Consider the following 55035-nt stretch of genomic DNA (forward strand, 5'->3'; position numbering starts at 1 on the left):
GTGCTGGGACCTTGCGGTCGGTCGCTGACCGCGCGTCGCCGTGCGTCGCCTCCGGGCCGTCCTCGTGGGGGGTCTGGTCGGGCACGCCGCTCTCCTCTTTCCGTCCGGCCGCAGCCGCCCGCCGACCCGGCGGCCCGGCCCGGACAGGCGACTACGTGGTAAGACGTAGGAAAGCCTAGAGGCGTTTCCGGCCTCTAGGCTTCCCGTCGCACGTCGACCGCGTCACGCGGTCGTGAACCGGCTCACTCCTGCCACCAGTCCTCGTCGTCCTCGTCGGACTTCTTGGCCTGGCCCTGCTTGGCCGGCGCGCCCTTCGCGGCCGGCTGCTGCTGCTTCGGCTGCGCCTGCTGCTGCGCCGGGGCCGGCTTGGGGTCGGCCGCGGGGATCGCGGCCTTCTCCGGGGCCGCGGCGAGCTCGGCGTCGCCGCCCATCGTCGGCGCGACGCCGCCGATGAGCTGGCGCAGCTGGTTGAGGTGGCTGGTGATGCTGTCCCGCTGCCGGGTGAGCTCGTCCACCTGCCGCTGCGCCGCCGTCCGGACGCGGTCGGCCTCGGCCTTGGTCTCGGCGAGCAGCTGCTCGGCCTGCGCCTTGGCCTCGGCGATGACGTTGTCGGAGTTCTTGCGGGCGTTGGCCATGAGCTGCTTGGCGTGCGAGTCGGCCTCACGCCGGGTCTGCTCGGCCTGCTGGGTCGCCTTCGCGGCCCGCTGCTCGGCCGACGCGGCGCGCTGCTCCGCCTCGGCGACCAGCTTCTGCGTCGCGGCCTGGGCGGCCGAGTGGCGCTCGGCGTCCTGCCGGTCGGCCTCCTCGCGGCGGGCGGCCAGCTGGATCTCGAACTCGGCCTCCGCCTGGGCGCGCTGGGCCTCGCTCTCCTCCAGGATGCGCTGGGCCTGGGCCCGCATCTCGTCGGCCTGCCGCTTGGCGGTGGTGAGGATCTCGTCCCGCTCGCGCTTGGTGGACGCGCGCAGCTGCGCGACCTCGCGCTCGGTCGTGGTGCGCAGCTTCGCGATCTCACGCTCGGCGGCTGCGCGCTTCTCGGCGACCTCGTGGTCGGCGGTGGCGCGCAGCTTGGCCACCTCGCGCTCGGTCGTGGAGGTCAGCTCGTCGGCCTCGCGGCGGGCGGACGTGCGCACCTCCTCGGCCTCGCGCTCGGCGGCGCCGCGCATGTCGTCGCCCTCGCGCTGGGCGTTGGCGCGCAACTCGGCCGCGTCGCTCTCGGCGTTGGCGCGCTGCTCGGCCGCGTCGACCTTGGCCGCGGCCTTGATCTCGTTGGCCTCGGACCTGGCGGCCTGCACGAGCTCGGTGGCCTGCTCCTCGGCCAGCCGGAGCAGCTGCTCGATGCGGGCGCCGAGCCCCGAGTAGGTGGGACGTTCCTGTTCCTGAAGCTGACGGTGGGCGTCCGACAGTTCCCGCTGCAGGGCCTGGGTCTGCTCGCGGGTCTGCCGGACCTCGTTGTCGAGCGATTTGATGTGCTCGTCGACCTGGTGCCGGTCGTAGCCGCGGAGCACCACGTCGAACTCGCGTGGGGGCGTGTCTTCGAAGAAGTTGCTGAGCTGGGCGTCGATGTCGGACTGCATGTGGCTCAATCCTGGATGTGACGGGGCTACCAGTGGTTCCGGGGACCGGTTGATCGCCTGGCATGACGGCATGACGGGCTCCATGACGGGCTCAGTGCCCCAGACCTCTTCCGGCGAATGAAGCCTACTCCCGACACTGCCGTGTTGGGGGTTCATCTTGACACGCTGCGTGGTTTGTCTGCTTTGTGATTGGCCTCACCGGGTCCGAGAGACCGCAGGTGCCGGGCCCACAAATACACCAAATGTGTCTGAACGGTCACAGAGCGGCGGTCAGTGTCGGGCCGTCCGGCCGGGTGATATCGAACACGTCACGATCCGGTCGCGCCCCGGTGCGGCGGCGCCGCAGGCCCCGCGCCGCCGCCGCTGCGGGCCCTCCGGTGCCGCCGCCGCAAGATCATGCAGGGTCTTCGCGCTTCTGGACGAGCTCGGTGAGGACGCCGTGGCAGTCCTTCGGGTGCAAAAAGTTGATCAAGGATCCCATGGATCCGTTGCGCGGCGCGTCGTACAGGACGCGGACGCCCTTGCCCGCGATGCCGGCGGCCTCGTCGGCGACGGTCCCGTCCGTCCCGAACGCGATGTGGTGCACGCCCTCGCCGTTCTTCGCCATCCACTTGGCGACCGCGGAGTCGTCCCGGATCGGCTGGATCAGCTGCAGGTAGCTCGCCGCGCCGTCCCCGGTGTCGTTGATCTTGAGCATGCATTCCCGGACGCCCTGCTCCTCGTTCACCTCGAAGTGCGCGTCGGCGAAGCCGTAGGTCGCCCTGTAGAACTCGGCGGTGGCCTCGAGATCGTGACAGGCGATGCCGATGTGGTCGATACGGGTCAGCACGGGCGTTCTCCCTACTCGGACGGCCAGGCGGGGCCGAACGGAACCGGACGGTGTCCTCCTGGGTATCGTGGCAAACGTCGCCTACGCACCCCTTGGAGGCCCCTGAATGTCCGTGATCGTCGCCGGCGCGCGCACCCCCATCGGACGGCTGACGGGCTCGCTGAAGGACTTCTCCGCGGCCGATCTCGGCGCCCATGCGATCAAGGCGGCGCTGGAGCGGGCCGGCGTGTCCGGCGAGCAGGTGCAGTACGTGATCCTCGGCCAGGTCCTGCAGGCGGGCGCGGGGCAGATCCCGTCCCGGCAGGCGGCGGTCAAGGCGGGCATCCCGATGAGCGTCCCGTCCGTCACCATCAACAAGGTGTGCCTGTCCGGGCTGGACGCGATCGCGCTCGCCGACCAGCTGATCCGGGCGGGCGAGTTCGACATCGTCGTCGCGGGCGGCATGGAGTCGATGACGCAGGCGCCGCACCTGCTGCCGAAATCGCGCGGCGGCTACAAGTACGGCTCCGTCGAGGTCCTCGACCACATGGCGCACGACGCGCTGACCGACGCCTTCGACGGCCTTTCCATGGGCGAGTCGACCGAGCACCACAACGCCAAGCTGAACATCTCCCGCGAAGAGCAGGACGAGTTCTCCGCCCGCTCCCACCAGCGCGCCGCCGAAGCCATCAAGAACGGCGTGTTCGACGAAGAGATCGCCCCCGTCGAGATCCCGCAGCGGCGCGGTGAGCCGGTCGTGTTCGCCACGGACGAGGGCGTCCGCGGCGACACCACCGCCGAATCCCTCGGCAGGCTGCGCCCGGCGTTCAGCAAGGACGGGACGATCACCGCCGGCTCGTCCTCGCAGATCTCCGACGGCGCCGCGGCCGTCGTCGTGATGTCCAAGGCGAAGGCCGAGGAGCTGGGGCTGACCTGGCTCGCCGAGATCGGCGCGCACGGGAACGTCGCCGGGCCGGACAACTCGCTGCAGTCGCAGCCGTCCAACGCGATCAGGCACGCCCTCGGCAAGGAGGGCCTGAGCGTGGACGACCTCGACCTCATCGAGATCAACGAGGCGTTCGCGTCGGTCGGCGTCCAGTCGATGCGCGACCTCGGCGTCGGCCCCGAGAAGGTCAACGTCAACGGCGGCGCGATCGCGCTCGGCCACCCGGTCGGCATGTCCGGCGCCCGCATCGTCCTGACCCTGGCTTACGAGCTGAAGCGGCGGGGCGGCGGCGTCGGCGCGGCCGGCCTCTGCGGCGGCGGGGGCCAGGGCGACGCCCTCATCCTCCGCGTCCCCACTGCCTGACGGGCTCGCCCGCCTAGGCGGGGGTGGGGCTGGCACCAGTCCCACCCCACCGGCCAGCCGCATCGTGTCCGCACGTTCATGATCTCTAGCCTCGACGCACCGCACCGGACGACGAGGACTGGAGGAGCGGGCGATGCACTCGGACGCCGCGCGTGCGCGGAGGAGGCACGGGCCGCTGGCCGTGACCGGGGCCCTGATCCTCACGGCGGGCGTGGCGGTCGCGCCCGGCTCGGTCGTGCCCGGCTCGGCATCGGCGGGCCCCGATCCCGGGGACCGGCTCCAGCGCGACGTCGAAGGGCTGCACGGGCTCGGCATCACCGGTGTGCTCGCGGAGGCGCACACCCCGGAGGGACGGATCGCCGCACGCGCCGGCGTCGCCGACCTGCGGACCGGACGGCCCGTCCCGCCCGGCGCTCATTTCCGCGCCGCCAGCATCACCAAGACGTACGTCGCGACCGTGGTGCTCCAGCTCACCGGTGAAGGACGCCTCAGCCTGGACGACACCGTGGAGCGATGGCTGCCGGGGCTCGTCCGCGGCAACGGCAACGACGGACGGAAGATCACGGTCCGCCATCTGCTCCAGCACACCAGCGGCCTGCGCAACTTCCTGCTGGACATCCCGCTGCTGGAGAGCGCGGACTACTACCGCGAGCATCGCTTCGACGATTACACGCCCGACCGGCTCGTTGGCCTGGCGCTAGGGCACGAGCCCGACTTCCAGCCCGGCGAGACCCACCCCGACGGGACGCCGAAGTGGAACTACTCCAACACCGGCTATGTCCTGCTCGGCATGATCATCAAGAGGGCGACCGGCAAGGACTGGCAGGACGAGGTCGGCGACCGCGTCATCCGCCCGCTCCGCCTCCACGGCACGTACGCGCCCGGACACCGCGTCACGCTGCGCCGGCCGTTCGTCCGCGGCTACCACCAGTACGGCGCGGACGCGCCGCTGACCGACGTCACGCTGCTGGACCCGAGCGTGGCGGACGCGTCCGGCGCCATGATCACCACCCTCGGGGACAACAACCGGTTCTTCCGGGCGCTCATCGGCGGGCGGCTGGTCCCGGCGCCGCTGCTCGCCCAGATGCAGCGGACCGTCCCGACCCGATGGGACGGCCCGTACGAGGGCTCCCGGTACGGGCTCGGCCTGTTCTGGTACCCGCTGCGCTGCGACCGCGCGGGCTACTGGGCGCACGGCGGCGACATGCTCGGCTACAAGATCCGCGAAGGCGTCCGCGCGGACGGCGGCCGGGCCGTCACCGTCGCGATGGCGAGCCAGCTCGCCGGCGAGCCCGCCGACCGGCAGGGCATGGCCGCCAGGGCGGCGATCGAGAACGCGCTCTGCTGACCCTCCGCGACCCTGACCCCCGCTACTGGGATGAGGGGGTGATGGTCACGGTCTTGAAGCCGAGGGCCTTGAGCATGTTCACCAGCATCGTCTTCGTGTTCGCGTCGGCGCGTTCCTTCAGGCCGCTCTGCGCGGCGGCCGCCTGGATCTTCTGCGACGCCAGCACGTAGAGCTGCTGCTGGTTGTTCGGGTTGCTGCTGAAGAAGTCGCCGAAGCGGTCGAACAGGCCGCGTTCGGTGGCGTGGACGTAGCTGTGCTTCGTGTCCAGGTTGGTCTTCTCCAACTGCGCGGGCGGCAGCGTGATGGTGGCGGACGTCCGGTCGGCGTTCACCTTGATGGCGCCGGAGCCCAGCTTCGAGAAGTCCACGTACGCGTCGACGGAGCCGTTCCCGACGAACAGGGTGCGCTTGCCGCGCAGGGCGCCCGGCAGGAACTTGGCGTCCTTCTCCAGGTCGACGATGACCTGGTAGTTGCCGCTCGCCGCCTCGTAGCGGTGCAGGTCGCGGATCGACTGCAGCAGGACTGGCCCGCTGCGGTCCTTCGTCTCCTCGGCGAACGGGTTCAGCCAGCCGGGGAGGCCGCGCAGGGCCTGCTGGGCCAGCACCACGACCGCGATGGTCACGACGACGAGCAGCGCGGGGGCGAGCAGCCGCCGGGGCAGAACGGAGAAGGAGCTGCGGGGCGCGTCGTTCTTCTGTTCCGAGCGAGCCATGTACGGGGCTTTCCCGCCTGGATCGTCCCGTATCTGGCGAGACGGTTAGGTCGGTGTGGGCGAAGGAGGGCCCGCTGGTCGCCGGGCCGGGCCAGGCCGACTCGGCTGTCCGCCGTCTTAGCCTCCGCGCGTTCCGTGGTGCCCGCCGCGTCCCCCGCTGTGCCCCGCGTGGCCTCCGTGGCCCGCGTGTCCGGGGTTGTCCAAGTGCCCGGGGGTGCCCGCGTGTCCTGTGCGGCCCAGGGTCTTTCGCTTCGGGACGGTGGCGCGCGAGTCGGCCGCGGCGCGTCCCGTCTGCCGTCCGGGCTGGACGGTGCGGGAACCGGTCGTCCGGAAGTCGGCCGGGCTGAGCGCGCACGCCCGGTAGGCGGCGAAATGGAGGCGCAGCCAGGCGCGGCGATGGCCCTCGCTCCAGGAGGCGAACCGCCGCGCGGCGCGGACATCGGAGACGGCGGGGGAGTCGTCGCCGAGGAGCCACGCGTCGACCATCGCGCGGTAGCCGTTCGGCGGGCCCACGCAGGTGCGGGTGTCCTTGAGGCTCTCGCTGATCTGCCGCACGGCCCGCGCCGCGTACCCGGGCGACAGCCGCTCGTCGACGTGGACGGTGGCGACGCCGTCCGCGACCGCGATCGGAGCCCACGCCGGACGCTGCTCCACCGTGGTGAACGCGCCCGGCGTCCCGCTCAGCCGCGCGGCGAGGGGGGTGGCAGCCGCCATCAGCCTGGGCAGCGCGTCCCGCAGCGCGGGGTGGACGCACACGGTCAGCGGCCACTCGCGGCACACCGGCTCGGCCGCCACCTGCGCGACCGTCCCGCCGCCGGAGCGGTGCAGCCCGAGCGTGGCGGTGACCGTCGCGGCCAGCGCCACGATCAGCGGCAGCACGATCAGGAAGCGCCGCGTCGCCCACATCACGTAGCCGAGGATCAGCGCGGCGGTCAGCCCGGCCGTCCAGGTGACCTGGTCGGCGAGGACGTCGGGACGGAGGGTGGTGAACAGGGCGAGGTTGTCGAACGCCGCCGGGGGAAGCAGGCTCCACCACGACACGCCAGGGACGCGAGCCGCCGCCCACACCGACGTCACGGCCACGACCAGGGCCGCTGTGGCGCGATGCGGCACGACGCGTCCTGTCAGATAACCCACGACGACGTGCAGGACGAGCGAGCCCGCCCCCGAGGCGACGCCAAGCGGATGGGGGCTCCCGGCCTCCGCCTGCGCGAACGTGACGACGACGACCACCAGCGTCACCGCGAGGTATGAGGCCAGCGCGGCGGCGGACAGCAGCAGCAGATCGAACAGGACGCCCGTGGCGGGTGAACGGGCCGTGAGGTCGCGCAGATAGTCGAGCGGACGTTCCCGTACCGCCGTCCACGCGGCCAGGCCCGCCGCGACGGGCCCCAGGTAGCGGACGGCGTTGAGCAGCGCGACGACGGTGTTGTCCCAGTAGGCGACCGTGGGGCACAGCGACAGCGCGGCCGCCGTCGTCCCGACCGCGGTCAGAACCGGCACCGCGACCAGCAGTGCCGTGCGACGGGCGTCCAGCCGGAGCACCCGTCCCAGGTCAGACACCGGTGGCGCTCCCGGCGGGCGGCCGCCTCGCCCGCGGCCTGGCCAGCTGCGGCAGCGGCAGTTGCGGCAGGGCCAGCTGCGGCAGCGCCGGCCGGGGCAGTGCCAGCCGCGCGGGGCGGCGGTGGCCCGCCGGGTTCCTCTTCCGCGGGGCCGCACCGTCGGGGCCCGCGCCGTGACGAGCCGCGCCGGGATGAGTCGTGCCGTCATGGGCCGTGCCGTCATGACGTGCGCCGTCATGAGCTGTGCCGTCTTGGGCGATGGCGCCGAGGACGCGGCGGTCGGCGGGGGTGCGGCCGCGGCGGGCGGCGGCCGAATGGGTGGGCTGCTCGGTCAGCCTGCCGCGGGCGAGCGTGAGGAGCCGGTCGCACCAGCCGGTGAGCGTCTCCGGGGCGTCGGCGGTGATCATCACCGTCGGGGCGAGGGAGCGGAGGACCGGGATCAGCTCGGCCATCGCGGCGGTGAGCGCGTGGCGTCCGGGACCCGCGGCGCCGGTGGGCCAGGGTTCGGCGGCGGCGCACAGGTCGCCGAAGGGATCGTCCAGAAGGACGACGTCCGGCTCGTGGACGCAGGCGGCGGCGAGCCCGGCGCGGAGGCGAACGTCGGCCGGCAGCAGCGCGAGCTCGGTGCCGGCTGCCTCGGCGAGGTCGAGCCGCCGCATCGTGGAGCGCGCGGTGGACGCGCTCGTCCGCTTGTAGTACGCCGCGTACTCGACGAACTCGCCGGCGGTCATGTGCTCCGCGCGGGAGAACCGCGCCGGCAGATATCCGATGCCGGCCCGCGCGGCGCGCAGGGCGGTGGCGTTCGTGATGTCGTGTCCGAGAATGTGCAGCGCGCCGGCATTCGGCCTGCGCAAGGTCGCGAACGTGGCCAGCAGAGTGGATTTACCGGCACCAGGTGGACCGGCCAGGCCGACCACGCCTTCGGGAACGCCGAAGGTCACCGGGCGCAGGAGCCACCGCCCCCCGCGGCGGACACCCATTCCTCGGGCCACGATCACGGAATGCTCCGCGATCACAAGATTCCCCCCATAGCTTGTCATGCGGTCGCGGCGCCGGCCGGGAGCCCGGTGCGGCGGATGCGCCGGTGGCCTCGGTCCCCCAACCCTGCCACTCGCCGCCCGCCCGACCGGGCCTCCGCCGTTCGGCGGGCCCGGCGCGCCGGTCGCTTTAGCCGTGCCGCGATGCATCGACACGGTGACTATAACCGGGCTTGGTGATGGCTGTCAGCAATCTTTTTGCCTTTACGGCGGTACTCCTGGATTCTTTGCCCGCCGCGCCGAAGGTGAGAATTAGAAAAAGGCGGACAATTGTCGAACTATCCGCCGGATCGGGACGGGATGGGCGTCCGGCGCGGGCGGCGCGGTCCGCTTGGAGCGGACGGACGCGCAGCCACCGGCGGTCATGGGGCAGGATGGACCCATGTCTTCTCGGGACTTTTCGTTGCACGGGGCCATCGATCTGGGGGCGCGCCAGGCGGCCTCCAGGAAGCAGCAGGAACGCCGGGCCCAGGGCGGCGGCGCGGCCGCGGGTGCGGGCGGGGGCGCCGGGCAGTACGTGGTGGACGTCACCGACCAGACGTTCAACACCGAGGTCGTCGAACGGTCGCAGTCCGTCCCGGTCCTCGTGGACTTCTGGGCCGAGTGGTGCGGGCCGTGCAAGCAGCTCTCCCCGATCCTGGAGAAGCTCGCCACCGAGGCGGCCGGCAAGTGGATCCTCGCCAAGGTCGACATCGACGCCAACCCGCAGCTCGGCGCGTACATGCAGCAGATGGGCGTGCGCGGCATCCCGTTCGTCGCGGCGGTCGTCGCCGGGCAGCTCCTGCCGTTCCTGAACGGCGCCGCGCCCGAGGCGCAGGTGCGCCAGGCCATCGACCAGCTCTTCGAGGCGCTGCGCAAGGAGGGCATCCTGCCGGACGCCCCCGAGGGCGAGCAGGAGCTCGCCGCCGACGAGGGAGAGGCGCCCGCCGCCGACCCGGTGTACCAGCAGGCGCAGGACGCCCTCCAGAGCGGTGACCTGGACGGCGCCAAGACCGCGTTCGAGCGGATCCTCGCGGCCGACCCGCGCGACGCCCAGGCCAAGCAGGGGCTCGCGGCGGTCGAGCTGAGCCTCCGGGTGCGGTCGCTGGACGCCGAGCGCGTCCTCCAGGAGGCCGCGGAGAAGCCCGGCGACGTGCAGGCGCAGATCAGCGCGGCCGACGTGGAGATGGTGTCCGGACGGCTGGAGCAGGCGTTCGAGCGGCTGGTGTCGGCGGTCCGGGCGAGCGCGGGCGACGACCGCGACGCGGCGCGCAAGCACCTGCTGTCGCTGTTCGAGGTCATGCCTTCGGACGACCCGCGCGTCGCCAAGGCCCGCCGCTCCCTTCAGTCCGCCCTGTTCTGACCAGGTCTGTTCGGCTCCGGTGGTGAGTTCCGTCCATGCCCTGAGCGGGCATTGACGGGATGTGAGCGCGCGCGTGGTGACCATCTCCGCCACGTACGGGACGGGCGGTTCGACCGTCGGCCCCGCCGTGGCGGAACGGCTCGGGCTGCGCTTCGTCGACCGCGCAGTCCCCGAGCTCGTCGCCGGGGAGATCGGCTGCACGCTGGAGGAGGCGCTCGCCCACGACGGCCGCGCCGAGAGCGGCATCGGCCGGATCCTCGCCGGGGCGGCGCGGCTGCCCACCGTCGCGCTCGGCATGGACGTCTACATCCCCGACCACGGGTTCGTCCCGCCCGAGGAGTTCGTCGAGCGCACCGAGAGCGTCATCACCCGCATGGCCGATCGCGGCGGGGCCGTCCTGCTGGGCCGGGCGGCGGCGGTCGTGCTGGCCGGACGGGAGGACGCGCTGCACGTCCGGCTGGACGGCCCGAGGGAACGCCGCCTCGCCCGCGCCATCGCCGCCGAGCCGCCGGAGCTCTCCGAGGCTTCCGGGCCGTCCGAGGCGTCCTCGAGACGAGCCCGAGCGACCGGGCCTCCCGACCGCGATGTTGAGCGTATGCTCGATGACAATGACCGCGCCCGTACGGCCTACGTGAAGCACTTCTACGGGGTCGACCCCGCCGATCCACGGCTCTACCACCTCGTGATCGACGCGACGAGGCTGCCCGCGTCCGCGACCGCCGACCTCATCGTCGGGGCGGCGCGGGCGTTCTGAGCCGTCGGCCGGGCCGGGCCGCGGCCCCCATCCGGAGCAGAGGGAGCAGTTGTCGTGGCGAGCGTGCCGAGCGTGTCGTACTCCATCACCGTGCGGCTGGAGGTGCCGGCCGGAGGCCGGGCGGTCAGCCAGATCACCCACGTCGTGGAGAACGCCGGCGGCATCGTCACCGCCCTCGACGTCAACACCGCCGGGCACGAGACGCTCCGCATCGACGTCACGATCGCGACCCGCGACACCCAGCACGCCGAGGCGATCGCCGCGGCGCTGGAGCAGATCGAGGCCGTCAAGATCCACAAGGTCAGTGACCGGACCTTCCTGATGCACCTCGGCGGCAAGATCGAGATGCAGTCCAAGGTGCCGCTGCGCAACCGCGACGAGCTGTCGATGGCGTACACGCCCGGCGTCGCCCGCGTCTCCCTCGCGATCGCCCGCAACCCCGAGGACGTCCGCCGGCTGACGATCAAGCGCAACAGCGTCGCGGTCGTGTCGGACGGCTCCGCGGTGCTCGGCCTCGGCAACATCGGCCCGGAGGCCGCGCTGCCCGTCATGGAGGGCAAGGCGGCGCTGTTCAAGCGGTTCGCCGGGATCGACGCCTGGCCGATCTGCCTCGACACCCAGGACACCGACGAGATCGTCCGGACCGTGCAGATCATCGCGCCCGCGTTCGGCGGCATCAACCTGGAGGACATCTCCGCGCCGCGCTGCTTCGAGGTCGAGGCCCGGCTGCGCGAGCTGCTCGACATCCCCGTCTTCCACGACGACCAGCACGGCACCGCGATCTGCGTCCTCGCCGCGCTGACGAACGCGCTGGGCGTCGTCGGCAAGGAGCTCGGCTCCGTCCGGATCACGATGGCGGGCGCGGGCGCGGCGGGCAGCGCCATCCTGAAGCTGCTGATCCACGCGGGCGCCCGCGACCTCATCGTCTGCGACTACCGCGGCGCCGTCCACGCGGGCCGCGACGACCTGGACGACTCGCTCCGCTGGATCGCGAGCAACACCAACGCCGGCGGCTACGCGGGCGACCTGCGCGGCGCCGTGAAGGACGCCGACGTGTTCATCGGCGTGTCGGCCCCCGGAATCCTGAACGGCGACGACATCGCGACGATGAACGGCGACGCGATCGTGTTCGCGCTCGCCAACCCCGAGCCCGAGGTGTCGCCGGACGAGGCCCGCGAGCACGCCGCCGTCGTCGCCACCGGCCGCAGCGACTACCCCAACCAGATCAACAACGTGCTGGCGTTCCCGGGCGTGTTCCGCGGCCTCCTGGACGCGCAGGCCGACGGCGTCACGCTGGACATGCTCGCCGCCGCCGCCAAAGCCCTCGCCGAGGTCGTGACGCCGGACGAGCTGGGCCCGAACTACATCGTCCCGAGCGTGTTCCACCCGGAGGTCAGCACCCGCGTCGCCGGCGCCGTCCGCGAGGCCGCCGGCGGCCGCCCCCGCACCGAGGCGTGAGGCAGGGAGGCGGCCTAGGAGTTCTTCTTCGAGAAGACCTGGTCGCGGCGGCGGGGCCAGATCCCGCCGTACCAGAAGATGATCGCGCCGGTGAGGATGATGCCGACGCCGGTCGCGGCGCGCGCCCACAGGAGGTCGTCGGGCCCGGTGTTCGGCAGCTCGTCCGGCGGGGTCCTGGTCGGCTTCGGCGTCGCTCCCGGCCCGCCGCCGGCCTTCTCGCAGTTCGCCGTGACGGTCTTGGTCTGGATCCGCTTGTTCGCCCAGTTGACCGTGATGCGGGTGCGGCGGTCCTCGCGGAGCCGGACGGCCACCGTCCGGGACGAGTCCGGCCGGATCTGGCCGGGGATCGCGGCGGTGTCGTCGTTCTTCTCGATCGCGAAGTCCTCGGTCTTGTCGCCGGTGTTGCGGACGGTGACGTTCACCGTCCGCGCCGGGCACGACACCGACCCGACACTGGCCGTCACCGCCTGTCCGGGCTTCGACCCGGACGGTGACGCGCTCGGCTTGGTGGGGCTGGGGGACGGGCTGCTGGTGGTGTTGGCGGACGCGGCGCGCTCCGAGTCCGGCGACACCCAGTTGATCAGGGCCGGGATCGCGATCAGCGCTCCGATCACGAAGAACACGGCGGCGATGACGACCCTGGGCAACTGCATCGCTGTCCTCCCCGGCCCGCCGGCTGGCGCCGAACGGGTGGCCGATGATCCTAGATCATTGTCAACCTAGGTTCTTGTGGTGCCGATATCCCCATCGATAGGAATGCGTAACAGGCTAACGAGCCCTGGGACGTGCCGCCGGAGGTCCGCGCAACGCATGATGGAACGCATGGAAGACGGGATCAGGGTGGGGCTCCTGCTGGTGGCGACCCCTCAGCTGGAGGATCCGAATTTCCGGCGGAGCGTCGTCCTGCTGGTCGAGCACGACATCGAGGGCGGGACGCTCGGCGTTGTCCTCAACCGGCCGACCGAGGTACCGGTCGATCGCGTCCTGCCGCCGTGGGCCGAACTCGTCACCGGACCGGCCGTGGTGTTCCAGGGCGGCCCGGTCGCGCTGGAGAACGCGCTCGCCCTGGCCCGCCTCCCCGGCGAGGACGAGCCGCTCGGCTGGCGCGCCCTGGACGGCGGCACCGAGGTCGCCAGGGTCGGCCTGGTCGACCTGGAGGCCCCGCCCGGCCTGCTGGCCGCCGAGCTGCTGCAGTTCCGGGTGTTCGCCGGCTACGCCGGATGGTCGGCGGGGCAGCTGCGCGCGGAGATCGAGGACGGTTCCTGGTATCTGGTGCCGGCCGAGGCGGGGGACGTGTTCGCCGCCGACCCGGACGGGCTGTGGCGGCAGGTGCTGCGCAGGCAGGGCGGCGACCTGGCGTTCGTCTCCACGTTCCCCGAGGACCCGACGCTGAACTAAGGTGAACCACGTGAGTACGAAGATCCTGCCCGACGGCGACACCCAGACAGATGTGCGGCCGGACCTCTCGCACGGTGACGGCGACCATGAGCGGTTCGCGCACTATGTGAAGAAGGCCAAGATCACCGAGAGCGCGGTGAGCGGCACGCCCGTGATCGCGCTCTGCGGCAAGGTCTGGGTGCCGAACCGGGACCCGAAGAAGTTCCCGGTGTGCCCGGAGTGCAAGGAGATCTACGAGTCGATGAAGCCGGGCGGCGAAGGCGACGAGTGACCGGCCGCCGCCGCTGAGCGGCGGCGGCCGAGGGCGCGTCGCCGGTATCGGCATGCGCGCGTGAGAGGTCCCGCGGTCGGGGGATGACCGCGGGGCCCTCCCAGTTCCACGGGGCTTGTACACATCAACGGGGGATCAATGCGGCGGATAGCCGGGGTTTCGCTCTGCGCACTACTGGTCACAGCGAGTGCCGTTCCAGGTTCGGTGAGTGACCGCAGGCAGGTCGCCGACCGCACGCGGGCCGCTGACCGAACGGGGGCCTTCGACCGAACGGGGGCCTTCGACCGGACGCGGGCCAAGGCCGCTCCAGCGGCGGCACACGACGACGGGTGCCCTCCCGAAGGCGACGCGCGAAGGACGCACCCCCGCGACCGGGCCCATCTCGGCCACGACCAGGTCGTCGCGATGCTCGCCGACCTTCGCCGGACGCTCGTCGACCGGTTCGGCACGTCCGATGAGACCCGGCTCGATTCGGCGCTGCGCAGGCCGCGTCAGGTCGTCGTCCCGGTGCGGTTCCATGTCGTCCACAGCGGGGGCAGGGGGCGGCTGTCCAAGGCCGCCGTCCAGCGGCAGGTCTCCACGCTGAACGCCGCGTACGGGGGGAAGAAGGGCGGCGCCGACACGCGCGTCAGGTTCCGCCTCGCCGGCTACGACCGGACGGACAAGCCCTCGTGGTTCCACCATCCGCGCAGGTACGAGCGCGCGATGAAGAAACGCCTGCGCAAGGGCGGACGCGGCACGCTCAACGTCTTCACCGCCGCCGTGGGAACCGACGTGCTCGGCTTCGCCACGTTCCCCCACCAGTACAAGAAAGACCCGCGCATGGACGGTGTCACCATCGACTACCGCAGCCTGCCGGGCGGGCCGTACAAGTCGTTCGACCGCGGTTACACGGCCGTCCACGAGATCGGGCACTGGCTCGGGCTGCTCCACACCTTCGAGGGCGGGTGCCTGCCGCCGGGCGACGGGGTGGCCGACACGCCGTACGAGGCGGCGCCGGCGGAAGGATGTCCTGACTACCGCGACACATGCCCGCAACGCGGTGACGATCCCGTGCACAACTTCATGGACTACGCCCACGACACCTGCATGCGGGAGTTCACCGCAGGCCAGGGCCGCAGGATCCGCGCCGCCTGGGCCGCGTACAGGGGCCGCTGACGGCGAACGCGGGTTGTGGATCTCAGCACAAGTAGGCCGCGGCGGCGCGATCTGTCGGTGGGGCTCGGTAGCCTTCGATGACCGTGAGCACCTTCGCCGCATCGAGCATGCCTCCCGCCTTCCCCGAGCGGGCCGCCTGGGGGACGGCGTCGTCCCTGCGCGCCTGGCAGCAGCACGCGCTGGAGGCCTACTTCGGGCAGGACGGCACCGGGCCCGGCCCGCGCGACTTCCTCACCGTCGCGACGCCCGGCGCCGGTAAGACGACGTTCGCGCTCCGCCTCGCCCGCGAGCTGATGGAGCGCCGCGTCATCGCGGCGATCACGATCGTGTGCCCGACCGAGCATCTCAAGCGGCAGTGGGCCGAGTCCGCGGCCCGCGTCGGCATCAAGATCAACCCCGAGTACCAGAACGGCGACGGCCCGGTCGGCAAGGACTTCGACGGCATCGCCGTCACCTACGCGACCGTCGCGGCGCGTCCCGCGCTGCACCGCAACCGCACCGAGTCCCGCAAGTCGCTGGTGATCTTCGACGAGGTGCATCACGCGGGCGACGGGCTGTCCTGGGGCGACGCCGTCCGCGAGGCGTTCGAGCCCGCGACGCGCCGCCTCGCGCTGTCCGGCACGCCGTTCCGCACCGACATCAACCCGATCCCGTTCGTCCAGTACGACGAGGGCCCCGACGGCGTGCGCCGCAGCCGCGCCGACTACACCTACGGCTACGGCCCCGCCCTCGCCGACGGCGTCGTCCGCCCGGTGATCTTCCTGGCGTACGCCGGGGAGATGCGCTGGCGCACCCGGGCCGGCGACGAGATCACCGCGACCCTCGGCGAGCCCCTCACCCAGGACCAGACCGCCCAGGCGTGGCGCGCCGCGCTCGACCCGAAGGGCGACTGGATCAAGCAGGTCCTCGCCGCCGCCGACCGCCGCCTCACCGAGCTGCGCCGCGCCATCCCCGACGCCGGCGGCCTGGTGATCGCCACCGACCACGAGACCGCCCGCGCCTACGCCAAGATGCTGCGCGCCGTCACCGGCCAGGGCGCCACGATCGTGCTGTCGGACGACCCGTCCGCGTCCAAGAAGATCAAGCAGTTCACCGACACCGACGACCGCTGGATGGTCGCGGTCCGGATGGTGTCCGAGGGCGTCGACATCCCGCGCCTGTGCGTCGGCGTGTACGCGACGTCCACCAGCACCCCGCTGTTCTTCGCGCAGGCCATCGGCCGTTTCGTGCGCGCCCGCAGGCGCGGCGAGACCGCCTCGGTGTTCCTGCCCTCCGTCCCCACACTGATGGGCCACGCCGCCGACATGGAGGAGGAGCGCGACCACGTCCTCGACCGTCCCGTCCGCGAGGACGGCCTCGACGACGACCTCCTCGCCGAGGCCAACCAGCAGAAGGACACGCCGGACGCGGTCGGCGAGGAGCTGCCGTTCGAGACCGTCGAGGCGTCCGCGACGTTCGACCGCGTCCTGTACGACGGCGGCGAGTTCGGCATGCACGCCCAGCCCGGCTCCGCCGAGGAGGAGGAGTACCTCGGCATCCCCGGCCTGCTCGAACCCGACCAGGTGTCGGCGCTGCTGCGCAAACGCCAGGCCGACCAGCTCGCCGGCGAACGCAAGAAGAAGACCGGCGACCCCCGCGCCGACCGCACCACCGCCGAAGACCTCGCGACCCTGCGCCGCGAGCTGAACGGCCTCGTCAACGCCTGGTTCCACCGGACGGGCCAGCCGCAGGGCGTCATCCACAGCGAGCTCCGCCGCTCCTGCGGCGGCCCCGCCGTCCCCCAGGCCAGCGCCGACGACCTCCGCAAGCGCATCGCCAAGATCCGAGACTGGGCCGCCAAACGCCGCCACTGACCCCGCTACTGCAGACGGCCGGTGATCTCGCCATCGATGAGTTCGGCACGCATACCGGGCAGCACTTCGAGCGCGGCGAACGCTTCTCGCAGGTCTTCACGGATGAACGACGGCTCTTCGGGCATGGGCATCGCCGCCATCGGAGGTCTTGTCGTGGGCTCGAACGGTGGTGCTCCTCAACCTGGCATCGGGCTGGTGCCAGGGAATTCGGAACGGACATCCGGGCACGGTCAGCCGGGCGCGTGGTCGGCCTCGCGCCCGGGGTCGAGGTTGAGGGTTTTGAGGAGGTGGGCGACGGTTTCCTCGGGCGGGCCCGTGATGGGGGCCATGAGGACGTCCTCGTCCGGGGTCGGGAGTTCCAGGTCGGCGAACTGGGTGTCGAGGAGGTCGGCCTTGAAGTAGTGGCCCTTGCGGGCCCTCATGCGGGCGGCGATGAGGTCGCGGTCGCCGTCCAGCAGGACCATGCGGACGCCGGGGCGGCCGCCCGCCACGATCTCGCGGTAGCGGCGTTTGAGCGCGGAGCAGGTGACGACGCCGGGACGGCCCGTGGCGAGGCGGTCGTCGACCCAGGCGGCGATGGCGTGCAGCCACGGGAGCCGGTCGGCGTCGGTGAGGGGATGGCCCGAGCGCATCTTCTCGATGTTGGCCTCGGAGTGGAACCTGTCGGCCTCGGCGTACTCCCAGCCGAGCCGTTCGGCGAGGAGGTTCCCGATCGTGGTCTTGCCGCTGCCGGACACGCCGGCGATCACGATGACCGTGGGGGGTTGAGGGGGCGCGGGGGGTGTCATGGTCAGGAGGCTACGACCGGGGCGCCTGACATGACGATCCCCTCCTGCGCGAGCTCGTCCAGGGCGCGGTCGACGGTGGCCTTGCTGACCCCGGCGGTGAGGTCGAGCAGGACGGCGGTGCGCAGCCCGGCGCGGGCGGCGTCCACGGCGGTGGCGCGGACGCAGTGGTCGGTGGCGATGCCCGCGATGTCGACGGCGTCCACGCCGCGGGCGGCGAGCCAGTCGGCGAGGGGCTGCTCGTCGTCGGACGCGCCCTCGAAGCCGCTGTAGGCGGCGGTCTCGCGGCCCTTGCTGAACACGGCCTCGATGGGCGCGAGCGCCAGGTTGGGGTGGAAGTCGGCGCCCGGCGTGCCGATCACGCAGTGCGGCGGCCAGGTGTCGACGAAGTCGGGTTCGGCGGAGAAGTGGTCGCCCGGGTCGAGGTGGAAGTCGCGGGTCGCGACGATGTGCGCGTACTCGCGCCGGTGCCCGGCCATGTACCCGGAGATGGCCGTGGCCACGTCCGCTCCGCCGGCGACCGCGAGCGAACCGCCCTCGCAGAAGTCGTTCTGGACGTCGACGATGATCAGAGCCTTCTTGCCCATGACCGCTCCCTGGACGAGTCACCTCGAACGAAGAGTCCGATTCATCCGCTCTCGTCTGAGACGTGGCATTTCTGGCCCGTCACAGGATGAAAAGGGCTCAATGGGGACCGTACCCCAGCTCCGCCTGGATGGTCTCAGCGGCGGGGGCCGCCGTTGACGAACTCGGTGGGAACCGCAGGCTCGCCCTTGGACAGCTGCGTCGCTGTCGGCGGCAGTTCGGCGATCGCCTGCGCGTGGCGTTCTCGGGCGTCGAGGAGCGATTCGCGTCCGATGATCTCGCCGTCCCGCACCAGCGGTACTTGCAGGACGCGGTCGCGCGGGCCCGGCGTCGGTTCACCGGTGGTGACGGTCTCGGCGAAGGCGGTGCCGTGGCCGTCGATGCGGCGGACGGCCGTCTTGCGCCCGCCGCGGCTCGGCTTGCCGGTGGAGCGTTTCGCGACCGGGCGCATGGGCGCGTCGTCCTCGGGGGCGTCCGAGCGGGCGACGAGCTTGTAGACGAGCGAGGCCGTGGGCGCGCCGGAGCCGGTCACGAGGGACGTCCCGACGCCGTAGCCGTTGACCGGCGCGGCGGCGAGCGCGGCGATGCCGAACTCGTCCAGGTCGCCGGTGACCACGATCCGCGTGCCGTGCGCGCCGAGGGAGTCGAGCTGGTCGCGGACGCGGCGCGCCATCAACCCGAGGTCGCCGCTGTCGATCCGGACGGCCCCGAGCGACGGCCCGGCCAGCTCCACGGCCGTCCGGACGGCCCGTTCGACGTCGTAGGTGTCGACGAGCAGCGTGGTGCTCTCGCCCATCGCGGCGAGCTGAGCCTCGAAGGCGTGCCGCTCGCTGTCGTGCAGGAGCGTGAAGGAGTGCGCGCTCGTCCCGGCGGTCGGCACCCCGTAGAGCCGCCCCGCCTCCAGGTTGGACGTGGTCGCGAACCCCGCGATGTAGGCGGCGCGGGCGGAGGCCACGGCGGCGCGCTCGTGGGCGCGCCGCGACCCCATCTCGATGATCGGACGGTCCTGCGCGGCCTGCACCATTCGGGAGGCGGCCGACGCGATCGCACAGTCGTGGTTCAGGATCGACAGCGCGAGGGTCTCCAGCAGGACGGCCTCGGCGAACGTCCCCTCCACCACCAGGATCGGCGATTCCGGGAAGTAGCAGTCGCCCTCGGCATAACCCCAGACGTTCCCGGTGAAGCGGTACTTCTCCAGCCATTGCGCGGTGGGCTCGTCCACGATGCCGTTGGACGTCAGGTAGTCCAGCTCGGCGGAGTCGAAGCGGAACCGCTCGATCGCGTCGAGGAGGCGTCCCGTCCCGGCGATGACGCCGTAGCGGCGGCCGGCGGGCAGGCTCCGCGCGAACACCTCGAAGACGGCGCGCCGGTCGGCCGTCCCGCTGCGCAGCGCGGCTTGGAGCATGGTCAGCTCGTACCGGTCGGTGAGCAGGGCAGTACCGTCGCCAAGGTCCACAGGTGGAACCTTACGGCCCGCTGTGGGCACCATGGTCGTGCAGGCCGCCGCATTCGGCGGGAGCGGCGCATAGCATCGGGTGCGGTGGGCCACCGACTTCACGGAGAGAGGGAGGCGAGCGGAATGAGCGCCATGAGCACGGCGCCCGCGCCCGTCGAACTGGAACGGCCGGACGTCGACGAGGACGTGAGCGCCGACCGGCCCTGGCTGGCCATCGTCTGGAACGACCCGATCAACCTGATGTCGTACGTCACGTACGTTTTCCAGGCCGTCTTCGCCTATCCCAAGGCGAAGGCCGAGAAGCTGATGCTCGACGTCCACCACAAGGGCCGCGCCGTGGTGGCGAACGGCACCCGCGAGGAGATGGAGCGCGACGTGGAGATCCTCCATTCCTACGGCCTGTGGGCCACGGTCAAGCGGGACGACTGAGCCGGTGAGCCATGTGAAGAAGACCCGCCACGGCGTCCGGGTGCGGCTGGAGGCCGAGGAGGTCGCGCTCCTGCGCGCCCTGATGGAGCAGCTGCTCGCGCTGCTGGGCGAGGCCCCCGGCGACGACGACGAGCTGGCGTCCATGGGCATCGCCGAGAACGCCACCATGCCGGACGATCCCGTCCTGGCGCGGCTGTTCCCCGACGCCTACCGCGACGACGGCAAGTCCGCGGAGGAGTTCCGCCGCTATACCGAGATGGGCCTGCGCGACGGCAAGCGCGAGGCGGCCGGGACGGTGCTGGCCTCGCTGGCCGGCGGTCCCGGGTCCGACGTCGTCCTGGACGAGAAGCAGGCGCAGGCGTGGCTGCGGGCCCTCAACGACGTCCGGCTGGCGCTCGGCACCCGGCTCGACATCACCGAGGAGTGGTACGAGGAGGCGGAGAGCATGACCCCGGACGACCCTCGCGCCCCGATGTTCGCCGCCTACGACTGGCTCACGTCGCTGCAGGAGAGCCTGGTCCGCGTCCTGTGGTGACCGCGCGGCCCCCGGGAGGGGGACGGACGCGCCGCCCGGTAGCCTTCGGGGCATGCTGACGATCGAACGGGCCCTGGTCGACAAGATCGTCGCGCATGCGCGCGCCGACCACCCGGACGAGGCCTGCGGCGTCATCGCCGGCCCCATCGGATCGGACCGGCCCGTCCGGTACGTCGCGATGACGAACGCCGAGCGGTCCCCGACGTTCTACCGGTTCGACTCCCAGGAGCAGCTCAAGGTGTGGCGGGAGATGGACGACCGGGACGAGGAGCCCGTGGTGATCTACCACTCGCACACCTCGACGGAGGCGTACCCGTCCCGCACGGACGTCTCCTACGCCGCCGAGCCGAACGCCCACTACGTGCTCGTCTCCACCCGCGACGAGGACGATCACGAGTTCCGGTCGTACCGGATCGTGGACGGCGAAGTGACCGAAGAAGAGGTCGCGATCGTCGACTCCTACGGCTGACGGCGGCGGGGATCGCGGCGGGGACGGCGGCGCGGATCGTCCGGAACGCGCCCGGTAAACTGGCCGTCATGTGGACGAGTGAGCAGGGAGCGGTCGGCCCGCGGCGCCGCACCGGTTCCACCGCCGTGCCACCCGTACAGAGCTTCCTGTTCGGGCATTCGCGCGCCGAGGTCGTCTACGACTGTCGCTGACGCGCTGATCCTGCTGGAGTACGCCCGGAATCATCCCGCTGCCCGCCCGGTTGTGAGCAGGTTAGAGGGCGGGGAGACCCGTACGACGTAGAAGGAGACCATCGCGATGGCGATCGAGGTCCGGATCCCCACGATCCTGCGCAACCTCACCGACGGCGCCAAGGCCGTCGACGGCAAGGGCGGCACGCTGGACGAGCTGTTCACCGACCTGGACACGCGGCACCCCGGCCTGCGCGACCGGCTGGTCGACGACAAGGGCCTGCGCAAGTTCGTCAACGTCTACCTGAACGACGAGGACGTGCGCTTCCTCGGCGGCCTGGAGACCGAGGTCGCCGACGGCGACAGCGTCACGATCCTGCCCGCCGTGGCCGGCGGCTGACCGCCGCCCACGAGCAGACAGAGCAGAGAGCAGACTGATGCGCTTCGACTCGCTGCCGGACTCGCTCGGCCGCACCCCGCTGGTCGGGCTGCCGCGGCTCTCGCCGTCCGCCGACGTGCGGCTCTGGGCCAAGCTGGAGGACCGCAACCCCACCGGGTCCGTGAAGGACCGGCCCGCCTTCTACATGATCGAGAAGGCGGAGAAGGAGGGGCTGCTGACGCCCGGCTGCACGATCCTCGAGCCGACGTCCGGCAACACCGGCATCTCGCTGGCCATGGCCGCCACGCTGCGCGGCTACAAGATGATCTGCGTGATGCCGGAGAACACGTCCGCGGAGCGCCGCCAGCTCCTGGAGATGTGGGGCGCCGAGATCATCTTCTCCCCGGCGGCGGGCGGGTCGAACGAGGCCGTCCGGGTGGCGAAGGGGCTGGCGGCGGAGAACCCCGACTGGGTGATGCTCTACCAGTACGGCAACGAGGCCAACGCGCTCGCGCACTACGAGACGACCGGCCCCGAGATCCTCGAGGACCTCCCGACCGTGACGCACTTCGTCGCGGGGCTCGGCACGACGGGCACGCTGATGGGCGTCGGCCGGTTCCTGCGCGAGCGGGTCCCGGACATCAAGATCGTCGCGGCGGAGCCCCGGTACGGCGACCTGGTGTACGGGCTGCGCAACATCGACGAGGGCTTCATCCCCGAGCTGTACGACGACTCCGTCCTGACCACGCGGTTCTCCGTCACGTCGGGGGACGCGCTGCGCCGCACCCGCGAGCTGCTCCAGCGGGAGGGCATCTTCGCGGGCATCTCCACGGGCGGCGCGCTGCACGCGGCGATCGGGATGGCGGCCAAGGCGGTCAAGGCGGGCGAGCGAGCCGACATCGCGTTCGTGGTCGCGGACGGCGGCTGGAAGTACCTGTCCACCGGCGCGTACAGCGGCACCCTGGAGGAGGCCGAGGCCCGCCTCGAAGGCCAGCTCTGGGCCTGACAAGCCGGCTCCGGCCTGACATGCCCGGCTCTGGGCCTGATCCGCCGTCGCGGTAGAGTGCGTTCTCGAACGTCATTCTAGAACCGCGGGAGGGACACGGATGATCGGGTTCGGCGCGGCGACCGCGGTCGAGCCGATGGGCGAAGGCCGGTACGAGACCGTCCTGGACGCCGGCTACGGAATGGCCGAGGCGCTCAACGGCGGTTACCTCATGGCCGTCCTGGGCCGCGCCGCCGTCGCCGCCTCCCCGCACGCGCACACCGTCTCGACCGCGGTGAACTTCCACCGTGTCGCCAGGCCCGGCCCCGCCGAGGTGATCGTCGAGCCCCGCAAGGAGGGGCGGACGGCGGCCACGTCGCGGGTCACGCTCGTCCAGGAAGGCCGTCCCACCGCTGACGCGCTGATCACCACCGCCACCCTCGACCCGGCCGCCGAACCCGCCTGGACCGGTGCCGAACCCACCGGCCTGCCTCCGCTGGAGGAGTGCACCGAGTTCCAGCCCTCGACCGGCGGCCGCGGCTTCGCCGACCAGGTCGACATGCGCTTCGACCGCGCCACGATGGGCTGGCTGGACGGACGCCCCAGCGGACGTCCCGAAGTCCGCGCCTGGTTCCGCCTCCGCGACGGCTACCAGCCCGACGCCTACGCGCTCGCCCTCGCCGTGGACGCGCTGCCGCCCGTCGCGCTGAACCTCGGCGCGCAGGGCTGGGCGCCGACCGTCGAGCTGACCTGGCACATGCGGGCCGTCCCGGCGCCGGGCTGGCTCGCCCTCCACGGCGCCGGCCGCGTCCTCGCCGGCGGGTGGTTCGACGAGGAGGTCGAGGTCTGGGACACCGCCGGACGCCTCGTGGCCCAGAGCCGCCAGCTGGCCCGCGTCCCTCGCCCCCGCCCCTGACCCTCGCGGGACCTGCCGCCGCGTGGCTCACCGGCGTTTCGGGACGGTGGCCGTCCGGATCGTGTGCGCGGCGCGTGAGCTGGGCGGTTTTCCGCCACGTGACGGTGTGATGTCCAACGCATGACGCGCCCGCGCGGGGTCCCGTCGCTTAGCCTTGTGCACCATGTCAGACCCATCCCGGGAGGACGGCCTCCCGACGCTCCCAACGGGATCTTCGACAGCGGCCTCCGAGGTCTCGCCGCTCGCCCGCACGGATCGCCCGCGCCTGACGGCCGCCGTCTCGAATCCCGCGGGCGGCCGGGTCACACTGGTGTGAAGGTGCCGGCTCTGACCACCTGATTCCTCGGGGACCCGAAGGAGGAGTGAGCGTGCGGGTCACAGTGATCGGCTGCTCCGGCAGTTTTCCCGGGCCGGACAGTCCCGCGTCCAGCTACCTGATCGAGGCGGACGGCTACGCGCTGGTGCTCGATCTCGGCAACGGCGCGCTCGGATCGCTGCAGCGCTTCCGCTCGCTGTACGAGATCGACGCCGTCTGCATCTCGCACCTGCACGCCGATCACTGCCTCGACCTGTGCGGATACTGGGTGGCGCGGACCTACCGGCCGAGCGGCCCGGCCCCGCGGATCCCGGTGCACGGCCCCGAAGGCACCGCCGCGCGCATGGCGCGTGCCTATGACCTCGATCCCGAGCCCGGCATGTCCGGGGCGTTCGACTTCCGGACCCTGCGCCGCGGCCCCTACGACATCGGCCCGTTCCGCGTGACGACCGCGCTGATGCCGCACCCGGTGGAGGCGTACGCGTTCCGCGTCGAGTACGGCGGCAAGACCCTCGCCTACTCCGGCGACACGGGCGCGTCGGAGACGCTGGTCGAGCTGGCGAGCGGCGCGGACCTGTTCCTCTGCGAGGCGTCCTTCCTCGACAAGCCGGGCCTCCCGGCCGAGCTCCATCTGACCGCCCGCGAGGCAGGCGAGCACGCCGCCGCCGCCGGGGCCGGACGGCTCGTCCTGACCCACCTCGTGCCGTGGAACGACGCGGACGTGTCGCTCAAGGAGGCCAAGGCCAGCGGGTACGAAGGCCCCATCGACCTGGCGCGCGTGGGCGCCCAGTACACCCTCTGAGTCCCGCTAGGGTGGAGCGCATGCCTCGCCCCGATGATCGCGCGCACGACCAGCTCCGCCCCGTCCGCATCCAGCGCGGATGGCTCGACCACGCGGAGGGCTCGGTGCTGATCGAGTTCGGCGCGACCCGGGTGCTGTGCGCCGCGTCCGTGCAGGACTCGGTGCCCCGCTGGCGGCGCGAGAGCGGCCTCGGCTGGGTCACCGCCGAGTACGCGATGCTGCCCCGCGCCACCAACACCCGCAACGACCGCGAGGCCGTCCGGGGCCGGATCGGCGGCCGCACCCACGAGATCTCCCGCCTGATCGGACGGTCCATCCGCGCCTGCGTCGACTTCAAGGCGCTCGGGGAGAACACCGTCCAGCTCGACTGCGACGTCCTGCAGGCCGACGGCGGCACCCGCACCGCCGCGATCACCGGCGCGTACGTGGCGCTGGCCGACGCCGTCTCCTGGATGCGCGCCCGCAAGATGCTCAGGGGCGGCGGCGAACCGCTGATCACGTCCGTGGCGGCGGTCAGCGTCGGCGTCGTGGACGGCGAGCCCCGCCTCGACCTCTGCTACGAGGAGGACGGCGCCGCCAACACCGACATGAACGTGGTGTGCACGGGCGACGGCCGCTTCGCCGAGGTGCAGGGCACCGCGGAACGCGCCCCGTTCGACCGCGCCGAGCTGGACGCGCTGCTCGACCTCGCGTCCGCGGGCTGCGCGGAGCTGACCAGGCTCCAGGACGCGGCTCTCGCCCGATGACGAGGATCGCCCGATGACCAGGATCGTGCTCGCGACCCACAACCAGGGCAAGGTCGCGGAGCTGCGGCGCATCCTCGGCGGCCTCGACATCGCCGGCCTCGACGATTTCCCCGGCGCGCCCGACGTGCCGGAGACGGAGCTGACGTTCGAGGGCAACGCGCTGCTGAAGGCCCGCGCGATCGCCGCGTTCACCGGCCTGCCCGCCGTCGCCGACGACTCGGGCCTGTGCGTGGACGCGCTGAACGGCATGCCAGGCGTTCTGTCCGCGCGCTGGTCGGGACGCCTCGGCGCCGCCACCGGCGACCGCGACGCCGCGAACCTCCGGCTCGTCCTCGACCAGATCGGCGACGTTTCCGACGATCAGCGTGGCGCGGCGTTCGTGTGCGCGGCCGTCCTGGTCGTCCCGGGGGGCGTCGAGCACTGCGTCGAGGGACGGCTGCGGGGCACGGTCATCCGCGAACCTCGCGGCACGGGCGGATTCGGTTACGACCCGGTCTTCGTCCCGGACGGCGAGACCCGCACGACCGCCGAGATGCCCCCGGAAGAAAAGGACGCCATCAGCCACCGGGGCAAGGCGTTCCGCGCCCTAGCCGCCCTAATCCCCGCCGCCCTTTCCTAACCTGTTCACTGGCCGCAGCCTCCGCCGCACCCCGCAACGACCTCAACGCCTGCGATCGCGTCCGAAGGCAGGTTTCGAGCCCGCGAGAAACCTGATCGCGCAGCGAGCCGCCAGGCGAGTCGGAGCGATGCTAGCGATCGCCAGCATTTCTCGACGATGGAGGGCGCCCAGCGCCCGAAGGAGGAGAGGAATGCAATCTGACAAATGTGCCGTCCCAGCCTGCGCGGAGTTCCATGAGGTCGACGAGGAGGCGGACGGTCCAGAGGCCGAACCCGCGCTGGAGGGCCGAGTCGGGCGGGATGAAGCCGGTGAGCGGGCTCGGGCCGGGGCGCCAGAAGCCGTTGTCGCCGATCTCGCAGATCAGGTCGGCGCCGTCCTGCCAGACCCAGAGCCCGATCGGGGGCGTGCCGTGCTGCAGCGCGTTCGCCGCGACCTCGTTGGCGGCGGTGACGAGGTTCTGCGCCCGCTGCTTGGCGAGGCCGTGCTTGACGGCGCGCTCGCCGACGAACGACCGCAGCGCATGCAGGTCGTCGCCGTCGATGGGGAGGTAGTCGGCGTCGCGTGGACGGTCGAAGCGCAGGCCGCGGTCGCAGCCGGCGCCGAACGTCACCGGGTCGACGTACTCGCCGCTGGGGCCGCTGTGCCCGGAGTCCACCACCAGGGGATGGGTGCGCCGCGCCTCCGCGACGACCCGGGGCGGCAGCATCGCGGTGTCGTAGGGGCACAGCGAACGGGCGCCCGAGCCGTCGAACACCACGTTGATGAGGGACTCGTAGCGGATCCACTCCAGGGTCTGCCGTTCGTCCCAGCCGTCCCAGACGGGCTCGGCGAGGGCGCAGACGGTGCGCGGCACGCTCTGCTTCACGACGGACTGGTAGTCCCGCAGGGTGTGGACGGGATGCCGGTAGAACTCGGCCGAGTCGAAGTACTGGATCGGCGGGGCGTCGGGCGCGAGCACGTCACGCAGGGCGGTCAGGTTGGGTTCGCGGGCCACGGCGATCACGGCCTGGTCGCGTTCCAGCCCGGATTTGAGGAACGGGACGGTGACGTCCAGGAACTCCTCGACGTCGCGGTACAGGAAGGCCCTGTGCTCCATCGTCATCGGCCGATCCCCTCCGAGTCGGAGAGCGCTCGCTCGGTCCCGCGGGCGATGCCGGGCAGCCGGTGCCAGCCGACCATCTCGATGACGCTCTCCACGTCCGGCGCGAGGTGGTCGAGCACCAGCGGCTCGTTCGCCGGCAGGACGGTGGCGTGCCGGGCCAGCAGGTGCAGGCCGCCCAGGTCGATGAACGCCAGCCGGGAGAAGTCGAGATGGACGCGGTCGCGGTCCTTGCTCACCTGGGTGAGCTTCTCCGCGAACACCGCGTGCCGGGCGGCGTCCAGCTCGCCCTCGACGCGCAGGCCGTCGGGTTCGAATGTGCGCACTATCTTCAGGATCCCGTCATCGAATTCGGGGTTCACTTCCACGAGGACCTCGTGTGTGTCGCGGAGGGCGATGAGCTCGTCGCGCCAGCAGGCGTGCCTGTCGATCTGGCAGATCGCCATCGCCATGGTGCTCGGCGAGACGGTGTCACCGACCTGGTGCTCGCAGCCCAGCATCTGGCCGAGGTCGGAGCGGCGCGGCTCGTCCAGCAGCCAGCTGTAGTCGGTGGTGATGCGCACGGCTCGGAAGCCCTGGTCGAACGCCTGGTCGACCTCGCGGCCGAGGGTGTCGACCATCCTGGCGGGCTCGAAGCCGCCGTACCGGTCGAGGCAGGCGTCCTGCCGCGAGATGACCCGCAGCTGCCCGGCCCTGCGGTAGGCGTCCACGTCGATCCGGTGCCCGGGCGCCAGGCCGGGAAGCCGCTCGGGCGGCGCGTCGGTGACGTACACGACCTTCTCGTTCGTCTGCAGGCCCTCCTGGACGAAGGGCCCGATGACCCGGTCGCGCTCCTCGGAGCCGCTGTAGGCCAGCCAGCCGTGATCTCCGGGCCGGACGCCGCTGACCGGGCGCTTGGCGAACCAGGGTGTCTCCATGGCCTGCCCATCGAGGTCGGTGATTGGTTCAGAGTACGCCGCCGCCGAATTTTTGGAAGCCCAACGCATAGAGTCCCTCACGCTCTGTCCGCATCGGGACGGGACGAGGGGAGGGCCAGGCGCAGGCGGACGACGCTGCCGTGGTCGCCTGTCCGGATCTGGACGACCGAGCACAGCAGCCGCACCGCCCACAGGCCGAACCGTCCGCCGGACTTCGCGGCCAGGGGGCGCGGCGGGATCAACCCGTACCCGGTGCCGGGCGGCCACCTGCCCCCGTCGCTGACCTCGCAGACGAAGGCGGGCTCGCCGTCGGGCGCGTCCGTCCACATGCGCAGGACGATGGGCGGCTCGCCGTGCCGCAGCGCGTTGGTCACGACCTCGGTGACCGCGACGAGGAGCCGCTGGACGCCGTCCTCGGGCAGCGGCGTCTGCCGCGCGTACTCCGACACGTAGGCGCGCAGCCAGAACAGGTCCGGCCGGTCGATCTTGAAGGTGTCGGCGCCGGGCGGCGGCGCGGGCAGCGGCTCGCGGTCGCACTGCTCGCAGTAGGCCCACGGGTCGACGAAGCCGGGGTTGGCGAGGGCCCGCGCGCCGCGCACGGTCTCGGGGTGCGTCTTGCGGGCCGCCGCGACGACACCGGCGGGCAGCGTGGCCGCGTAGGGGCACAGGAGCGCCGCGCCGGTGCCGCGGAACGCGACGTTCAGGACGGCCTCGACGCGCTGCCATTCGGCGACCTCCAGCGGCGACCGCGACGCCCACACCGGGTCGCCGAGGACGCGGAGGCGGCGTCCCTGCCAGGCGGTCTCGTCGGCGTCGCTGAGGCAGTCGGCCAGCGTCCGGGACGGGTGCGCGTACCAGGCGGACGCGTCGGCGAACTCGACGGCCGCGGCGGCCGGGCCGAGGGCGTCGCGCAGCACGGTCTCCCGCGCGGTCCCGCAGACGGCGAGGACGCGGTCGCCTTCCTCCACGCCGTCTCGGAGGAAGGGCAGGGCGCCGTCGAGGAGCTGGTCCATGCCGTCGTAGGGGAGCACGCGGTGCGTGAATGACGAGTCGTTCACGGCTGCCGCCGGGCTTGTGGTCATGGCGTCACCGACTGTGCGGGCGGACGGACTCATCAAGCCTAGGCCGCCCGCGTCCGCCTGCCGAGGCCGTTCCGCAAATACCCTGATGGATTCTCCGAGCGCCTGTCCGCAATTCCGGCGAGGGTGCGTCCCTTACCCGCGCGACCAGGCGATCAGTTCCTCACTCGGCATCGACCGGGCGGCGAATTCCGTTGCCGGATCCGCCGACCGGAACGCTAAGCTGAACGCGCTTCTCCGGAACGCCGGCGGGCGTGGCGAAATCAGGTATACGCGGCAGGTTTAGGTCCTGTTGGTGGCGACACCGTGGGGGTTCGAATCCCCCCGCCCGCACTGTGTCAGCCCAGGGGGGCGACCCCCTGGAACCCCGTCACGGCCGGCGGACCGTTTCCCGAGCCGCCGGCGCGTCTCGCGAAACGGCCCCCCGACCGGCGGGTCGTGCGACCTCCGGCGCGGGGCGCCTCCGGCCGCACGACCCCGTGACGCCGGTCGAGGTTCAATCAGCGGTCGAGGTCAGAGGTCGAGGTCGCGGCGGAGGCGGTCTACGTGGCCGGTGGCCCGGACGTTGTAGTACGCCTTCTCGATCTTGCCGTCGGCGTCGATGATGAAGGTGGAGCGGATGACGCCGACGACGACCCGGCCGTAGAGCTTCTTCTCCCCGTACGCGCCGTACGCCTGGAGGACCTCGGTATCGGCGTCCGACAGCAGCGGGAAGGTCAGGCCCTCCTTCTCCCGGAACTTGGCGAGCTTGGCCGGCTTGTCGGGGGAGATGCCCACGACCGCGACGCCGGCGGACTCCAGCTCGCCCAGGCTGCCCTGGAAGTCGACCGCCTCCTTGGTGCAGCCGGGCGTCAGGGCGGCCGGGTAGAAGTAGAGGATCGTGCGCCGCCCGCGCAGCGAGGCCAGCGACACCGGCTCGCCGTCGGCGTCGGGAAGCTCGAAATCGGGGGCGACGTCCCCTGGCTGCAGCCGCTCGGACACCCTGTGCCGCCTTTCGCTCGGATGGTTGGTCCAACGGTACCGGCTGGGGTGCGGCGGACGTCCGGCGGGAAGACCTGCCACACTGTTCGGATCACGCTTCGCTGGTCATGGATTCGCCCGACACGGTAAGGACACGGCATGGCTGACAGGGCCCGCGACCCGGACGCGCTGGAACGGGAGCTCCAGCTCACCCGCCAGAGCTTCGCACGCACGATCGACGAGCTCGCCGCCCGGGTCAACCCGAAGAACGTCGCGCAACGGGGCACCGAGCGGCTGAAGGAGGAGGCGGGTCAGGTCGCGCGGGCGGTCGGTTCGATGGTGCGGCCGTCCGAGGGGTCCGACGACTCCGACGCCAAGGACGCGGGCGGCGGGATCGACAAGCGCCTGGTGGCGGCGAGCGTCGGGGCCGCCGTCACCGTGACCGCCCTGATCCTCTGGAGCCGTAGGCGCAAGCGCCGCCGCTGAACCTCGTCCCGAAGGCGCCGGTCCGCATGCCGCGGCCGGCGCCTTTGCGCGCCGGGACGATGCGCGTGTGCCCCGGCCCGGAGGCGGGCCGCTGCGCGATGGTGCGGCGGAGCAGCTCGGCGACGCTTCGCAGCTCGGCGAGCTCGGCGCGGCACGGCGGGCAGCCGAGCAGATGCGCCGACAGCTCGTCCGCCTCGGCGCCGGGCAGCCGTCCCAGGGCGTAGACGCCGAGGCCCATGCGGAACTCCCCGCAGTCCGGTCCTCCCACACCATGGAGTACGGGTGACGTGCCCGCCCCGTTCAGCGGGACGGCGTCAGCGCGCGTCCAGGTCAGGCGGCGTCACGGTGAACCGGGCCTCCACGGTGGCGCGGACGATCTGCGTCGCGGGCTCCAGGTCGATCGGCTCGGGCTCCTCCGGGGCGCCGCCGGCGCCTCCGTACGCGGCGGCCAGCGCGATGGGGCCGCCGGTGTCCTGGTTGCGGCCGAGGCCCTCGTCCGACAGCTCGACCAGTCCGGTCAGCCGGGAGCCGAGCGCCTCGGCGTAGCTGCGGGCGCGCTCGACGGCCTCGTGCGCGGCCTGCCGCGCCGCCCGCCCGTACACCTCGCTCTCGCGCCGCAGCTCCCAATCCGGGCCGTTCACGTAGGTGCGCTCCATGTCGCCGAGCCGGGTGACCAGCTCGCCGAGGATCCCGAAGTCGCTGACCGTGATCTTGATCCAGACGGTGCCGCGGTAGGCGCGGACGTCGCCCTCGCGCCGCTTGTACTTCAGCACCGGCGTGATCGACAGCCCGCCCGTCTCCAGCTTCTCCACGGCCTCGCCGTAGGACTTGACCAGGTCGAGGCAGCGCTGGTTCCGCTCGGTGAGCCGGTCGACGGCCGCCCGCCGGTCGGACTCCTGCGACTGGACGTGCACCGACAGCCGCGCGATCTCCGGCTCGGCCTCCAGCACCGCTTCCCCGCGAACACTGATCATCGGAGCATCGCTCATAACCCCAACCTAGCCCCACATTCCCGGACGAGACCCGCACCGACGTTCCTGGACGGGTCAGATCCGCCCGCTTGGACAAGACCTCAGCCGGGGCGACGGGTCGTGCGGCCGGAGGCGCCCTGCGCCGGAGGTCGCACGGCCCGACGACGCAGGCGACCGCGGCGACGCCACGCACGTCCGCAACGGGCACGACAGACCGCAACGGCGGCGTGAGGATCGCCTGCGTCGTGACGGGGGTCGAAGGGGGTCGCCCCCCTTCACAAGAAAGTGCGGCCTTCGCCCCGATAGGTGGGGACCGTGCGGGCTACCCGGTCGTCGTCGATCAGGTGGAGGGCGTCGAAGCGTTCGCACAGTTCTCCGGCCTTGGTGTGCCGGAACCAGACGCGGTCGCCGACGGACAGCAGGTCGGCGGCGCGTCCGAGCAGGGGCGTCTGCACTTCGCCCGCGCCTTCGTCGCGGTGGTAGGCGAGGCCGGCGGGCAGGTAGGGCTGGGGGAGCCGGACGGCGTCGCCGGGGCCGGAGGCGAGGTAGCCGCCGCCGAGGCAGGTCGCGACGCCGGGGGCGGGCCGCCGGACGACGGGCAGCGCGAAGAGCGCGGCGGGACGTCCGCTGAAGTTGGAGTACTGGTCGAACAGGTGCGGCTGGTAGAGGCCGGAGCCCGCGGCGATCTCGGTGACGGCGCGTTCGGCGGCGGTCGTCTCGACGCTGCCGGTGCCGCCGCCGTTGACGAACTCCAGGTCGGTCAGCGCCCGGACGGCCCGGACGATCGCGGCCCGGCGGCGGGCCAGCTCGATCCGGGACCGCCGCTGCATGGCGCGGATGACGCGGCTGCGGGCGGGCCGTCCGGGCGGGACGTCCCCGACGCCGGCGATCTGCGACTCGTACGCCATCAGCCCGGCGAGGTGGAGCGAGGGCCGCTTGAGGACCCGCTCGGCGAACGCGGCGACCTGGGCGGGGGTGCGGAGCGGGGAGCGCAGCGCGCCGATCCTGACCCGTCCGCCGAGGGGGCGGTAGGAGGCGTCGATGTCGACGCACACGCGGATCGGGCGGTCGCCCGCGGCGTCCTCGATCAGGTCGAGGTGCTCCGGCGAGTCGGTCATGAGCGTGATGGCGCGGGCGGCGGCGGGGTCGGCGGCCAGCTCGGCGACGGCGGTCCGGTCGGCGGTGGGGTAGGCGACGAGGATGTCGTCGCTGATGCCCTCCCGTGCCAGCCACAGCGCCTCGGGGAGGGTGAACGCCATGATCCCGGCGAAGCCGTCCAGGGCGAGGACGTCCTCCAGGAGGGCCCGGCAGCGCACCGACTTGCTCGCGACCCGGATCGGCTTGCCGCCTGCGCGGCGGGCGAGGCCGGCGGCGTTGGCGCGGAAGGCCGCCAGGTCGACGACGGCGAACGGCGCCTCGATCCCGGCCGTCGCGGCGTCGTAGCGATCCCGGAGGTTCATGCTCGTCACGCGGCCAGTATAGGTCTAACGTGAAAACCTCTCACGTAAGAGTTGACTGTCGGTGACTATGGGGTTATCTGGACGTTTCGGGTCTCGGCATCGGCGGCGGCGAAGCCGATCAGCCGGTGCGCCTCGGCCTCCAGCGCCTCGGCGTCGTCCGGTCGCGGCTCGTCGTACGTCTTGATCGTCAGGGTCGCGCGGCCGCCCTTCGTCTCAAGCGTCCACTCCCCGGCGGTGAACCCGTCGACCAGGACGATGCTGGGGACGGGCCGCCGCACCCGGTAGTTCTGCGCCTCGAAGCGGTCGGTGATGACGCGGCTGCGGTCGGCGTGCGACAGCAGCAGGTTGTCGAAGTCGTACAGCAGGCGCGGTGGCGCGGGCACGTCCGGGCCGGGACGGGGAGCGTCCGGAAGGTCGAACAGCTCGCGCCCCTTCTCGTCCTCGAACGTGACCAGGCGTGGACGCAGCCGCTCCATCACGTCCTTCAACCGGGTCAGGCCCGACCAGGTCTGCGCGTCCATCACCGTGGCCGGCCCGAACGCCGCCAGATAGCGCAAGATCATCTCGTCGGGGGTCGCGTCGTCCGCGAGGGGTTCGCCCAGCCACGCTTCGGCGGTCGTGTGCGCGATCGGGCCGCTCGATCCCCACACGCCGCGCGGCGGGACCTGCACCAGCGCCATCCGGCAGCGCGCCGCGTAGGCGAGGGACGCCGGGGCGCGGTCGCCCCAGCCTGCCGCGCGCCCGTGCTCGGCCAGCAGCGCGCCGAGCTGCTTGGCCGTCAGCGGCTTCTCCTCCAGGAACGGCCGGGCCGCGGCGACCAGGTCGTCCATGTCGAGGCCCTCGACGGGCTTGGCGTGGGTGTAGTTCTGGAACAGGTCCCGGTCGAGGACGGGCTGGACGAGCGGCCGCAGCCACAGCGCGTCCCGCGCGCTGACCAGGTGGATCGTCGACCGCATCAGCGCGAGCCGGACGAGCCGGCGCCCGACGAGCGGCTCCGCCACGTCCTGCGGCGTCACCCCGTCGAGCCGGGCGCCGAGCCCCGCGTACCAGCTGTGCGGGGTCTGCGCCTGGAGCCCTGCCAGCCGCTCGACGGCCTCGACGACGGGCAGCTCGGCCCGTTCCAGGAGAAGCTGCCGGGCCAGCGTGGCGCGGTTCAGGGCGCGCCGGGAGAGTCGCTCGCTCATGCCGACCATTCTCCCGGCGGACGCGCGGCGGTCGGGCCCGTGGAGGGCGGGTGGCGCGTAAGCTCGGAGGGACGTTCTGAGCTGCCCTTCCCAGCCGTTTCCCGCGCGAAGAGATGAGACCGTGAACGAATATGTGCTGACCCTGTCGTGCCCCGACCGGCCCGGCATCGTCGCCGCCGTCTCGGGGCTGCTGGCCGAGCGCGGGTGCAACATCCTGGAGAGCCAGCAGTTCGGCGACGCCGATTCCGGCACGTTCTTCATGCGGGTCCAGTTCGCGGCCCTGGACGACACCGACCCCGACGAGCTGCGCGGCGCGTTCGCGTCCCTGGCGCCCGAGCTGGAGCTGGACTGGCGGCTGCACGCGCTCGCCGAGCGGCCGCGCGTCCTGATCATGGTGTCGAAGGGCGGGCACTGCCTGAACGACCTGCTCTACCGGACGCGGTCCGGGCTGCTCGACATCGAGATCGTCGCGGTCGCGTCCAACCATCCGGACCTGCGGCCCCTCACCCAGTCGTACGGGATCGACTACCACCACCTGCCGGTCGGGGCCCGCGGCAAGGCCGCACACGAGACCGAGATCCTGACGCTGGTCGAGCACTACCGCGCCGACCTGGTCGTCCTCGCCCGGTACATGCAGATCCTGTCGGACGACTTCTGCGCCAAGCTGCCGGGCGCGATCATCAACATCCACCATTCGTTCCTGCCGAGTTTCAAGGGCGCCCGCCCCTACCACCAGGCGCACGCGCGCGGGGTGAAGCTGATCGGCGCCACCGCGCACTACGTCACCGCCGACCTGGACGAGGGCCCGATCATCGAGCAGGAGGTCGCGCGCGTCGACCACACCCACAGCCCGGAGGAGCTCGTGGCCGTGGGACGCGACGTCGAATGCCTCGCGCTGGCGCGGGCCGTCCGGTGGCACACCGAGCATCGCGTCCTGCTCAACGGCGACCGCACCGTCGTCTTCCGCTGACGCGGCCCACCCCTGCCGTCGGCTGACCTGCGCTTTCGTCCGGACGGTGTCGGCATGGCGTGTTTCACTCCACGTGGCGATGCCTCACCATGGGTGACGATGTCGGACGTGCCGATGGCTCACGGGGGTGGCCATGACCGAGACCCTGGTCCAGCGTTCAGATGACGGGGACGTGATCGAGGAGGCGCAGAACGAGCGGCGGGCGCGGAGGCTGGCCGTCCGCGAGTTCCGGCCGCGGCGCGCGCTCGCCGGGTTCGCGGCCGCGCTGCTGGTCACCGCCGTCGGCGGGGTCGCCGCGATCGAGCTGCTGGCGGCGGTGCTCGGGTCCGGCGTCCACCCGGTGCCGGGCGTGGCCGAGGCCGCGGACGCGCTGCGCGGGCGCACCTGGAACGACCCGGACGTCCTGATCGTCGCCGCCGGGATCGCCGTCCTCGGGCTGGCGTTCCTGCTGGCCGCGCTGCCGGGACGCCTCCGCGGCATGCCGCTGGCCGGGTCCGATCCGCGCCTGGCGGGCGTCCTCGGAGGCGCCGCCCTGCGCCGGACGCTGGCGGACGCTGCGCTCGGCGTCCACGGCATCGAGCGCGCCCGCGTCCGCCGCCGGGGCCTGTTCCGCAGGCGGCTCGTCGTCCGGGCGGCCACCCACTACCGCAACCCGGCGAACCTCGCCGAGCTGGTCGGGCAGGCCGTCGACGAGCGCCTCGACCGCATCGAGCCGATGCGCCGCCCGGACGTCGACGTCCGGCTCGGCTGGCGGAAGGACTGACATGCGGATCGCGATCGCGGCGACCGGGACGGCGCTGCTGCTCTGCGGAGGCGCGGCCCTCGCCGCCGGCCTCGGCGCGTTCGACGCGCTCCTCGCCGTGTCCGGCAGGCCGCTGCTCGACCCCGCCCTCCTGCGGTTCGCCGACGGCAGCGGCTGGTTCCTGCCCGTTGCCGCGGGCGTCGCTGAGATCGTGGCGCTCGCCGGTCAGCTGTGGCTGGTCTTCCAGTGCCGGGCGCTCATCCACCGGTGGTGGCCGGACCTGGATGCGCAGACCCGCGCCCTCGCCCGTACCGCGGCCGAGGAGCTGAACCGGGACGCGCGGGAGCTGCCCGGCGTCCAGGACACCCGTGTCCGGCTCACCGGCACGGTCACCCGGCCGCGGCTCCGCATGCGCGTCGCCTTCGCGGGCGACGCCCTCGTCGGCGAGGTGTACGGCGAGCTGGGCGCGGGCCCGGTCGAGCGGTACCGGCAGGCGGTCGGCATGCCGGACCTGCCGGTGGTGATCCGCTTCCGTCCCGCCGCCAAACGCGGGTGAAGGGCCGCCCGGTGTCAGGAGCGGGGTGACTCTGACACCGGGCGGCTGCGCGCGGGCCCGGAAGGAACCGGCGGATCCCGGGGATGAAGCCCATCCCGTCCACCGGCTGAAGACCGCCCGCGCGGCTCGTGAGGCCGGACGCCCGGTGACGCGGCGCGCGCTTCCGGCGATGGGCACACGCGCCCGGCGAGGCGCACACGCGAAGCCCGGCGGTACGGCGCGCGCGCCGGGCCCCTTGCGGCGCGACGCGCGCGCCGAGCTTTACGGCGTGACGCCCGTTTCTGTGTCGCACTCGTCCGGGCCGACCTCGGCCATCCCGGCGTACGGCGCGTACTACGACGTGTGATGCTCCAAGCTGTGAAGCAAGGAGCGGCGCCCGTCCGGATCCGCTATTGCGGGGGCTGCGGATCCTGGACGGGCGCCCGCGCCTTGGCAGGCGCCCATGCGCCGGGCGGAGCGGGCGCATGCACACGGCGGACGCCTGCGCGAAAACGGGCTCGCAGGTTTGGAGCAGGGGTCGTCTGGGGCGGAGGTCTGTGCACCCGTGACTATGCGCCGTCCGGTAACGATGGTCACGCTTGTGTACATTTCGTTCACGGCATGGAGCGACGAAAGGTGCGACAGTGCGGCGTCCCGCATGGACGGTGCCCGGCCGCTGGAGCCTGGCGCGGCAGCTGCTCGTGCTGCAGGCCGCGATCGTCGGCCTGCTGGTGGTGGCCGGGGCGACCATCGCCTACCTGGACGCCGAGCGCCACGCCGACGAGGCCGCCCGGCAGACGGTGCAGGCGGTCGCGAAGGCCATCGCCGACGCCCGGGACATCCCGGCCGCCCTCGCCACCCCGGACCCGAGCAGGCTCCTGCAGCCGTACGCCGAGCGCATCCGCCGCGACACCGGTGTCGACTTCATCACGATCATGAGCCCGGCGGGGATCCGGTACACCCATCCGAACCCGGCCCGGATCGGCGGGCACTTCGTCGGCAACACCGCGCCCGCGCTCGCCGGACGGACGTTCACCGAGACCTACACCGGCACGCTCGGCCCGTCCGTCCGCGCCGTCACGCCCGTGTTCGACGGGAACCGCCGCATCGTGGCGCTCGTCTCGGTCGGCATCACCGTCCGCGTGATCTCGGCGGAGCTGCGGCAGCGGCTCCTCTACGTCGTCGCCGTCGCCGGGGCCGTCCTCGCCGCCGGGCTCGGCTGCAGCTACCTGGTGTCCGCGCGGCTCCGCCGCCAGACCCGCGGTGCCGCGCCCGGCGAGCTGCGCGAGATGTTCGAGTACTACCAGGCGATCCTGCACGCCGTCCGCGAGGGCCTGCTCCTGCTGGACCGGGCGGGACGCATCGTCCTCTGCAACGACGCCGCCCGCGACCTGCTCGGTCTCACCGAGGCCTCGCGGGGGCAGCCCGTCGCGAAACTCGGGCTGTCCGACGAGCTGGTCTCCACCTTCGTCTCTCCCAAGCCGCGATCGGACGAGATCCACGTCAGCGACACCCGCGTCCTCGTCGTGAACACCTCGCCGGTCCGGTCACGGGACCGGGCGATGGGCAACGTGGTCACCCTCCGCGACCACACCGAGCTGATGGGGCTGACCGGCGAGCTCGACACCGTCCGCGGCTTCGCCGAGTCGCTGCGGTCCCAGGCCCACGAGGCCGCGAACCGGCTGCACACGGTGGTGTCGCTGGTGGAGCTCGGCCGTCCCGACGACGCCGTCGAGTTCGCCACCGCCGAGCTCGCGACCGCGCAGCGGCTCACCGACCGGGTCGTCGGCTCGGCGACCGAGCCGGTGCTGGTCGCGCTGCTGCTCGGCAAGTCGGCGGAGGCGGGCGAGCGCGGCGTCGAACTCGTCGTCACCGACGACACCACCATCGAGGGGCTGGTGGAGCCCCGCGACCTCGTCACCATCCTCGGCAACCTCATCGACAACGCCGTCGACGCGGCCCTCTCGGGCGCTGGGACCCGGCCGCCCCGCGTGGTCGTCAGCGCCCGGAAGGACGGCGGCGAGCTCGTCCTGCAGGTCGCGGACAGCGGGCCCGGCGTCGACCCGTCCGCCGTGCCGGAGATGTTCCGGCGCGGCTGGACGACCAAGACGTCCGGCGGGCCCGTCGGCCACGGCCTCGGCCTCGCCCTGGTCGGGCAGGCCGTCCGGCGGCACCGCGGCGACATCCACGTCGGCCACGACGGCGGCGCCATCTTCACCGTCCGACTTCCCCTGGAGTCCCGATGATCAGAGTGCTCGTCGTCGAGGACGACCCGGTCGCCGCGGAGGCGCACCGCTCCTACGTCGAGCGCGTCGCCGGGTTCAGCGTCGCCGGCGTCGTCCATTCCGGCGCGGACGCCCTCCGCTTCTGCGAGCGGACGCCCGTCGACGTCGTCCTGCTCGACTTCTACCTGCCCGACACCCACGGGCTCAAGGTGTGCCGCGCGCTCCGCGCCGGCGGCAGCGACGTGGACGTCATCGCCGTCACCTCCGCGCGGGACCTCGCCGTGATCCGCTCCGCGGTGTCGGTCGGCGTCGTCCAGTACCTGCTCAAGCCGTTCACGTTCGCGTCCCTGCGCGACAAGCTCGTCGGGTACGCCCGGTTCCGGGAGCAGGCCGTCGGCACCGGCGAGGTCAGCGGCCAGGCCGACGTGGACGGCATGCTCGCCACCCTCCGCAGCCCCGGCCACCGCTCGCTGCCGAAGGGCATGAGCCGCGAGACGCTCCAGGCCGTCACCGAGGTGCTGGCCGGCGCCGCCGACGGGCTGTCGGCCGCCGCGGCCGCCGACCTCACCGGCGTGTCCCGCGTCACCGCCCGCCGGTACCTCGAATACCTCGCGGAGAACGGCCTGGCCCGCCGCCGGCCCCACTACGGTCAGGTCGGCCGCCCGGAAGTGCGCTTCTATCCGGGGTAGACGGGGTACGCATGGGACGACGGTGAAACGACATCGGGGGAGTCGTCGTGAACGAGAAGCCGGAGAAGGCCGAGTCCGAGACGACCGGGCAGGACCGCGAGAAGCGGCCGCCCGCCAAGGACAAGCCCCAGCCGAAGAAGAAGCCCGGCGACGCCGCCCGCAAGATGCGCGAGATGTTCAAGGGCCAGCCTCCCGCCGCCTCCGGCCGGCGTCCGGCCGCCCCTGGCCGCTCTCCCGCCGGTCCCGGTGCGGGACCCGGCGGGTAAACCGGCGTTGACCTGCTCTTTCTCCTAAATGGCGGTTCGGTGCCGAGGACGTGAGCATGAACCGGACGTCAGCCGACGCGGGGGAGACCTCGCGAGCGGGAGCGAACCGGGGACATGGAGGGCCGGCCCTCCGCAGGGAGCCGAACATGAGCCAGGACGACGGGCCGGGCACCGGCCGGGGCGGTGTCGGGACGATGCGCAAGCGGGGCGCCGACGGCGGCTCCAGCGAACTCGTCACCGAGGGCGGCCGCACCAGGATCGCCGACGCCGTCGTCGCCAAGGTCGCGACGATGGCCGCCAAGCAGGTGGGCGGCGTCCACGAGATGGGCGCCGGCATGTCCCGCACGATCGGGTCGGTGAAGGAGCGGCTGCCGGGCATGGCGTCCGACGCCACCCAGGGCGTGGACGTGCAGGTCGGCGAGCGCCAGGCCGCGGTCGACATCGACCTCGTGGTGGAGTACGGGCTGTCCATCCCCGACCTCGCGGGCGCGGTGCGCGACAACGTCATCTCCGAGGTCGAGCACATGTGCGGGCTGGAGGTCGTCGAGGTGAACATCACCGTGGACGACGTCCACGTCGCGGGCGAGGACTCCGAGGAGCGGGCCGAGGAGCCCCGCGTCCGATGATCGCCTGGACGGACACGATGCACGCGCCCCCGGCCGGGGCACCCCGCACCGACCTGGCGGACCAGGTCGCCGAGGCGGCCCTGGCCTGCCCGGACGTGCGGACGCTGACGGCCGGGCCGCACGTCCGCATCGCGACCTACCGCGCGGGCCTCCCGCTGGCGGGCGTCGCGGTGCGCGACGACGAGATCGAGATCGGCGTGGTCGTCCGCTACGGGCGGCCGCTCCCCGAGATCGCCGAGGACGTCCGCCGCCTGGTCCGCCCGCTGGCGGGCGACCGGAAGATCGACGTGCTGATCGCGGACCTGGCCGATGGGTGACGGCCCGAGAGGAAGATCCGGATGGACGTGAAACCGCTGTGGCCCCTGGTCGGGCTGTCCTTCGGCGCGGCGCTCGGGTTCGCGGGCGCGTTCGGCGGGTTCAGCGCCTTCTTCATCGTCCTGTTCCTGGGCGCGCTCGGCTTCCTCGCGGGCCGCGCCGTCGAGGGCAACCTGGACCTCAGACAGCTCTTCACGTCTGTGAACACCGGCCGGCGCTCCCGATGACCGGCACCGAGCACGAGGCCGAGGCGCCGTCGCGGGGGCGGACGGTCATCCGTGATCGGGTCGTGGCGCGGATCGTGGCCAAGGCGGCGGGGGAGATCGACGAGTCCGGCGGGCTCGGCCGGAAGGTCCTGCGGGTGCCGGTGCCCGGGCGCGGCCCGGCGCGCACCGAGGTGCGGGTGAACGGGGACATCGTCACGGCCCGCGTGGCGATGTCGGTGACCTACCCGATGCCGGTGCGCGAGGTCGCCCGGCAGGTGCGGGAGAGCGTGCGGGGGCGGGTGGCGGAGCTGACGGGCTTCACCGTCCGGCAGGTGGACATCGACGTGGCCGAACTGGAGCATCCCGCCCCCGGCGAGAGGACCGTGCTGTGACCACGCAGACCGGCGCGCGGCCCGCGACGGTGCGGCGTGCGCCCGTGGACGAGCCCCGGAAGGCCGACCGCGCGGCCAAGCACGCATTCCGCTCGCGCCGGGTCCGCCCGGCGATGCTGTTCGCGCTGCTGCTGACGGCCGCCGGGGCGCTCACTGCGCTCGAGGTGATCTCGGCGCTGTTCGACCGTCCGGCGCGCGTGTTCCCGTACGAGTGGGCGAAGGACGCGGCGTGGGACGACTGGTACGCGCTCGCGATCTTCGGTGGCCTGGTGCTGGCCGGTCTGCTGTGCCTGCTGGCGGCGCTGTTGCCCGGCAAGTCACGGATCGTCCCGCTGCACGGCCGGGATCCCGGCGTGATGATGGGGGTGAGCCGGCGCGGGCTCAAGAGCGCCGTCGCGGCGGCCGCTGAGGACGCGCCAGGCGTGTCGCGGGTGCGCCGGGTGCGGCTGCGCCGCCGCCGGGTGAAGGTCGTCGCGGAGACGCCCGTGCACGCGCCCGAGGGGCTGGACGAGGGCGTCGCGGACGCCGTCCGCGAACGGCTCGACCGGCTTGAGCCGCTGCCCGCCCGGTCGGTCTCGGTGCGGATGAAGAAGGGGGACCGGTGATGGACCGCCGTCCCGCCCACCTCAACCGCACGGGCCTGACGCTGCTCGGCGTCGTGCTGGCCGCTGCCGGGGGCGCGGGCCTCGCCCGTGGCCTCGGCGCCTTCGGGGACGGGCGGGCCTCCGCGCCAGTGCTCACCGGCGAGGTGCGCCGCTTCGCCGACGAGCGCGGCTGGTTCTGGCCCGCGCTCGCCGCGGCGGCGGTCGTCCTGGCGCTGCTGGGGCTGGCGTGGCTGCTCGCGCAGGGGCGCTCCGGCAAGCTGGCGGGCCTCGCGCTGGAGCCGGACGCCGACGCGGGCGGGACGCGGCTGTCGGCCAAGGCCGTCACGAGCGCGATCGAGGACGAGATCCGGGAGTACCCGGGAGTGCGGAAGGTGCGGGCCCGGCTGATCGGCTCGTCCAGGCGTCCCGAACTGCGGCTGAACGTCGCGTACGGGCAGCGCGCGGACGCCGCCGGGCTGCGCCGGCGCATCGAGGAGGAGGGCGTGCCGCGGCTGTGCGCCGCGCTGGAACGCGACTCGGTGCCCACGGTGGTGCGGCTGCGCCTGGTGAAGAAGGAGCAGCCCCCGACCGTCGTCTGAGCGCCCGATTGTTACGGGCACTTTGAGGTTGTTTGAGGGCCTATAGCGGCTTGCAGGGCTAATGTCCGAAGAGAACCTGACGTCGAGGCCATGAGGAGGCAGCGCTTGTCCGACCCTGCACTTCCGGGCGGCTCCGCCGAGGGGCGCTTCGACGTACGGAGGGAACAGACGGACCACAGCATGGGCCCCTCCCGCTGAGCGGCCCGATGACCCGGGGGTCGCGGCGACACGCCGCGGCCCCCGGGTTCGCCGTGTGAGCCGAGCCACCGCGTCATGTGAGCGGAGCCACCAGCCCGGTGGGTTGTGTTTTCCAACTTACTGATCGGATACTGCGAGAGTGAGTTGGAAAAACAGACGGAGGTGGGGATCATGCGGGACGCGGTGATCGTGGAGGCGGTGCGCACGCCGCTCGGCAAGGGCAAGCCGAACGGGACGCTGCACGGCGACCACCCCGCCGACCTCCTGGCGCGGACGCTCCAGAAGCTCGTCGAGCGCGCCGGCCTCGACCCCGCGCAGGTGGACGACGTCATCGGCGGCGTCGTCACCCAGGTGGGCGACCAGGCGCTCAACATCACCCGTACCGCCGTCCTCGCCGCCGGGTTCCCCGAGAGCGTCCCGGCGATGACGGTCGACCGGCAGTGCGGCTCGTCCCAGCAGGCCCTGCACATCGCGGCGCAGGGCGTGCAGAGCGGCGCGTACGACATCGCGATCGCGTGCGGCGTCGAGTCGATGTCCCGCGTGCCGATGGGGTCGGCCGTCCTGCCCGGCAGCGACCCGTTCGGGCCGATGCTCGCCGAGCGCTACCCCGGCGGCCTCGTCGGCCAGGGCATCAGCGCCGAGCTGATCGCCGCCCGCTGGGATCTGGCGCGCGAGGACCTCGACACCTACGCCCACGAGTCGCACCGCCGCGCCGCCGAGGCGTGGAAGAACGGCGAGTTCGACCGCGAGGTCGCCTGGCCGGGGCAGCGGGACGAGACCGTCCGCCCGGACACGTCACCGGAGGTCCTCGCCCGCCTCAAGCCCGCCTATTACGACGAGCGGACGGCCGAGCGGTTCCCCGAGATCGGCTGGAAGATCACCGCGGGCAACGCCTCGCCGATCAACGACGGCGCAGCGGCCGTGCTCGTCATGGGCGCGGACGTCGCCGAACGCCTCGGCCTGCGCCCTCGTGCCCGCTTCCACGCGTTCGCCGTCACCGGCGACGACCCGCTGCTGATGCTCACCGCGATCATCCCGGCAACGGAGAAGGTCCTGCGGCGCGGCGGCCTCACGCTGGACGACATCGACCTGTTCGAGGTGAACGAGGCGTTCGCCCCGGTCGTCCTCGCCTGGCAGCGCGAGACCGGCGCCGACCTGGCGAAGGTCAACGTCCGCGGCGGCGCGATCGCGATCGGCCACCCGCTCGGCGCGAGCGGCGCCCGCATCATGACGACGCTGCTGCACGCCCTCGAAGACCGGGGCGGACGGTTCGGCCTCCAGACCATGTGCGAGGCCGGCGGCCTGGCCAACGCCACCGTCATCGAGCGGCTCTGACGCCGGTTAGGCTGCCCCGTATGCCGAAGGACGCCGCACCGCGCGAGTGCTCCATCGCCGACACCCTCGACCTGGTCGGCGAGCGCTGGAGCCTGCTCGTCATCCGCGAGCTGAGCTACGGGGTGCGGCGCTTCGACCAGATCGTCCGGAACACGGGCGCGTCCCGCGACATCCTCACGTCCCGGCTCCGCAAGCTGGAGGCGAACCGCATCGTCCGCCGCGAGCGCTACAGCGACCACCCGGCCCGCTACGAGTACCACCTGACGCGGGCCGGCGTGGAGCTGTGCGACGTCCTCCTCGTGCTGATGGCGTGGGGCGACCGGCACCTGCATCCCGACGATCCGCCCGTCCGCTGGCGCCATTCCTGCGGCCACACGGTCAGCCCCATGGTGACCTGCCGCCACTGCGGAAACGAGGCCCGCCGCGGCGCGCACTCACCGTCCGGCCGCGGCGTCCTGACCAGCTGACCCGAGAATCGCGAACTTCCATCCGTCCCTAACCCATTTCCGGGTCGACGGACTGCCGATCTCATTTTCTCGGCTTGTCAAACGCATGCCTTCTTGAAGTGATCGTCTGGCCTGGTCAGTTCCGGGTCAAGGGAAGAAGTGCGCGCTCCCTTAGACGTAATAAGTCGAGGCCCGCGGTTACCGATCTTCGTTCCGGCAAAGGTGGATGAGGGTTGCGCGATGTCCACCGGCATCGAGGACCGAATTCGACATTGCCGTCGAATTCGCGGAAATCGGGGGAGCCATGGCAAGGGTGAAACGAGAACACGACGGCCACGACGAAGAGGCGGGCGCCGACGACGTGCTGTCGTCGGTGGAGTACGCGGCCGAGCTCAGAGACGACGCGAGCGGCGTCACCTTCGGGGTGACGAGCTGCGGCGCCCCGGTCGAGGGGCTGGAGCAGCACATCTGCATGGGCCTGAACGCCTGCAACGCCTTCGACATCGACGGTGGGGCCACGATGGCCGGAACCGGGAACTGCGCGACCGTGCGCCATGTCTGCCACGGCGAGGGGCATTGCCGCGGGCAGGGCGGCTGCGGCTACGCCGGAAGCGACGAGCAGCAGTGGCGGCCCGGCGACCAGGCGTGCCGGTTCAACGGCAGCTGCGCCAGCCCGCTCAACGTCAGCCGAGTGTTCAGCTGCGGGCCGATGAAGGGCAAGAGCGTGTGGCTGCAGGCCAGGCGCATCATGGAGGACCGGATGTACCGGGCCGGGCTGGCCTTCGGCCCGTCCCCGGCCGAGGGCATCCCCGACGACATGCTGCCCGAGTACGACCTCGACGACGGCCACGACCTGCCGGACCCCCGCACGAACGGGCACCGCAAGGCGAGCACCCGCAAGAGGTCGGCCGGGACGCGCCGGAAGGGCGCGACCAGCAAGAAGCGATGACGCCGCCGAGCACCGGGGAACGGCCGCTCGGTTTCGGGCTGGGGCTGCGCGCGCCGCACATGGACCATGTGCGGCGCCGCCTGCCGGACGTCGGGTTCTTCGAGGTCATCTCGGAGAACTTCATGGACTGCGCGGGCGGCCGCCGCCGCGCCCTGGACGCGATCGCCGACCGCTACCCGATCGTCCTGCACGGTGTGTCGCTGTCGATCGGCGGCACCGATCCGCTCGACTTCGGCTACCTGGCCCGGCTGCGCGACCTTGCCGACGCGGTCGGGGCCCGGCTCGTGTCCGATCACGTCTGCTGGACGGGCGTCATGGGCCGCAACACCCATGACCTGCTGCCGCTGCCGTTCACCGAGGCGGCGCTGGCGCACGTGGCCGGGCGCGTCCGCGCCGTCCAGGACTTCCTGGGACGCAGGCTGGTGCTGGAGAACCCGAGCACGTACGTCGGGTTCACGGCGTCCACCATGACCGAGCAGGAGTTCATGTCCCGGCTCGCCGAGGACGCCGACTGCGGGCTGCTGCTGGACGTCAACAACGTCCACGTCTCGGCGGTCAACCACGACTTCGACCCGGTGGACTACCTCGACGCGATCCCCCTGGACCGGGTGGAGCAGATCCACCTGGCCGGGCACACCGACTACGGCACCCACATCATCGACACCCATGACGGCCCGGTCAGCGTCGAGGTCTGGGAGCTGTACCGCCGCGTCGCCGAACGCCGCCCCGACATTCCCGTTCTCCTGGAATGGGACGACAAACTGCCCGACTTCCCCGTCCTGGAGGACGAACTCGGAAAGGCCCGGCAGGTCGCCGCCAGAGCCGTCCGGCAGACGGTCCCGGCCGGAGGCCGCCGCGATGGCTGAGCCGCCCGACCTCGCCGGGCTGCAGCGATGGATGCAGACGGCGATCCTGGACCCGGACGGCGACCTGGACGAGGCGGCCCGCACGCTGACCGCGTCCGAGATGCTGACCGCCCGCCAGCGCCTGGCGATCTACTGGCGCGGCTACCGGCTCCGGCTGCTGGAGACCATGCGCGGCCTGCATCCGGGGCTGACGCATCTGCTGGGCGAGGAGACCTTCGACCGGTTTGCCCTGGACTATCTCGAAGCTCGTCCGCCCACCGCGTACTCGCTGTCCCGGCTGGACGAGGGCTTCGCGGCGCACCTGTCGGCGACCCGGCCCGACGACGCGCGGAGCCGCGAGGAATGGCCCGACCTGATCATCGACATGGCGCGGCTGGAACGCGTCGTCACCGAGGTCGTCGAAGGCCCCGGCACCGAGAACACCCCGCTCCCGCACCCGGACGATCTCCCGGGCCCCACGGACCTGCCCGCCCTGCGCCCAGCGGTGGCGCCCTGCCTCCGCCTTCCGCGCCTGGCCTTCCCCGTCCACGAGTACCTGGCGGCCATCAGGCGGGGGGAGGACCCCGATCCTCCCGCGCCTCGCCCGGTGTGCCTGGCCGTCAACCGCCGCGACTACGAGGTCACGATGCGGGAGCTCGACCCCGCCAACCACCGGGCCCTGCGCGCCCTGGCCGCAGGCGCCACGGTGGGCGCCGCCTTCGGGGACGCCTGCGAGCCCGGCCCCGCCGCCACCCTCCTCCACCGCTGGACCGAACTCGGCTTCTTCTCCGGCTTCCACGAACCCGGCTTCCACGAAACCGGAAGCGACACCACCACACCCACAGGAAAGGGCGCACCATGACCACCAAGACGGCCGGCACGAAGAGCCGCGGGACGGCCACGAAGACCCGGGCCAAGGCGGCCAGAGCCGAACCGATCCGGAGCCTCGATCCGGAGAAGGGCATCCGGAGCGTCGAGGACTTGGCCAACCACCTGCATGTCGCCGCACAGGTGGAGCTGTCGACCATCCCGCTGTACCTGTACGCCGCGTACTCGATCAGGACCCGGGGGCACTCCCAGTGGGCGGCGCCGCGAGGCGTGCTGCGCTCGCTGATCGGGATCTCGATCGAGGAGATGCTGCACCTGGCGCTGGTCCGCAACCTGATGGTCGCGATCGGATACGGCGACCAGATCACGTTCTACGACGAGGACTTCATCCCGAAGTACCCGAGCCTGATGATGCACCGCTACAACCCCGACGACCCGGACGGCGCCGAGATCCTGCTCTCCCTCGACAAGCTGTCCACCGAGCAGGTGAGCACGTTCCGCAGAATCGAGATGCCGGACAAGGTCAAGCCCGACGCGGTCACCTTCGCGGCGCATCCCGAGGACGTCGAGCAGTACAAGAGCCTGGGCGCGTTCTACCGCTCCATCCAGGACGGCTTCACCAGGCTGGACCGTGAGGGGAAGATCCGCTGGAAGCTCGAGGACGCGCGCAAGCAGTACAAGCGCGCCTTCTGGAACGAGTTCGGCAACGGGAAGCCGATCCGCGTCCACAACCTGGACACCGCCCTCGACGCCCTGAAGATCATCATCGAGCAGGGCGAGGGGACCCTCAAGGACCACGAGCACATCAAGGTCAAGAGCGGGGTCGAGGACTACACCCACTACGAGAAGTTCCTGCGCATCCAGCGGGGCGAGGAGGGCATCGGCGCCGTCGACGGCGACAAGCACGAGATCAAGATCGACGACCCGAAGGCCACCTGGCCCGTCGTGCCCGACCCGATGGTGGACGACTTCGAGGACCAGCCGGGCATCCACAGCCTGATGACGCTGTTCAACGCCGCCTACTGCTACACCCTCCGCCTGCTGGACGAGCTGTACCGGCACTCCACCGACGACGTGACGACGAAGAAGATCCCGGGCACCAAGCGCGAGGAGTACTTCAGCCACCGCTACGGTCTCGAACGCAACGGCGTCGCCATCATGCAGGGCGTCCTGTACCCCATCGCTCAGGCGCTCGTCACGACCCCCATCCCCGCGGGCCCGTGGAAGGGCCTCCACGCCGCGCCGTCGTTCGAGTTCTTCGACTTCTCCGACAAGCGCATCTCCATGAAACAGCAGCTCATCGACCTGTGCGACGACGCCATCGACCATTTCCCGGCCCTGGGCGGCCCCGACGGGATCCAGCGCCAGATAAGCCTCCTCGCCGACATCTGACGTCCGGAACCGCCGGGCGCGGTCAGCACTCGATGACGTTGACGGCCAGGCCGCCCCGCGAGGTCTCCTTGTATTTGTCGAGCATGTCGCGGCCGGTGTCGCGCATCGTCTTGATGGCCTTGTCGAGGGAGACGAAGTGGCGGCCGTCGCCGCGGAGGGAGATGCGGGCGGCGCTGATGGCCTTGATGGCGCCGACCGCGTTGCGTTCGATGCAGGGGACCTGGACGAGGCCGCCGACGGGGTCGCAGGTGAGGCCGAGGTTGTGCTCGATGCCGATCTCGGCGGCGTTCTCGACCTGCTCGGGGGTGCCGCCGAGGACCTCGGTGAGGCCGGCGGCGGCCATCGAGCAGGCGGAGCCGACCTCGCCCTGGCAGCCGACCTCGGCGCCGGAGATGGACGCGTTCTGCTTGAACAGGACGCCGACCGCGCCGGCGGTGAGGAGGAAGCGGACGACGCCCTCGTCGTCGTGGCCCGGGACGAACCGGTCGTAGTAGTGCAGGACGGCCGGGACGATCCCGGCGGCGCCGTTGGTGGGGGCGGTGACGATGCGTCCGCCGGCGGCGTTCTCCTCGTTGACGGCGAGGGCGTAGAGGGTGACCCAGTCCATGGCGTGGAGCGGGTCGGAGGGCTTCTCGGCGGAGAGCTGCCGGTGGAGCTGGGGCGCCCGGCGGCGCACCTTGAGGCCGCCGGGGAGGAGGCCCTCGCGGGTGCAGCCCCGGTCGACGCACGCGCGCATGACCTGCCAGAGGCCGAGGAGTTCCGCGCGGATCTCCGCGGGCGAGCGGCCGAACGCCTTCTCGTTCTCCAGCATCAGCGCGGAAATGGAAAGGCCGGTCTCGCGGCAGCGTTCGAGGAGTTCGGCGGCCGTGTCGAACGGGTGGGGCAGGACGGTGTCGTCGGGCTTGATGCGGTCGGCGCCGGTGGCGTTCTCGTCCAGGATGAAGCCGCCGCCGACCGAGTAGTACACCTTGGAGCGCAATTCGTTGCCCGAGTCGTCGCGGGCGGTGAAGCGCATTCCGTTGGGGTGGCCGGGGAGCGATTCCTTGCGCTCGAAGACGAGGTGCTCGTTGACGACGAAGGGGATGTCGTGGTCGTCGAAGAGGTGGAGCGTTCCGCGTTCGCGGATCGCCTCAAGGCGCTCGTCGACCTTGTCCACGTCGACCAGTTCGGGTTTGTCGCCTTCGAGGCCGAGGATGACGGCCTTGTCGCTCCCGTGGCCCTTTCCGGTGAGGCCGAGGGAACCGTAGAGGGTGGCGTGGACGGTCGCCGTCTTCTCCAGCAGGCCGTCCCGGTGCAGGCCGCGGGCGAAGCGGTGCGCGGCGGCCATCGGCCCGCCGGTATGGGACGACGAAGGTCCGATGCCGATCTTGAACAGGTCGAAAACGCTGATGGCCATTGCTGCCCCCTCGGGAGCCGCGCCCCCTCGCCGGTGGGCGAGAGGGCGCGGAGACATCACAGATCGGGATACAGGGGATGCTTGTCCGCCAGGGCCTTCGTCCGGGCGGACAGGGCGTCGCGGTCGAAGGACGGCTGCAGCGCCAGCGCGATGACGTCGGCGACCTCGGCGAAGTCGGCGGCGGTGAAGCCGCGGGTGGCGAGGGCGGGCGTGCCGATCCGCAGCCCGGACGTCACCATCGGCGGCCGCGGGTCGTTGGGCACGGCGTTGCGGTTCACGGTGATGCCGATGTCGTGCAGGCGGTCCTCGGCGTCCCGTCCGGTGAGGTCGGACCCGACGAGGTCGACCAGCACGAGATGGACGTCCGTCCCGCCGGTCAGCACCTTGACGCCTGCCTTCGCCGAGTCCTCGGCGAGCAGCCGGTCGGCGAGCAGCCGGGCGCCCTCGACGGTGAGCGCCTGCCGGGCCCGGAACTCCTCGGACGCGGCGATCTTGAGCGCGACGGCCTTGGCGGCGATCACATGCTCCAGCGGGCCGCCCTGCATGCCGGGGAACACCGCGGAGTTGATCTTCTTGGCGAACTCCTCGCGGGCGAGGATCAGCCCGCCGCGGGGGCCGCCGAGCGTCTTGTGCGTCGTGGTCGTGACGATGTCCGCGTGCGGGACGGGCGAGGGGTGCAGGCCCGCCGCGACGAGACCCGCGAAGTGCGCCATGTCGACCATGAGCAGCGCGCCGACCGAGTCGGCGATCTCCCGGAAGGCCGCGAAGTCGAGCTGCCGCGGGTACGCCGACCAGCCCGCCACGATCATCTTCGGGCGCTGCTCGGCCGCGAGCGCGGCCACCTCGTCCATGTCGACGAGGCCGTCCTCCGCGCGGACGTGGTACGGCACCACGTTCAGCACCTTGCCGGAGTAGTTCAGCCGCATCCCGTGGGTGAGGTGCCCGCCGTGCGCGAGGTCGAGGCCGAGGATCGTGTCCCCGTGCTGCAGCAGCGCGAAGTACACCGCCGTGTTGGCCTGCGCCCCGCTGTGCGGCTGGACGTTCGCGTGCTCGGCGCCGAACAGCGCCTTCGCCCGGTCGATCGCGAGCTGCTCGGTGACGTCGACGAACTCGCAGCCGCCGTAGTAGCGCCGGCCCGGGTAGCCCTCGGCGTACTTGTTGGTCAGGACGGAGCCCTGCGCCTCCAGGACGGACACCGGCGCGAAGTTCTCCGACGCGATCATCTCCAGAGTGGACTGCTGGCGCCGCAGCTCGGCGGCGACGGCCTCGGCGACCTCGGGGTCGGCCTCGGCGAGCGGGTCGTGCAGGCTCACCGGTCAGGCCTCCTCGATCAGCTTCTCGTAGGCCGCGGAGTCGAGCAGGTCGCCCGGCTCGTCCGACACGCGGACCTTGAAGATCCAGCCCTCGCCGTACGGGTCGTCGTTGATGACCTTCGGCTCGTCCACCACCGCGCTGTTGATCGCGGTGACCTCGCCGCTGACGGGCGAGTAGATGTCGCTGACCGACTTCGTCGACTCGACCTCGCCGCACGGCTCGCCCGCCTCGACGGCGTCGCCCTCGGACGGCTGCAGCTCGAGGTAGACGATCTCTCCGAGGGCGTCGGCGGCGTGCGCGGTGATGCCGATGGTGACGATGCCGTCGTCGCCCCCAAGGCCGGACACCCATTCGTGTTCTTCGCTGTAGCGGAGCTGCTCCGGAACGCTCACGATCACTTCTCTCTCTTCACTGCGGGGGTTCCCCCGAATTTCAGGAACGCTTGTAGAACGGCAGGGCCACCACGTCCACGGGCTCGTGCCGGCCGCGGACGTCCACGGCGAGACCGGTCTCCCCGGCGCCGCTGTCGAGGTACGCCATGGCGATCGGCTCGCCCAGTGTCGGCGACGGGGCGCCGCTCGTCACGACCCCGCACGGCGTGCCGCCGGACGTGACGACCTGGTACCCCTTGCGCGGCGCCCGACGCCCCCGCGCCACCAGTCCCACGAGCCTACGGCCCGGCGGGGTCTGGGCCACCGCCGCCAGGGCCGACTTGCCCACGAAATCGCCCGGTTTATCCAGTTTTACGACCCGTCCGAGGCCCGCCTCGAACGGCGTCGTCTCGGCGGTCAGCTCGTTGCCGTACAGCGGCATGCCCGCCTCGAGGCGAAGGCTGTCGCGCGCCGCGAGCCCGGCGGGGACGACCCCGTCCACCCCTTCGAGCGCCTTCCACAGCCGCACGGCGTCGGACGCGTCCACGAACAGTTCGAAGCCGTCCTCCCCGGTGTACCCCGTGCGGGCGACGAGCGCGTCGACGTCCGCGACCCGTCCCGCGAGGATCGCGTAGTACTTGAGGTCGGCCAGCGGCGCGTCGGTGAACCCTTCGAGAATCGTCTGCGAACGCGGCCCCTGCAACGCGATCAGCGCGTAGGAGCCGGACCGGTCGTCCACGGCGGCCTCGAAGCCCGCGGCCCGCTCGGCCAGCGCGTCCCGGACGACGTCGGCGTTGGCGGCGTTCGCGACGACCATCCACGTCGTGTCGGCGAGCCGGTAGACGATCAGGTCGTCGAGGACGCCGCCGTCCGGCCCGCAGATCATCGTGTAGCGGGCCTTGCCGACGGGCATCGCCGCCAGCTTCCCGACCAGCGCGTAGTCGAGCGCGTCACCCGCGCCGGGACCGGAGAGGAAGATCTCCCCCATGTGCGACAGGTCGAACAGCCCGGCGCCGGTACGGACCGCCTGATGCTCGGCGGTCTCGCTCCTGTAGCGCAGCGGCATCAGGTAACCGGCGAAGTCCACGAGGTTCGCGCCGAGGTCGGTATGGACGTCGTGCAACGGCGTTTTCTTCGCGCTTTTCGCGGGTGGATCGGCGGGCATGGGTTCGGCTCCTTCGTCACGGGCACGCGTGGTCCATCGTCCCACTCGCGCACCGGGCGTATCGGTGCCTCCCCCTCTGTCATCGGCGCCTGAGAGCTTCACCCGTCCCCGCCTGCAACGGGCGGACGGGCTTTCACCTTCGGCGGGGGAACTAGGTCCCCGCTTTCCAGAGGTCGCCTCGCCCGTGCGGTCCGTGGGCCTGAGAGGTTCCGGGGAGGAGTTGCTCCTTCGGCGTCCCCCACCGGCTGCGAGGGACTCTCCCGCACGGGATCGTCGGCTGCCGGTCAGGCTAGCAGCGGCTACGCCCCACGACCAGCCATCACCCAGGCGGCCACCCGCCCAGGACGGCACGGCTTCCTCAGTGAGGATTCAACCGGACGCGGGGCGTTGACGTACTCTGAACTGATTGCTGGAGATCACCCCCGGTGTGCGGGGTGCACGACCCGGAGGGCGAAGCCGCATGGCCTACCTGGCTGGAGCGTTGATCGTATTCTTCGGCCTGCTGGTGTCCATCGCCCTGCACGAGCTCGGGCACTTCTCGTTCGCCAAGCTGTTCCGGGTCCGGACGACCCAGTTCATGGTCGGGTTCGGGCCCACGATGAAATCGTGGCGGCGCGGCGAGACCGAGTACGGCATCAAATGGATTCCGCTCGGCGGGTACGTCCGCATGATCGGGATGCTGCCGCCGCGCAAGGGCGACGCGCCGGGGCAGGTCAGGCAGGCCAGCACCGGCCCGTTCCAGGGGCTGATCGAGTCGGCGCGCGGCGCGGCGCTGGAAGAGGTCAGGCCCGGCGACGAGGACCGCGTCTTCTACGCCAAGAAGTGGTGGCAGAAGGCGCTGATCATGGTCGGCGGGCCCGCCATGAACCTGATCCTGGCCGTGCTGTTCTTCGCGATCCTGCTGATGGGCATCGGCACGAACCAGCCCCAGCCGGTGATCGACACGGTCGCCCAGTGCATCGTCCCGGCGAGCCAGTCCGAGCTCAAGGACTGCCCGGCGAACGCGCCGCCGACCCCCGCCAAGCAGGTCGGGCTGCTGCCGGGCGACCGCGTCGTGGCGTTCGACGGCAAGAAGATCGGCGACTACCGGGACCTTCAGGAGCAGATCCGCGACGCCGGCGGCCGGACCGTCCCGATGACCGTCCGGCGCGACGGGAAGGACCTGCGGCTCAACGTCCCGATCACCCGCAACAAGATGCGCGACCTCGACAACGAGGACGAGATCGTCAACGTCGGGTTCCTCGGCATCACCCCCGGCAGCGCGGTCGAGCGGCAGGGGCCCGGCGCGGTCGTGAGCACGATGGGCGATCTGACCTCGCGCACCGCGGGCGCGCTGGTGCGGATGCCGCAGAAGATGGTCGGCGTCTGGAACGCGGCCTTCGGCGGCGAGGAGCGCGACCCGAACGGCCCGATCGGCGTCGTCGGCGTCAGCCGGATCGGCGGCGAGTTCGCCGCCGACGACCGGATCGACGGGACGCAGAAGGTCGCCTACTTCGTGATGCTGCTCGGGTCGCTGAACCTCGCGGTGGGGCTGTTCAACCTCGTTCCGCTGCTGCCGCTGGACGGCGGCCACATCGCCGGCGCGCTGCTGGAGGCGGTCAAGAAGCTGTTCGCCAAGATCTTCCGAAGGCCCGACCCCGGGTACGTGGACGTCGCCAAGGCCCTCCCGGTGACGTATGTGATGGCGGCCGTCCTCATCGTCATGGGCGGGCTGCTGATCTACGCCGACCTGTTCAATCCGGTCCGGGTCACGGGTTAGCCGGGCTCCGGCGAAGAGCATCACGGCGCTACGGGACGGCGGGCAGCTCGCCGGTCTTCAGGAAGTCGTTCAGCGCGGCCAGGTACGGCTCCACGTGGAGGCCCTGCGCGGCGAGCCAGGCGTCCGAACCGTAGGTGCCGGTGTAGCGTTCGCCGCCGTCGCAGATCAGCGTGACGACGCTCCCGCGCTCGCCGCGCGCCCGCATCTGCGCGATCAGCTCCGCCACGCCCCACATGTTGGTGCCGGTGGAGCCGCCGACGTCGCGTCCGCTGACCTCGTTCGTCCAGCGCATCGCGGCGATGGACGCCGCGTCCGGCACGTGGATCATCCGGTCGATCACCGTGGGCAGGAACGACGGCTCGACGCGCGGGCGGCCGATGCCCTCGATCCGCGAGCCCGCCGCGGTCCGCTCCGGGTCGCCGTCGGCGAACGAGCCGTGGAACGCCGAGCCCTCCGGGTCGACGACCGCGAGCCGCGTCTGGAACCGCCGGTACCGGGCGTAGCGGCCGATCGTCGCGGACGTCCCGCCGGTGCCCGCGCCGACCACGATCCAGGATGGCTCGGGAAACCGCTCCAGCCGCAGCTGCTCGAAGATCGACTCGGCGATGTTGTTGTTGCCGCGCCAGTCCGTCGCGCGCTCGGCGTAGGTGAACTGGTCCATGAAGTGCCCGCCGCACTCGGCCGCGAGGCGCCGCGACTCGTCGTAGATCGAGGACGGGTCGTCCACCAGATGGCACCGGCCGCCGTAGAACTCGATCAGCTGGATCTTCTCCGGGCTCGTGGACGCGGGCATCACCGCGACGAACGGCAGCCCGAGCAGCCGCGCGAAGTACGCCTCCGACACCGCCGTCGACCCGCTGGACGCCTCGATCACCGTCGTGTCATCGCGGATCCAGCCGTTCGCGAGCCCGTACAGGAACAGCGACCGCGCCAGCCGGTGCTTCAGCGACCCCGTC

Annotated in this window: 63 protein-coding genes, 1 tRNA gene and 1 riboswitch (1 of these 65 only partly in view); of the genes, 41 read left to right on the forward strand and 23 right to left on the reverse strand. The window is 72.0% G+C overall.

Annotated features, from left to right (window positions below; all coding sequences use genetic code 11):
- Positions 1-242: 242 nt before the first annotated feature.
- Together E1287_RS11580 and mce are read right to left on the reverse strand one after the other, a co-directional pair.
- On the reverse strand, positions 243-1574 hold the full coding sequence (locus E1287_RS11580; protein ID WP_131964890.1) for a DivIVA domain-containing protein: 1332 nt from the start codon (positions 1572-1574) through the stop codon (positions 243-245).
- A gap of 394 nt (positions 1575-1968) precedes the next feature.
- Entirely contained in the window at positions 1969-2403 is a 435-nt protein-coding gene (mce, locus tag E1287_RS11585) for a methylmalonyl-CoA epimerase (protein ID WP_131964891.1), read from the reverse strand.
- Between the two features lie 106 nt (positions 2404-2509).
- Between mce and E1287_RS11590 the strand changes: the two genes are divergently transcribed.
- On the forward strand, positions 2510-3691 hold the full coding sequence (locus tag E1287_RS11590) for an acetyl-CoA C-acetyltransferase (protein ID WP_131964892.1): 1182 nt from the start codon (positions 2510-2512) through the stop codon (positions 3689-3691).
- A gap of 133 nt (positions 3692-3824) precedes the next feature.
- Positions 3825-5039, forward strand: coding sequence for a serine hydrolase domain-containing protein (locus E1287_RS11595; RefSeq protein WP_131964893.1), 1215 nt, complete (start codon positions 3825-3827; stop codon positions 5037-5039).
- A 22-nt stretch (positions 5040-5061) separates the two neighbouring features.
- Here the strand turns inward: E1287_RS11595 and E1287_RS11600 are convergent, their stop codons facing one another.
- From E1287_RS11600 to E1287_RS11610, 3 genes are all read right to left on the reverse strand, one after another.
- Positions 5062-5751, reverse strand: coding sequence for a DUF4230 domain-containing protein (locus E1287_RS11600; protein ID WP_131964894.1), 690 nt, complete (start codon positions 5749-5751; stop codon positions 5062-5064).
- A gap of 117 nt (positions 5752-5868) precedes the next feature.
- Positions 5869-7314, reverse strand: coding sequence for a hypothetical protein (locus tag E1287_RS11605; protein ID WP_207934147.1), 1446 nt, complete (start codon positions 7312-7314; stop codon positions 5869-5871).
- Positions 7307-8500 carry an ATP-binding cassette domain-containing protein gene (locus E1287_RS11610; protein WP_347813965.1) on the reverse strand — a complete coding sequence of 398 codons (1194 nt, stop codon included), beginning with the start codon at positions 8498-8500 and terminating at the stop codon, positions 7307-7309. The genes E1287_RS11605 and E1287_RS11610 overlap by 8 nt, the downstream gene beginning before the upstream one ends.
- A 232-nt stretch (positions 8501-8732) precedes the next feature.
- On the opposite strand from E1287_RS11610, the gene E1287_RS11615 reads away from it, so the two are divergent.
- The 3 genes from E1287_RS11615 (at position 8733) to E1287_RS11625 (ending at position 11904) form a co-directional block, all read left to right on the forward strand.
- The gene (locus E1287_RS11615) at positions 8733-9692 is read left to right on the forward strand and encodes a tetratricopeptide repeat protein (protein ID WP_131964895.1); all 960 of its coding nucleotides are present in this window, start codon (positions 8733-8735) and stop codon (positions 9690-9692) included.
- Between the two features lie 61 nt (positions 9693-9753).
- Complete coding sequence (locus E1287_RS11620; RefSeq protein WP_131964896.1) at positions 9754-10446, forward strand: cytidylate kinase-like family protein; 693 nt, start codon at positions 9754-9756, stop codon at positions 10444-10446.
- 54 nt (positions 10447-10500) lie between these two features.
- Positions 10501-11904 (forward strand): NAD-dependent malic enzyme, encoded by a 1404-nt coding sequence (locus E1287_RS11625; RefSeq protein WP_131964897.1) that lies wholly within the window; start codon positions 10501-10503, stop codon positions 11902-11904.
- 14 nt (positions 11905-11918) lie between these two features.
- Here the strand turns inward: E1287_RS11625 and E1287_RS11630 are convergent, their stop codons facing one another.
- Complete coding sequence (locus E1287_RS11630; protein WP_131964898.1) at positions 11919-12557, reverse strand: hypothetical protein; 639 nt, start codon at positions 12555-12557, stop codon at positions 11919-11921.
- 169 nt (positions 12558-12726) lie between these two features.
- Between E1287_RS11630 and E1287_RS11635 the strand changes: the two genes are divergently transcribed.
- The 4 genes from E1287_RS11635 (at position 12727) to E1287_RS11650 (ending at position 16584) form a co-directional block, all read left to right on the forward strand.
- The gene (locus tag E1287_RS11635; RefSeq protein ID WP_131964899.1) at positions 12727-13302 is read left to right on the forward strand and encodes a YqgE/AlgH family protein; all 576 of its coding nucleotides are present in this window, start codon (positions 12727-12729) and stop codon (positions 13300-13302) included.
- Between the two features lie 10 nt (positions 13303-13312).
- Positions 13313-13573 carry a DUF3039 domain-containing protein gene (locus tag E1287_RS11640; RefSeq protein ID WP_131964900.1) on the forward strand — a complete coding sequence of 87 codons (261 nt, stop codon included), beginning with the start codon at positions 13313-13315 and terminating at the stop codon, positions 13571-13573.
- Between the two features lie 204 nt (positions 13574-13777).
- Positions 13778-14731 carry a zinc metalloprotease gene (locus E1287_RS11645; RefSeq protein ID WP_243718875.1) on the forward strand — a complete coding sequence of 318 codons (954 nt, stop codon included), beginning with the start codon at positions 13778-13780 and terminating at the stop codon, positions 14729-14731.
- A gap of 107 nt (positions 14732-14838) precedes the next feature.
- Positions 14839-16584 carry a DEAD/DEAH box helicase gene (locus E1287_RS11650; protein ID WP_207934153.1) on the forward strand — a complete coding sequence of 582 codons (1746 nt, stop codon included), beginning with the start codon at positions 14839-14841 and terminating at the stop codon, positions 16582-16584.
- Positions 16585-16589: 5 nt separating this feature from the next.
- Here the strand turns inward: E1287_RS11650 and E1287_RS46295 are convergent, their stop codons facing one another.
- The 4 genes from E1287_RS46295 to E1287_RS11665 all read right to left on the reverse strand — a co-directional run bounded on the left by E1287_RS46295 (position 16590) and on the right by E1287_RS11665 (position 19443).
- The gene (locus tag E1287_RS46295; protein ID WP_279504271.1) at positions 16590-16724 is read right to left on the reverse strand and encodes a hypothetical protein; all 135 of its coding nucleotides are present in this window, start codon (positions 16722-16724) and stop codon (positions 16590-16592) included.
- A 90-nt stretch (positions 16725-16814) separates the two neighbouring features.
- Positions 16815-17372: a gluconokinase gene (locus E1287_RS11655; RefSeq protein ID WP_131964901.1), complete on the reverse strand. Its 558-nt coding sequence runs from the start codon at positions 17370-17372 to the stop codon at positions 16815-16817.
- A 2-nt stretch (positions 17373-17374) separates the two neighbouring features.
- On the reverse strand, positions 17375-17956 hold the full coding sequence (locus tag E1287_RS11660) for an isochorismatase family protein (protein WP_131964902.1): 582 nt from the start codon (positions 17954-17956) through the stop codon (positions 17375-17377).
- A 134-nt stretch (positions 17957-18090) separates the two neighbouring features.
- Positions 18091-19443, reverse strand: coding sequence for a nicotinate phosphoribosyltransferase (locus E1287_RS11665; RefSeq protein ID WP_131964903.1), 1353 nt, complete (start codon positions 19441-19443; stop codon positions 18091-18093).
- Between the two features lie 99 nt (positions 19444-19542).
- On the opposite strand from E1287_RS11665, the gene clpS reads away from it, so the two are divergent.
- The 10 genes from clpS (at position 19543) to rdgB (ending at position 25776) form a co-directional block, all read left to right on the forward strand.
- Entirely contained in the window at positions 19543-19839 is a 297-nt protein-coding gene (gene clpS / locus E1287_RS11670; RefSeq protein ID WP_131964954.1) for an ATP-dependent Clp protease adapter ClpS, read from the forward strand.
- Positions 19840-19843: 4 nt separating this feature from the next.
- Entirely contained in the window at positions 19844-20374 is a 531-nt protein-coding gene (locus E1287_RS11675) for a DUF2017 domain-containing protein (protein ID WP_131964904.1), read from the forward strand.
- 52 nt (positions 20375-20426) lie between these two features.
- Positions 20427-20843 carry a M67 family metallopeptidase gene (locus tag E1287_RS11680; protein WP_131964905.1) on the forward strand — a complete coding sequence of 139 codons (417 nt, stop codon included), beginning with the start codon at positions 20427-20429 and terminating at the stop codon, positions 20841-20843.
- Between the two features lie 68 nt (positions 20844-20911).
- On the forward strand, positions 20912-21034 hold the full coding sequence (locus tag E1287_RS46300) for a hypothetical protein (RefSeq protein ID WP_279504280.1): 123 nt from the start codon (positions 20912-20914) through the stop codon (positions 21032-21034).
- Positions 21035-21140: 106 nt separating this feature from the next.
- Positions 21141-21413 (forward strand): MoaD/ThiS family protein, encoded by a 273-nt coding sequence (locus E1287_RS11685; RefSeq protein ID WP_131964906.1) that lies wholly within the window; start codon positions 21141-21143, stop codon positions 21411-21413.
- 37 nt (positions 21414-21450) lie between these two features.
- On the forward strand, positions 21451-22398 hold the full coding sequence (locus E1287_RS11690; RefSeq protein ID WP_131964907.1) for a cysteine synthase: 948 nt from the start codon (positions 21451-21453) through the stop codon (positions 22396-22398).
- Between the two features lie 100 nt (positions 22399-22498).
- Complete coding sequence (locus E1287_RS11695; RefSeq protein WP_131964908.1) at positions 22499-23293, forward strand: thioesterase family protein; 795 nt, start codon at positions 22499-22501, stop codon at positions 23291-23293.
- Positions 23294-23661: 368 nt separating this feature from the next.
- On the forward strand, positions 23662-24411 hold the full coding sequence (locus E1287_RS11700; protein WP_131964909.1) for an MBL fold metallo-hydrolase: 750 nt from the start codon (positions 23662-23664) through the stop codon (positions 24409-24411).
- A gap of 20 nt (positions 24412-24431) precedes the next feature.
- Entirely contained in the window at positions 24432-25157 is a 726-nt protein-coding gene (gene rph / locus E1287_RS11705; RefSeq protein WP_131964910.1) for a ribonuclease PH, read from the forward strand.
- A 13-nt stretch (positions 25158-25170) separates the two neighbouring features.
- On the forward strand, positions 25171-25776 hold the full coding sequence (rdgB, locus tag E1287_RS11710) for an RdgB/HAM1 family non-canonical purine NTP pyrophosphatase (protein ID WP_131964911.1): 606 nt from the start codon (positions 25171-25173) through the stop codon (positions 25774-25776).
- Between the two features lie 130 nt (positions 25777-25906).
- On the opposite strand, the gene E1287_RS11715 is transcribed toward rdgB, so the two are convergent.
- The 3 genes from E1287_RS11715 to E1287_RS11725 all read right to left on the reverse strand — a co-directional run bounded on the left by E1287_RS11715 (position 25907) and on the right by E1287_RS11725 (position 28874).
- A complete protein-coding gene (locus E1287_RS11715; RefSeq protein ID WP_131964912.1) occupies positions 25907-26878 on the reverse strand; it encodes a sensor histidine kinase in 972 nt (323 codons plus the stop codon).
- Positions 26875-27792 (reverse strand): MEDS domain-containing protein, encoded by a 918-nt coding sequence (locus E1287_RS11720; RefSeq protein ID WP_131964913.1) that lies wholly within the window; start codon positions 27790-27792, stop codon positions 26875-26877. The genes E1287_RS11715 and E1287_RS11720 overlap by 4 nt, the downstream gene beginning before the upstream one ends.
- A 77-nt stretch (positions 27793-27869) precedes the next feature.
- On the reverse strand, positions 27870-28874 hold the full coding sequence (locus E1287_RS11725; RefSeq protein WP_131964914.1) for a sensor histidine kinase: 1005 nt from the start codon (positions 28872-28874) through the stop codon (positions 27870-27872).
- Positions 28875-29119: 245 nt separating this feature from the next.
- On the opposite strand from E1287_RS11725, the gene E1287_RS11730 reads away from it, so the two are divergent.
- Positions 29120-29204, forward strand: a tRNA-Leu gene (locus E1287_RS11730).
- Between the two features lie 180 nt (positions 29205-29384).
- On the opposite strand, the gene bcp is transcribed toward E1287_RS11730, so the two are convergent.
- Positions 29385-29852 (reverse strand): thioredoxin-dependent thiol peroxidase, encoded by a 468-nt coding sequence (bcp, locus tag E1287_RS11735; protein ID WP_131964915.1) that lies wholly within the window; start codon positions 29850-29852, stop codon positions 29385-29387.
- Between the two features lie 138 nt (positions 29853-29990).
- Between bcp and E1287_RS11740 the strand changes: the two genes are divergently transcribed.
- Positions 29991-30317: a DUF3618 domain-containing protein gene (locus tag E1287_RS11740; RefSeq protein WP_131964916.1), complete on the forward strand. Its 327-nt coding sequence runs from the start codon at positions 29991-29993 to the stop codon at positions 30315-30317.
- On the opposite strand, the gene E1287_RS11745 is transcribed toward E1287_RS11740, so the two are convergent.
- The 4 genes from E1287_RS11745 to E1287_RS11760 all read right to left on the reverse strand — a co-directional run bounded on the left by E1287_RS11745 (position 30265) and on the right by E1287_RS11760 (position 33932).
- Positions 30265-30585 (reverse strand): zf-HC2 domain-containing protein, encoded by a 321-nt coding sequence (locus tag E1287_RS11745; RefSeq protein WP_207934149.1) that lies wholly within the window; start codon positions 30583-30585, stop codon positions 30265-30267. The two genes, E1287_RS11740 and E1287_RS11745, sit on opposite strands and share 53 nt — an antisense overlap.
- A gap of 46 nt (positions 30586-30631) precedes the next feature.
- On the reverse strand, positions 30632-31306 hold the full coding sequence (locus E1287_RS11750; protein WP_131964918.1) for an SIMPL domain-containing protein: 675 nt from the start codon (positions 31304-31306) through the stop codon (positions 30632-30634).
- 257 nt (positions 31307-31563) lie between these two features.
- Positions 31564-32748: an amino acid deaminase/aldolase gene (locus E1287_RS11755; protein ID WP_131964955.1), complete on the reverse strand. Its 1185-nt coding sequence runs from the start codon at positions 32746-32748 to the stop codon at positions 31564-31566.
- A 65-nt stretch (positions 32749-32813) separates the two neighbouring features.
- Complete coding sequence (locus tag E1287_RS11760; RefSeq protein WP_207934150.1) at positions 32814-33932, reverse strand: winged helix DNA-binding domain-containing protein; 1119 nt, start codon at positions 33930-33932, stop codon at positions 32814-32816.
- Positions 33933-34053: 121 nt separating this feature from the next.
- Here E1287_RS11760 and purU point away from each other — a divergent pair, with 121 nt between their 5' ends.
- From purU to E1287_RS11855, 19 genes are all read left to right on the forward strand, one after another.
- On the forward strand, positions 34054-34902 hold the full coding sequence (gene purU, locus E1287_RS11765; protein WP_131964920.1) for a formyltetrahydrofolate deformylase: 849 nt from the start codon (positions 34054-34056) through the stop codon (positions 34900-34902).
- 133 nt (positions 34903-35035) lie between these two features.
- Complete coding sequence (locus E1287_RS11770; RefSeq protein ID WP_131964921.1) at positions 35036-35665, forward strand: DUF6286 domain-containing protein; 630 nt, start codon at positions 35036-35038, stop codon at positions 35663-35665.
- A 1-nt stretch (position 35666) separates the two neighbouring features.
- Complete coding sequence (locus tag E1287_RS11775) at positions 35667-36200, forward strand: hypothetical protein (protein WP_131964922.1); 534 nt, start codon at positions 35667-35669, stop codon at positions 36198-36200.
- 25 nt (positions 36201-36225) lie between these two features.
- Positions 36226-36546 (forward strand): hypothetical protein, encoded by a 321-nt coding sequence (locus E1287_RS11780; protein ID WP_131964923.1) that lies wholly within the window; start codon positions 36226-36228, stop codon positions 36544-36546.
- A gap of 277 nt (positions 36547-36823) precedes the next feature.
- Positions 36824-38425 (forward strand): sensor histidine kinase, encoded by a 1602-nt coding sequence (locus E1287_RS11785; protein ID WP_165968968.1) that lies wholly within the window; start codon positions 36824-36826, stop codon positions 38423-38425.
- Entirely contained in the window at positions 38422-39093 is a 672-nt protein-coding gene (locus tag E1287_RS11790) for a response regulator (RefSeq protein ID WP_131964924.1), read from the forward strand. Before E1287_RS11785 ends, E1287_RS11790 begins: the two co-directional genes overlap by 4 nt.
- A gap of 47 nt (positions 39094-39140) precedes the next feature.
- Positions 39141-39359 carry a hypothetical protein gene (locus E1287_RS11795; RefSeq protein ID WP_131964925.1) on the forward strand — a complete coding sequence of 73 codons (219 nt, stop codon included), beginning with the start codon at positions 39141-39143 and terminating at the stop codon, positions 39357-39359.
- Positions 39360-39505: 146 nt separating this feature from the next.
- Positions 39506-39985 carry an Asp23/Gls24 family envelope stress response protein gene (locus E1287_RS11800; RefSeq protein WP_131964926.1) on the forward strand — a complete coding sequence of 160 codons (480 nt, stop codon included), beginning with the start codon at positions 39506-39508 and terminating at the stop codon, positions 39983-39985.
- Positions 39982-40302 (forward strand): hypothetical protein, encoded by a 321-nt coding sequence (locus tag E1287_RS11805; protein ID WP_243718877.1) that lies wholly within the window; start codon positions 39982-39984, stop codon positions 40300-40302. The genes E1287_RS11800 and E1287_RS11805 overlap by 4 nt, the downstream gene beginning before the upstream one ends.
- A 36-nt stretch (positions 40303-40338) precedes the next feature.
- Positions 40339-40527 carry a hypothetical protein gene (locus E1287_RS11810; RefSeq protein ID WP_131964958.1) on the forward strand — a complete coding sequence of 63 codons (189 nt, stop codon included), beginning with the start codon at positions 40339-40341 and terminating at the stop codon, positions 40525-40527.
- Positions 40524-40898: an Asp23/Gls24 family envelope stress response protein gene (locus E1287_RS11815; RefSeq protein WP_131964927.1), complete on the forward strand. Its 375-nt coding sequence runs from the start codon at positions 40524-40526 to the stop codon at positions 40896-40898. Before E1287_RS11810 ends, E1287_RS11815 begins: the two co-directional genes overlap by 4 nt.
- Positions 40895-41503: a DUF6286 domain-containing protein gene (locus E1287_RS11820; RefSeq protein ID WP_131964928.1), complete on the forward strand. Its 609-nt coding sequence runs from the start codon at positions 40895-40897 to the stop codon at positions 41501-41503. Before E1287_RS11815 ends, E1287_RS11820 begins: the two co-directional genes overlap by 4 nt.
- Complete coding sequence (locus E1287_RS43655; protein ID WP_165968969.1) at positions 41503-42081, forward strand: alkaline shock response membrane anchor protein AmaP; 579 nt, start codon at positions 41503-41505, stop codon at positions 42079-42081. Before E1287_RS11820 ends, E1287_RS43655 begins: the two co-directional genes overlap by 1 nt.
- A 369-nt stretch (positions 42082-42450) precedes the next feature.
- The gene (locus E1287_RS11830) at positions 42451-43614 is read left to right on the forward strand and encodes a thiolase family protein (RefSeq protein WP_131964929.1); all 1164 of its coding nucleotides are present in this window, start codon (positions 42451-42453) and stop codon (positions 43612-43614) included.
- Between the two features lie 20 nt (positions 43615-43634).
- Positions 43635-44081 carry a helix-turn-helix domain-containing protein gene (locus E1287_RS11835; protein ID WP_131964930.1) on the forward strand — a complete coding sequence of 149 codons (447 nt, stop codon included), beginning with the start codon at positions 43635-43637 and terminating at the stop codon, positions 44079-44081.
- Between the two features lie 292 nt (positions 44082-44373).
- Entirely contained in the window at positions 44374-45009 is a 636-nt protein-coding gene (locus E1287_RS11840) for a hypothetical protein (RefSeq protein WP_131964931.1), read from the forward strand.
- Complete coding sequence (locus E1287_RS11845) at positions 45006-45875, forward strand: DUF692 domain-containing protein (protein ID WP_131964932.1); 870 nt, start codon at positions 45006-45008, stop codon at positions 45873-45875. The genes E1287_RS11840 and E1287_RS11845 overlap by 4 nt, the downstream gene beginning before the upstream one ends.
- Positions 45868-46716 (forward strand): DNA-binding domain-containing protein, encoded by an 849-nt coding sequence (locus tag E1287_RS11850; protein ID WP_131964933.1) that lies wholly within the window; start codon positions 45868-45870, stop codon positions 46714-46716. The genes E1287_RS11845 and E1287_RS11850 overlap by 8 nt, the downstream gene beginning before the upstream one ends.
- Positions 46713-48074: a ferritin-like protein gene (locus E1287_RS11855; RefSeq protein ID WP_131964934.1), complete on the forward strand. Its 1362-nt coding sequence runs from the start codon at positions 46713-46715 to the stop codon at positions 48072-48074. Before E1287_RS11850 ends, E1287_RS11855 begins: the two co-directional genes overlap by 4 nt.
- Positions 48075-48096: 22 nt before the next feature.
- Here E1287_RS11855 and E1287_RS11860 read toward each other — a convergent pair whose 3' ends face one another.
- The 4 genes from E1287_RS11860 to gcvT are packed head-to-tail and all read right to left on the reverse strand — an operon-like array spanning position 48097 to position 52320.
- A complete protein-coding gene (locus tag E1287_RS11860) occupies positions 48097-49470 on the reverse strand; it encodes an L-serine ammonia-lyase (protein ID WP_131964935.1) in 1374 nt (457 codons plus the stop codon).
- A 56-nt stretch (positions 49471-49526) separates the two neighbouring features.
- The gene (glyA, locus tag E1287_RS11865; RefSeq protein ID WP_131964936.1) at positions 49527-50783 is read right to left on the reverse strand and encodes a serine hydroxymethyltransferase; all 1257 of its coding nucleotides are present in this window, start codon (positions 50781-50783) and stop codon (positions 49527-49529) included.
- Between the two features lie 3 nt (positions 50784-50786).
- The gene (gene gcvH / locus E1287_RS11870) at positions 50787-51176 is read right to left on the reverse strand and encodes a glycine cleavage system protein GcvH (protein ID WP_131964937.1); all 390 of its coding nucleotides are present in this window, start codon (positions 51174-51176) and stop codon (positions 50787-50789) included.
- Between the two features lie 40 nt (positions 51177-51216).
- Positions 51217-52320 carry a glycine cleavage system aminomethyltransferase GcvT gene (gene gcvT / locus E1287_RS11875; RefSeq protein WP_131964938.1) on the reverse strand — a complete coding sequence of 368 codons (1104 nt, stop codon included), beginning with the start codon at positions 52318-52320 and terminating at the stop codon, positions 51217-51219.
- Between the two features lie 177 nt (positions 52321-52497).
- A riboswitch (glycine riboswitch) is annotated at positions 52498-52593 on the reverse strand.
- A 208-nt stretch (positions 52594-52801) separates the two neighbouring features.
- Between gcvT and E1287_RS11880 the strand changes: the two genes are divergently transcribed.
- Positions 52802-54079, forward strand: a complete 1278-nt coding sequence (locus E1287_RS11880) for a M50 family metallopeptidase (RefSeq protein ID WP_347813966.1) — start codon at positions 52802-52804, stop codon at positions 54077-54079.
- 28 nt (positions 54080-54107) lie between these two features.
- On the opposite strand, the gene E1287_RS11885 is transcribed toward E1287_RS11880, so the two are convergent.
- On the reverse strand, positions 54108-55035 hold the 3' portion of the coding sequence (locus E1287_RS11885; RefSeq protein ID WP_131964940.1) for a PLP-dependent cysteine synthase family protein. The gene runs 170 nt beyond the window's last position; only the last 928 of its 1098 coding nucleotides appear in the window; its start codon lies beyond the right edge, outside the window; it ends in the stop codon at positions 54108-54110.

Source organism: Actinomadura sp. KC06, assembly GCF_004348735.1.
Lineage (GTDB): Bacteria > Actinomycetota > Actinomycetes > Streptosporangiales > Streptosporangiaceae > Spirillospora.

Coding starts and splice junctions, on each gene's coding strand:
- E1287_RS11580 (WP_131964890.1), bottom strand. CDS start 1,574: ATGCAGTCCGACATCGACGCCCAGCTCAGCAACTTCTTCGAAGACACG.
- E1287_RS11665 (WP_131964903.1), bottom strand. CDS start 19,443: ATGGTGCCCACAGCGGGCCGTAAGGTTCCACCTGTGGACCTTGGCGAC.
- E1287_RS11800 (WP_131964926.1), top strand. CDS start 39,506: ATGAGCCAGGACGACGGGCCGGGCACCGGCCGGGGCGGTGTCGGGACG.
- E1287_RS11685 (WP_131964906.1), top strand. CDS start 21,141: ATGGCGATCGAGGTCCGGATCCCCACGATCCTGCGCAACCTCACCGAC.
- E1287_RS11770 (WP_131964921.1), top strand. CDS start 35,036: ATGACCGAGACCCTGGTCCAGCGTTCAGATGACGGGGACGTGATCGAG.
- E1287_RS11610 (WP_347813965.1), bottom strand. CDS start 8,500: ATGCATCGCGGCACGGCTAAAGCGACCGGCGCGCCGGGCCCGCCGAAC.
- E1287_RS11630 (WP_131964898.1), bottom strand. CDS start 12,557: ATGCAGTTGCCCAGGGTCGTCATCGCCGCCGTGTTCTTCGTGATCGGA.
- E1287_RS11740 (WP_131964916.1), top strand. CDS start 29,991: ATGGCTGACAGGGCCCGCGACCCGGACGCGCTGGAACGGGAGCTCCAG.
- E1287_RS11790 (WP_131964924.1), top strand. CDS start 38,422: ATGATCAGAGTGCTCGTCGTCGAGGACGACCCGGTCGCCGCGGAGGCG.
- E1287_RS11720 (WP_131964913.1), bottom strand. CDS start 27,792: ATGGAGACACCCTGGTTCGCCAAGCGCCCGGTCAGCGGCGTCCGGCCC.
- E1287_RS46295 (WP_279504271.1), bottom strand. CDS start 16,724: ATGGCGGCGATGCCCATGCCCGAAGAGCCGTCGTTCATCCGTGAAGAC.
- E1287_RS11615 (WP_131964895.1), top strand. CDS start 8,733: ATGTCTTCTCGGGACTTTTCGTTGCACGGGGCCATCGATCTGGGGGCG.
- E1287_RS11695 (WP_131964908.1), top strand. CDS start 22,499: ATGATCGGGTTCGGCGCGGCGACCGCGGTCGAGCCGATGGGCGAAGGC.
- E1287_RS11715 (WP_131964912.1), bottom strand. CDS start 26,878: ATGACGATGGAGCACAGGGCCTTCCTGTACCGCGACGTCGAGGAGTTC.
- E1287_RS11830 (WP_131964929.1), top strand. CDS start 42,451: ATGCGGGACGCGGTGATCGTGGAGGCGGTGCGCACGCCGCTCGGCAAG.
- E1287_RS11655 (WP_131964901.1), bottom strand. CDS start 17,372: ATGACACCCCCCGCGCCCCCTCAACCCCCCACGGTCATCGTGATCGCC.
- E1287_RS11845 (WP_131964932.1), top strand. CDS start 45,006: ATGACGCCGCCGAGCACCGGGGAACGGCCGCTCGGTTTCGGGCTGGGG.
- E1287_RS11805 (WP_243718877.1), top strand. CDS start 39,982: ATGATCGCCTGGACGGACACGATGCACGCGCCCCCGGCCGGGGCACCC.
- E1287_RS11855 (WP_131964934.1), top strand. CDS start 46,713: ATGACCACCAAGACGGCCGGCACGAAGAGCCGCGGGACGGCCACGAAG.
- E1287_RS11600 (WP_131964894.1), bottom strand. CDS start 5,751: ATGGCTCGCTCGGAACAGAAGAACGACGCGCCCCGCAGCTCCTTCTCC.
- E1287_RS11835 (WP_131964930.1), top strand. CDS start 43,635: ATGCCGAAGGACGCCGCACCGCGCGAGTGCTCCATCGCCGACACCCTC.
- E1287_RS11755 (WP_131964955.1), bottom strand. CDS start 32,748: ATGAACCTCCGGGATCGCTACGACGCCGCGACGGCCGGGATCGAGGCG.
- E1287_RS11860 (WP_131964935.1), bottom strand. CDS start 49,470: ATGGCCATCAGCGTTTTCGACCTGTTCAAGATCGGCATCGGACCTTCG.
- E1287_RS46300 (WP_279504280.1), top strand. CDS start 20,912: ATGTGGACGAGTGAGCAGGGAGCGGTCGGCCCGCGGCGCCGCACCGGT.
- E1287_RS11595 (WP_131964893.1), top strand. CDS start 3,825: ATGCACTCGGACGCCGCGCGTGCGCGGAGGAGGCACGGGCCGCTGGCC.
- E1287_RS11680 (WP_131964905.1), top strand. CDS start 20,427: ATGCTGACGATCGAACGGGCCCTGGTCGACAAGATCGTCGCGCATGCG.
- E1287_RS43655 (WP_165968969.1), top strand. CDS start 41,503: ATGGACCGCCGTCCCGCCCACCTCAACCGCACGGGCCTGACGCTGCTC.
- E1287_RS11815 (WP_131964927.1), top strand. CDS start 40,524: ATGACCGGCACCGAGCACGAGGCCGAGGCGCCGTCGCGGGGGCGGACG.
- E1287_RS11750 (WP_131964918.1), bottom strand. CDS start 31,306: ATGAGCGATGCTCCGATGATCAGTGTTCGCGGGGAAGCGGTGCTGGAG.
- E1287_RS11635 (WP_131964899.1), top strand. CDS start 12,727: ATGGAAGACGGGATCAGGGTGGGGCTCCTGCTGGTGGCGACCCCTCAG.
- gcvT (WP_131964938.1), bottom strand. CDS start 52,320: ATGCCCGCCGATCCACCCGCGAAAAGCGCGAAGAAAACGCCGTTGCAC.
- E1287_RS11775 (WP_131964922.1), top strand. CDS start 35,667: ATGCGGATCGCGATCGCGGCGACCGGGACGGCGCTGCTGCTCTGCGGA.
- E1287_RS11850 (WP_131964933.1), top strand. CDS start 45,868: ATGGCTGAGCCGCCCGACCTCGCCGGGCTGCAGCGATGGATGCAGACG.
- clpS (WP_131964954.1), top strand. CDS start 19,543: ATGAGCACGGCGCCCGCGCCCGTCGAACTGGAACGGCCGGACGTCGAC.
- rdgB (WP_131964911.1), top strand. CDS start 25,171: ATGACCAGGATCGTGCTCGCGACCCACAACCAGGGCAAGGTCGCGGAG.
- E1287_RS11590 (WP_131964892.1), top strand. CDS start 2,510: ATGTCCGTGATCGTCGCCGGCGCGCGCACCCCCATCGGACGGCTGACG.
- E1287_RS11660 (WP_131964902.1), bottom strand. CDS start 17,956: ATGGGCAAGAAGGCTCTGATCATCGTCGACGTCCAGAACGACTTCTGC.
- E1287_RS11725 (WP_131964914.1), bottom strand. CDS start 28,874: ATGACCACAAGCCCGGCGGCAGCCGTGAACGACTCGTCATTCACGCAC.
- E1287_RS11690 (WP_131964907.1), top strand. CDS start 21,451: ATGCGCTTCGACTCGCTGCCGGACTCGCTCGGCCGCACCCCGCTGGTC.
- rph (WP_131964910.1), top strand. CDS start 24,432: ATGCCTCGCCCCGATGATCGCGCGCACGACCAGCTCCGCCCCGTCCGC.
- E1287_RS11760 (WP_207934150.1), bottom strand. CDS start 33,932: ATGAGCGAGCGACTCTCCCGGCGCGCCCTGAACCGCGCCACGCTGGCC.
- E1287_RS11650 (WP_207934153.1), top strand. CDS start 14,839: ATGCCTCCCGCCTTCCCCGAGCGGGCCGCCTGGGGGACGGCGTCGTCC.